This window comes from Thiomonas sp. 13-64-67 (assembly GCF_002282795.1).
GTDB classification, from domain to species: domain Bacteria; phylum Pseudomonadota; class Gammaproteobacteria; order Burkholderiales; family Burkholderiaceae_C; genus Thiomonas; species Thiomonas arsenitoxydans.
Genome location: NZ_NCKP01000015.1, coordinates 55,586 through 96,555, shown reverse-complemented (window position 1 = coordinate 96,555; position 40,970 = coordinate 55,586). Strand labels below are relative to the sequence as shown.

Sequence of the window (40,970 nt, the reverse complement as noted above, 5' to 3'; positions counted from 1 at the left end):
GGCATAAACTCAAAACGCGCAATACCGACCCTCGGTCACGTTCACCGCAATGCCGGTCACGTTGCCAGAATCAGCGGTCACGTTCGCCGGAATACGCAATCCACTCCAGCATCAGGCGGTGCGCGAGGGGGGGCAGTCATTTCACGGCCTGCGGTGCGCCTGGCAAACCTGCGGCAAACCGATAGAATGCGTGACTTCCCGAGGAGCGTTGCAACGCACGGGGCGAGTTGTTCGCCGCTGTCGCCAGGCTCGGGTCTTTGATCGCAGGCCGCTACACCTTGCTGGCGGCTTTCCTTCAACGGCGCTCACCCAACCCGTGCCGGGCGCGGGATGCGGTGCGCATCCGTTCCCGGCCACTTTGTTCGGAGTTTGTATGAACGCTGTGGTCGATATGAAAATTTCCCCTGATTATGTAATTGCCGACATCGGCCTGGCCGACTGGGGCCGTCGCGAGATTGCCATTGCCGAGAGCGAGATGCCCGCGCTCATGGCCATCCGCGAGGAATACGCCGCCCGCCAGCCGCTGCGCGGCGCGCGTATCACCGGCAGTCTGCACATGACCATCCAGACGGCCGTGCTGATCGAAACCCTGCAGGCGCTCGGGGCGCAGGTGCGCTGGGCATCGTGCAATATTTTTTCCACCCAAGACCATGCCGCCGCGGCCATTGCCGCTAACGGCACGCCGGTATTCGCGGTGAAGGGCGAGTCGCTCGAAGATTATTGGGAATACACCCACCGCATTTTCGAGTGGACCGATGGCGGCTACTCCAACATGATTCTGGACGACGGCGGCGATGCCACCCTGCTGCTGCATCTGGGCGCACGCGCCGAGACCGACGCTGCGGTGCTCAACCATCCCACCAGCGAAGAAGAGCGCGTGCTGTTCGCCGCCATCAAGGCCAAGCTGGCGAGGGACGGCAAGTGGTATTCCACCCGCCTGTCGCAGATCAAGGGTGTGACCGAGGAAACGACGACCGGCGTGCACCGCCTCTATCAGATGCACCAGCGCGGCGAGCTGAAGTTTCCTGCGATCAACGTCAATGACAGCGTGACCAAGAGCAAGTTCGACAACCTCTACGGCTGCCGCGAAAGCCTGGTGGACGGCATCAAGCGCGCCACCGATGTGATGGTCGCCGGCAAGATCGCCGTGGTCGCCGGTTATGGCGACGTGGGCAAGGGTTCGGCACAGGCGCTGCGCGCGCTCAGCGCCCAGGTGTGGGTGACCGAGATCGACCCGATCTGCGCCCTGCAGGCCGCGATGGAAGGTTATCGCGTGGTGACCATGGACTATGCCTGCGACAAGGCCGACATTTTCGTCACTGCCACCGGCAACTATCACGTCATCACCCACGATCACATGGCCCGCATGAAGAACCAGGCCATCGTCTGCAATATCGGTCACTTCGACAACGAGATCGATGTCGCAGGCATCGAGAAGTACCAGTGGGAAGAGATCAAGCCGCAGGTCGATCACATCATCTTCCCGGACGGAAAACGCATCATCCTGCTGGCCAAGGGCCGTCTGGTGAATCTGGGCTGCGGCACCGGCCATCCGAGCTACGTTATGAGCTCCAGCTTTGCCAACCAGACCCTGGCGCAGATCGAGCTGTTCACCAAGACCGGCGAATACCCTGTGGGCGTCTACACCCTGCCCAAGCACCTCGACGAGCATGTCGCGCGTCTGCAGCTCAGCACCCTCAATGTGCAGCTCACGACCCTGAGCGACCAGCAGGCCGCCTACATCAATGTGCCCAAGGACGGTCCATACAAGCCGGCCCACTACCGGTACTGATGCGCATGGCCTCCGCACAATCGGTTTCTCCTCGGGTCAATCTCAGCTTCGAGTTCTTCCCGCCCAAGACGCCCGAGGGTGCGGACAAACTCCGGGCGGTGCGGCAGCGTCTGTACGCGCGCCAGCCCGAGTTCTGTTCCGTGACCTTCGGGGCCGGCGGCTCCACGCAGGAAGGCACGCTGCAGACGGTACGCGACATCCTCGCCGAAGGCGTGGACGCCGCGCCCCATCTGTCATGCATCGGTGCCAGCCGTGATTCGGTGCGCGGGCATCTGCGCGACTTTCAGGCCGCGGGCGTCAAGCGTCTCGTGGCGTTGCGTGGCGACCTGCCTTCGGGCTACGGCATCGGCGGCGAGTTCCACCATGCCCGCGATCTGGTGGCGTTCATCCGCGACGAAATGGGCAGCGCGTTTCACATCGAAGTGGCCGCCTATCCCGAGATGCATCCGCAGGCCAGAAGCCCGCTCGATGATCTGCAGCATTTCGCCGACAAGGTACGCGCCGGGGCGAACTCGGCCATCACGCAGTATTTCTACAGCGCTTCGGCCTATCGCCGTTTTGTCGACGACGTGCGCGCGCTCGGCCTCGACGTGCCTGTGGTGCCGGGCATCATGCCCATCACCAATTCCAGCCAGCTGCTGCGCTTCTCTGAAGTGTGCGGCGCCGAGATTCCACGCTGGATCAGACTGCGCCTGCAAAGCTATGGCGACGACCGCGAGAGCATCCGCGCCTTCGGCCGCGAGGTGGTCAGCAGCTTGTGCGAAGAACTCATCGCCAGCGGCGCGCCAGGGCTGCATTTCTACACCCTGAACCAGGCCGAAGCCACGCTGGCCGTGCTCGACGATCTCGGACGTTAAGCGTTTGAGGTTAAGCCGCGCCGGCGGCTTCCACTGGCGGCGTGCAGCATCAACGCCGCCAGTGCGAAGCCTGCGCCCGCCAGCGTCACGGCGGGCCAGCCCCCCGCCGTCCACGCATGGCTGGCGACGAATGAACCCACCGAGCCACCGATGAAATACAGCGTCATGTACACGGCGTTGATGCGGCTGCGCGCGGCGGCGTCCAGGGCATAGATGCGGGTCTGGTTGGCGATCTGCGCGCCTTGCACGCCGGCGTCGAGCACCAGCACCCCGGCGATCAGCCACCACAGCCCGTGCGTGCCCGGTGCGAACAAGGCCCACGACAGCACGGTGAGCGCCAGCGCGATAAACAGCACGCGGCGCGGCCCGCCCGGCTTGTCGGAATAGCGACCGGAGATCGGCGCCACCGTCGCGCCCATGATGCCCAGAATGCCGAAGGCGCCCACCACCGCCGGGCCGAAGCTATAGGCCGGGCTTTGCAGCAGCGGCGTGAGTCCCACCCAGAACACGCTGAAGCTGGCGAAAAACAGCCCGCCGGTGATGCCGGCAAAACGCAGATCGCGATGCAGGGCGAACTGCTTCAGGGTGGAGCCGAGCAGGGCGGCATAGCTCTGGTCTGTGGCGTGGGCATCAACCGGCAGACGCGGCAGCACGCGCCAAAGCATGATCCACATCCCAATGTTCACCAGCGTGGCGAAGGCGAACACCGCTTGCCAGTTCAGCAGCGCCGCAATGCCGCCAGCCAGCACCCGACCCCCCAGAATGCCCACGAGCAGACCGCTCATCACCAGGCCGATGGCCTTGCCGCGCGCCTGCGGCGGCGCGAGGTGCGCCACCATGGGAATGATCTGCTGCGCAATGCTGGAGAGCATGCCGATGGCGAACGAGGCGGTGGCGAGCAGCAGCACGCTGGGCGCCAGCGCAGCGCCGATCAGCGCGGGCACGAGCAGCGCAGCCATGATGAGAATCACCTGGTGCCGCGCATGCCGGTCGCCCAGCGGGCCGAGGAACATCAGCCCCGCGGCGTAGCCGATCTGCGTGGCCGAGGGCACGGCCGCCACACCAGCCACGGTGGTGTGAAACTGCCGCGCGAACTGCTCCAGCAGGGGCTGGGCGTAGTAGATATTGGCGACCGACACCCCACAGGCCACCGCCATATAAGCAATGAAATGGCGCGATAGGGGCGGATGTGCGCAGAGCTGGGGGGCAGCGACGGAGACGTTTGCAGACATGGTGAATTTTGCGAATGCACCATTGTCGCGGCGCATCAAAAAGGCCGCTTGTCGGGGGACTTCACTCCGGCCCGCTCGCCCCTGCGTTTTCTCAAAAACGCCGTGCAAAGACTCAGCCCGGCGGCGGGTGCGAGTCTTTACAGCCCTAGGCCGAGCAGCAGGCTGCGCAGTTCGCGCAGGACCAGATCGACATTCGGGTGCTCGGCGGCGAAACGGGTGGCCAGGGTTTGCGCCTGTTCCGCGAGATCGTCGTTCGGCGCGGGAGCCGATTCAGTCTGCTTGCGTTCGAGTGCGGCCTGAATGTCGCGATCCAGGGTCTGCAGCAGGCTCTTGAGCTCGGGGTCGATGGCGGGCTGCGATTGCAGCACGGTGTGCAGGCGCTGCAGGGTGTCGCGGATTTGTGTATCAGACATGATGTAGTTGATTGCAGGAGACTAAGGCATTGTGCCCAGACGCGGCAGGCGCGGCAAGCAAATAGCTCAAACCTAGCTGTCAAATCATCGCCAGAGGCTGTTTATGGCTCGGCGGGGCAAAGGCGGCGTCCAGCGCTTGCAGATCGCTTGCCGAAAGTTGCAACTCGGCGGCGGCCAGATTGTCTTGCAGGTGCGCGGTACGCACGGCCTTGGGGATGGCAATGACCTCGGGTTGGCGCAGCACCCAGGCCAGCGCCACCTGAGCCGCGCTGACGCCGAGCCGCTGACCGATCGTCTGCAACACGGGATGGCCGCCGAGCGCGCCTTGATCAATAGGGCTGTAGGCCATGAGCGGTAGCCGGTGGCGCGCCTGCCAAGGCAGCAGATCGAATTCCACGCCCCGAGCGCCCAGGCTGTAATAGACCTGATTGGCGGCGCAGGCCGATCCGCCTGGCAGCGCGAACAGCTCTTCCAGATCAGCCACATCGAAATTGCTCACGCCCCAGTGACGGATCAAGCCGCGGCGCTGGAGTTGGGCAAACCCGGCCAGCGTTTCAGCCAGCGGGTACTCGCCGCGCCAATGCAGCAGGTACAGATCGATGCGGTCGAGCTTCAAGCGCTGCAGGCTGCGTTCGCAGGCTTCGATCACCCCGCGGGCGCTGGCATGGTGCGGGTACACCTTGCTGACGATGGTGAGGTCTTCGCGTTGCGCCTCGCCTGCGGCAAACGCCTGCCGCAGCGCCTCGCCCAGCATGCTCTCGGCGCCGCCTTCGCCGTACATCTCGGCGGTGTCGATCAGGCGGTATCCCATGCGCAGCGCTTCGCGCACCGCAAGGATTTCATCGGCGCGCACCTCGGCGCGTTCGCCCATACGCCAAGTGCCCAGACCCAGTGCGGGGATGGTGCTACCGTCGGGCAACGTGCGTTGTGGCATGAGCATGGCGGAGGAGCGTCAAAACAAGAGTTGTAGCCAGTGACTGTCCACCGCGGCGAGCAGCAGTACCGCCACGATGAAGCCGACGACAAACGCCATCAACGTCTGCAGCAGGGCATTAGTCCGCCGCTGTTCCTGCAGCAGCTCGCGCAGCACGGGGTCGTCGCGCTTTTCCTGCGCCAGCAGGGCCTGATGCAGCAGACGAGGGATTTCTGGCAGGTATTGTGCGTAGCGGGTCGATTCGTTCTTGAGCTTGTCGCGGAAGGCAGGCCAGCCCACCTGGCTTTTCATCCATTTTTCGAGAAAGGGCTGCGCTGTCGTCCAGAGATCGAGATCGGGGTCTAGCTGGCGACCCAGCCCTTCGACGTTCAACAGTGTTTTTTGCAGCAGTACGAGCTGGGGCTGGATTTCCACCTTGAAGCGGCGCGAAACCTGAAACAGCCGCAACAGCACCTGGCCGAGAGAAATGTCTTTCAGCGGGCGGGCGAACTGCGGCTCGCAAACGCTGCGCACCGCCGCTTCGAGTTCATCGATGCGGGCATCGGCCGGCACCCAGCCCGACTCCACATGCAGTTCGGCCACGCGCTTGTAATCGCGGCGGAAAAAGGCAATGAAGTTCTGCGCCAGATAGTCTTTATCGAAGTCGGACAGGGTGCCGACAATGCCGAAGTCCAGCGCGATATAGCGGCCGAATGTCTCGGGCTGCAGGCTGACCATGATGTTGCCCGGGTGCATGTCGGCATGAAAGAACCCGTCGCGGAACACCTGGGTGAAAAAGATATCCACCCCGGCCTTGGCCAGTTGCTTGAAGTCGACGCCGGCCGCACGCAGCGCGTCGACACGGCCGATTGGCACGCCGTACATGCGCTGCATCACGATCACGTCGCTGCGGCACAGCTCCCAGTGCATTTCGGGAATCAGCAGCAGGTCGAGCGAGGCCATATTGCGCCGTAGTTGCGTGCCGTTGGCCGCCTCGCGGACCAGGTCGAGCTCGTCGTGCAGGTATTTGTCGAATTCGGCCACCACTTCGCGCGGTTTCAGTCGCTTGCCCTCACTCCACAGCCGGTCTACCCAGGCTGCCATGGTGTGCATCAGCGCGAGATCTTCATCGATGACTTTGTGCATGCCCGGACGCAGCACCTTGACCGCCACCTCGGCGCCGCCCTGTTGCAAGGGCAAGGTGGCGAAATGCACCTGTGCGATCGAGGCGCTGGCCACCGGCTTGCGCTCGAAGGTAGCGAACAAGGTTTCGATGGGTCTACCGAACGAACGCTCGATGATGGCTACGGCGACCTCGGAGTCGAACGGGGGCACGTTGTCCTGAAGCTTGGCGAGTTCGTCGGCGATGTCGGGCGGCAACAGGTCGCGGCGGGTGGAAAGCACTTGGCCGAATTTGACAAAAATCGGCCCCAGACTCTCCAGCGCCAGACGCAAACGCTCGCCGCGTGGACGATTGAGCGGACGCCCGAAGCTGAGCACGCGGGAGAGCCGACGCAGCCAGGGATGGCGAAAGCTCGACAGCGCCATTTCATCCAGACCGTGGCGCAGGATGACGGAAACAATCTTCAGCAGGCGGAGCAGGCGGCGCATCGGTCGTTCAGTTCTCGCGGGCGCTCGATTGCTTGCGCAACAGGGCAAGACGCTTTTCCAGCCGTGCGGCTTGATCGCGCAATTCGCGCACTTGTTCTTGCATTTGCGCCAATTCGCCGCGGCTGACCAAAGCAAGCGGGCTCGCGGCAAACCAGTCGCGCGCATCGTCGTGGGCACGCGTCCAGGCTTGCTGTCCCTGTGCCGCCAGCTTTTGCCCGGCCCGGGAAATGCGGTGCGCAGGAATATCGCCGACGAGTTGCGCGAGATCGTCTTCAGCATCCCAGCGCACATGCGCCATCAGCCATGACAGCGTCTGGGCCAGCTCGGCGTCCCCGGTGATGCGGGCGCCCGTCAAATTCAGCGGCGCGCGCTTGGCGATGGCCTCACGCAAGGCATCCACATCGAGGGTGATGTGCAGGTCGGCCTCATCATTACCGAGCGCTGTAGACGTTGCAGTGCGCAGCAAGCCTTGCGGTTCGATCTCCCATGGCAAATCAATACCCAGCGCAGTGAATACCACCGTCTTGCCTGCATGGGCGCCAAGCTTGCCCTGAGCGCGTGGGTCGGATGCGAGCAGATGATTGAGCGCTGGCAAAACCAGGTACTGCAGTCTGCGCACCAGCGAAGTGCGATCGGGAATCAGGGGCTGAAAGTCGGGAATGCGCATGAGGAATGGCGTTTAATGACGCATTCTAGGAGCCTGCCTCCGTTGAGAGGTTTGGCCGCGCAAGCGCTGCATGAAAAACGCCGCAGCGCTTGCGCGGCTGCGGCGTAGAGTGAAAGCGCAGCAGGGTAGATTCGGTGCGTCAATTCAACTGCTGAATACCGGCCAGTTGCCAACCGCTGGAGCCATCGCGAGGTTTCACCAGGTTCCACACCTCGCGCACCGGGCTCGCGCCACCCCAGGTTTCTTCGCGCACCAGACCGGAGAACTCGACACTGGCAACGTATTCAGTCGGGGTTTCTTCCAACGCGAGCAGCGAGGCTTCGAGGGTCACGATTTCCGTTTTGTTGGGCGTCATGCCGCGTTGTTGCAGATCGGCAGCCAGGGCGTCGTACATCTCGGCGGTGGTGAAGGTTTTCAGGCTGTTCAGATCAGCCGCATCCCAGGCTTGCTGCAAGCGGATGTAGTGCTGCTTGGCGCTTGCCAGAAACCCGTCGCGATCAAAATCGGCCGGAATGCTCGCCCCACTTGCGGTTTGCGAACCGGCACCAGGCGTCCACTGCGCCGGCATATGCGTTTCGACGCCCAGCGGAGCCTGCGCATAGCCCTGCGAAGCGCCTGCATATTGCATGGGCTGGGCGGACTTGTCAGTGCTGGACTTGCGACGCAGCAGATTGAAAATCCAGAACGCGGCCAGCGCGAGCAGACCGATCATCAGCGCCGAGCCGAGGAAGGAGCCCAGCGCGCCGCCGAAGCCGAGTGCGTGGAACAGCGCGGCAAGACCCAGACCGGCAGCCAGACCCCCCAGAATGCCACCCCAGCGGCTGGGCTGCTTGGCGGGCGGCGTGGCCGCGGCCTGCTGACGCGTGGCGGCGGGCGCGGCTTGTTGCGGCGGTGCCGCTTCGCGCTGCGTAACGGCATTGCTCTGCCGCCCCATGCTCTTGCCGCCGCCCATACGTTTGGCATGCGCATCGACAGCGCTCAGTGCAAGACCCAGAGCGAGAGTCAATGTCAGGCCGAAGGTCAGAAGGGTGCGAAGCAAGCCAGTCGTTTTCATGCAATTTCCAGAAAGTCGAGAAGAAGTGACATTTTGTTACCAGATCGGTGGAAAAGTTCAATGCGCGCGTTTTGCATTGCGTCAGCTCAAAATTTTTGCCCGATATGTAGCGCAACGACGCCAGCTGTCAGGTTGTGCCAATCGACATGACCGAAACCCGCTTCACGCATCATGCCAGCGAGGGTTTCCTGATCCGGGTGCATGCGGATGGATTCGGCCAGGTATTGGTAGCTCTGCGGGTCGCCCGCAACCATCTTGCCCAAGCGCGGCAAAACCTGGAAGGAGTAGAGGTCGTAGGCCCCGCGCAACGGCGCCCAGGGCTTGGAAAACTCCAGCACGAGCAATTTGCCGCCCGGCTTGAGCACACGTTGCATCTCGCGCAGCGCCGCATCTTTGTGGGTCATGTTGCGCAGGCCGAATGCCACGCTCACCAGATCGAATTGCGCGTCCGGGAAGGGCAGCTTCTCGGCGTCGCACAAGACCGTCGGCACCAGCACACCAGAGTCGATGAGCCGGTCTCGGCCCGCCCGCAGCATGGAGCCATTGATGTCGCTCATCACCACTAGGCCAGTGGGCCCGACCTTGCGGGCGAAAGCGCGCGACAGATCGCCGGTTCCCGCAGCGACATCCAGCACGCGCTGACCTGGGCGCACACCCGAGAGGGCAATGGTGAACGCCTTCCAGACGCGGTGCAGGCCGCCACTCATCAAATCGTTCATCACGTCATAGCGCGACGCGACCGAATCGAACACACCCCGCACGCGCTCAGCTTTTTCATCTTCGGCAACCTGCTGGTAGCCGAAATGGGTGGTAGAGGTGGATTGGGTATCGGACATGGGAAGCTCAATGCGAGGGTCAGTAAGGCTCAGTGAGACGAGCAGTGGTGTGCGTTGGACGTAGCCTCAGGCATGGGCGCGTCGCGGTCGGCACCGGCAGCCTGTAGGCGGTTCAGATAGTCGGCCCAGAGCGACTCCTGGTTTTGCCCCAGGAAATGCAAATAGTCCCAACTGTAGATGCCGCTGTCATGGCCGTCCGAGAAGTGCGGCTGGATGGCGTAGTTTCCGACCTGCATCACACTATCGATCTCGACGAGACGCTTGCCAGTCTGCAAGGTTTCCTGCCCAGGCCCGTGCCCGCGCACCTCGGCAGACGGCGAAAAGACCCGCATCAGCTCAAACGGCAGCAGGTATTGGGTTCCGTCGGCATAGGTGAGTTCGAGCACGCGAGATAACTTGTGCAGAACGATGGCCTGAGGCCAATCGGTGCGAGGGGTGGGAGAGGGCATGAGCAGATACCGAACTGGAACAAGCATATTGTCTCTCAGAGTCGCCAACAGCATTTGCCCCCTGCGGCAGGCATGGGCGGTTCAGGTGAAGAAGAGATGAGAGAAAAAGAGAGAGACGAAAAACGGAGGCGAAAAAAAACCCAGGTCGATGTCGACCTGGGTGAATTGCACACTCCCTGAAAGAGCCAGTAAAGGCTCAGTCACCATTTGATACAAATTGAGACGAGTTGTCCAGACAATTTTTTATCCGACTTGTTCATGCTGGAATTACGCGTGCATGCGCACTGCCTGGCATCAGGCAGCATGGACTGGAATCCCAAACGGAGATTGGTGCCGACTATCCGAATCGAACGGATGACCTACCGCTTACAAGGCGGTTGCTCTACCAGCTGAGCTAAGTCGGCGTAGGCGCTGTTGAGCGCCGGGTTGCGTGGGCCGGTTATCCGGTGACCTTGAGGCCGCCGGACTACTTCACGCGGGTCAGATGCGCTCCGCCGGGGCGGGGGGCGCCGGGGGGCGGTTCGGAGGAAGGTTCTTCCGATTCCGATGCTTTGGATTTTACCGGCTGCAGCCGCGTGGGCTTGCTGGCTTTAGCCGGTTCGTCCTGGTCTTCTGCGGCGGGCGCGTTGTTGGCTTCACCGATCTCGGCTGATTCGTCATCGGTTTCGACCGGAAAGGCCATGCCTTGGCTGTTTTCCCGCGCATAGATGGCTGAGACTTGACCGATGGGGACAAGAATGTCTCTGGCCACGCCGCCGAAACGTGCCTTGAAGCGAATTTCATCGTTGCCGATGTTCAGCGCGCTGGTGGCGTCGAAGCTGATGTTCAGCACGATTTCACCGTTCTTCACGAACTCCATCGGCACCCGCGCACCAGCCCCGACCTGTACGGCCAGGTAGGGGGTCAGACCATTATCCGTGCACCATTCGTACAGGGCGCGGATGAGGTAGGGCTTGGTTGAGCCGATGTTTTGCGAATCGCTGTTCATCACGGTGCACCGAACTGCTTACTTGCGCATGATCTTTTCGGAGGGCGTGAGCGCCTCGATGTAGGCGGGGCGCTGGAAAATGCGCTCGGCATACTTGGCCAGCGGCAGCGCCGACTTGGGCAGATCGATGCCGTAATGATCGAGGCGCCACAGCAGCGGGGCGATGGCCACGTCGAGCATGGAAAAGTCTTCGCCCAGCATGTATTTGTTTTTGAGGAATACGGGTGCGAGCTGCGTCAGGCGGTCGCGAATGGCGCTGCGGGCCTTTTCGAGCGCTTTTTCGTTGGACTTGGTGGCGCGCGATTCGAGTGTCGTCACGTGTACGAACAGTTCCTTTTCGAAATTGAACAGGAACAGTCGCACGCGGGCGCGGGCCACCGGATCGCCGGGCATGAGCTGCGGGTGCGGGAAGCGCTCGTCGATGTACTCGTTGATGATGTTGGATTCGTACAGGATGAGATCGCGCTCGACCAGGATGGGCACCTGTCCGTAGGGATTCATGACGCTGACGTCTTCGGGTTTGTTGAACAGGTCGACGTCACGGATTTCGAAATCCATGCCTTTTTCGAACAGCACGAAGCGGCAACGCTGCGAAAACGGGCAGGTCGTGCCGGAATAGAGCACCATCATGAATGCAGACTCCTGAAAGACGAAACGGGGTGGCAGTGCCACCCCGGCGATGCGGATTGGGCTGCGCGCCCGGGGTGCGGGCGCTAGCCAGAGTTAGGTGACATCTTTCCAGTATTCGGATTTCAGCTTCCAGGTCATGAAGCTGAACAATCCCAGGAAAATGAGCACGATGACGCCAAGGCGCTTGCGGAACAGTTGATCGGGTTCGGCCATCCACTGCATGTAGGCGACGAGGTCGGCAACCGTCGAATCATACTCGGTTGTCGATTCCGACCCTTTCGTCAGCTGGGTGTAGCCGACGAAAGTCTTGAGCTTGATGGCCGGATCGGCGGGGTCGGGGCCGACCTGGAAGTTGGCGGCGCGCTCACCCTGCAACATCCACAGCGGGTTGGGCATGCCCACGCCGGGGAAGACCAGATTGTTCCAGCCGGTCGGCCGCGTATCGTCGCGATAAAAGGTGCGCAGATAGGTGTAGAGATAGTCCGTGCCGCTGCCGCGATGCGAAGCCAGCGCCTTGGTGATGATGGACAAATCGGGCGGATTGGTGCCGAACCACTTCTCCGCCTGAACGGGTGTCATGGCCACACGCATGGTGTCGCCAATCTTCGCATCGCCGAACATCAGGTTGTGCTGAATCTGGTCGTCTGTCAGGCCGATGCCGCGCAGGCTTTCATACCGCATGTACTTGGCGGAATGGCAGCCGATGCAGTAATTGACGAACAAGCGGGCGCCGTTTTGCAGCGCCAGCACATTGTTGACCCGGTAGGGGGCATGATCGAGCGGAATTTCTTGCTCTTCCGAGGCGGCGCTGGCGGCGCCTTGCAGCATCAGCCCGAGTAGCAACCCCAGGCACAGACGTCGCAGAAGCGGGTGCAGGAAGGAGGTCATGGTGGCGGGCATCAGTGGGCTTTGTAGGTCAGGCGTTGCGGCACGGGTTTGAATTCCCCCAGGCGGCTCCACCACGGCATGAGGAAAAAGAAGCCGAAGTAAAGCAGGGTGCAGGTGAGCGCCACGGCGTAGGCCACGGGCGAGGGCGGCTGGATGCCGAAGTAGCCCAGCACCACGAAGTTGATGGCGAACAGGGTGTAGACGGCCCGGTGCCAGGTGGGGCGGTAACGGATCGACTTGACGGGCGATTTGTCGAGCCAGGGCAGGAAGAAAAAGATGATCACGGCGCCGCCCATGCTGACCACCCCCCAGAACTTGGCGTCTACCGTGGCAAGCGCCCAGAACAGCAGGCCGCCGCCCACGGCAAACGAAACGGCGCGGCCGGGTTTGCCGCGGTTGCGCCACAGGGCAAACAGCGTGGCCACGACCACCACGCCCATCCAGATGTGCACGGTGTTGCTCGTCGTCGCGCGCAGGATGGAGTAGAACGGCGTGAAGTACCAGACCGGGGCGATGTGCGGCGGGGTTTTCAGCGGGTTGGCCGGAATGAAGTTGTTGTGCTCCAGGAAGTAGCCGCCGAACTGCGGCGCGAAGAACACCACGGCACAGAAAATCATCAGGAACACGGACAGCCCGAACAAATCGTGCACGGTGTAGTAGGGGTGGAACGCCACGCCGTCACGCGGAATGCCGCGGCCGTCTTTGTTGTCCTTGATTTCGACGCCGTCCGGGTTGTTCGAGCCGACCTGGTGCAGGGCGATGATGTGCGACCCCACCAGGCCGATGAGCAGCAGCGGAATGGCGATGACATGGAAGGCGAAAAAGCGGTTGAGCGTGACATCGCTCACCACGTAGTCGCCACGAATCCACACCGCCAGATCGGGGCCGATGTAGGGGATGGCGGAGAACAGGTTGACGATGACCTGCGCGCCCCAGAACGACATCTGCCCCCACGGCAGCAGGTAGCCGAAAAAGGCCTCGGCCATCAGGCTCAGAAAGATCAGGCAGCCGAAAATCCAGATGAGTTCGCGCGGGGTGCGGTAGGAGCCGTAAATCAGGCCGCGGAACATGTGCAGATACACCACGATGAAAAACGCCGAGGCCCCGGTGGAGTGGATGTAGCGAATCAGCCAGCCCCAGTTGACATCGCGCATGATGTATTCGACCGAACCGAAGGCCAGCGCGGCGTCGGGCTTGTAGTTCATCACCAGGAAAATGCCGCTGATGATCTGAATGGCCAGCACCACGATGGACAGTGAGCCGAAGTAGTACCAGAAATTGAGGTTTTTCGGCGCGTAATACTCGGTCAGGTGCGCGCTCCACAGCGAGGAGAAGGGAAAGCGCTTGTCCACCCAGCCGCGCAGCCCGCCGTGTTCGGGGGCGGCGTGCGCGCCGTGCAGCGATTGATCGGCCATTGAGGTGTCTCCTGTTTGTTTTGTGGGGAGGGTGCAGCGGGAGGAAAATCGGGAGGAAGGGCGGGAGGTCAGGCTTTCTCGTGTTCGCCGATGCGCACCTTGGCGTCGGTCACATACATATACGGCGGCACGACCAGGTTGTCGGGGGCGGGCATGTTCTTGAACACGCGACCCGCCAGATCGAACATCGAGCCGTGGCAGGGGCAGAGAAAGCCGCCATCCCAGTCCGAGGGCAGGGAGGGTTGCGGCCCCGGCGTGAAGCGGTCGACCGGTGAGCAGCCCAGATGGGTGCAGATGCCCACGACCACGAGATATTCTTTTTTGATCGAGCGCCACTGCGTTTGCGCCCAGGCCGGAGTGGGGAAGGCGGTGCGCTTGGAGTCGGGATCGGCGACGAGGGGTTGGGTTTCGTTGAGCGACTCCAGCATGGCCGGGGTGCGGTGCAAAATCCACACGGGTTGGCCGCGCCACAGCACGGTCATTTTTTCACTCGGACGCAGCGAGCTGATGTCCACATCCACCGGCCCGCCTTCGGCGCGGGCCTTGGCGGAAGGCGCGAGCGAATCGACAAAAGGCACGGCCGCTCCTCCTGCTGCCACGCAACCGGCGCAACCCGTTGCAATCAACCATGTGCGACGCTTTGAATCCATGTCCGTACTCCGCGAAAGATGGCGCATTGTTCCCTGCGCGGCACCGCTTGGACATTAGGACAACCCTCTATAAGCAGTCACTGATTTGGACGTTTGTCGTTGACAAAAATCAATCATGCAAGTGCTGCGGTGCAACAAAGTGAAACCCGTTCGACCGGCGGCGCGATGTTGCTTGGAGGCGTTTGCGAGGCTGGGGTTCAGTTGGGCAGCTCGGCGATCGACAACGGGCGGCGCAAGGTCATGCGCTTGGCGTAATGGCCTTCCATGCGCTCGAGCACGCCGGAGAGAAAGCGTACGGCCTCGACGATGTGCGGCCCTTTGTTGAGCATGGCGCACTCGGCGCGAATGCTCAGGGCGGCATCGCTGACCTCGGGGCGGGAGGGTAGGCCGCTGCGGGCCATGGTGTCGAGAATCTGGGTGGCCCAGATCACCGGCAGGTGGGCGGCCTCGCACATCCAGAGAATTTCTTCCTGGGCTTCGGACAACCGCTCGAACCCCAGTTCCACCGCCAGATCGCCGCGCGCGACCATGACGCCCAGGCGCGGGTGCGCCAGGGCTTCGAGCAGGATGGCGGGCAGGCGATCGAAGGCTTGACGGTTTTCGATCTTGAGCACCACACCGGCATCGTCGCGCTGTCGTGCGCTGAGTTCCGCGCGCAACTGGCGCACGTCTTGCGGGCTGCGCAAAAAGGACAGTGCAACCAGATCGAGATGGCGAGCCATTGCGGCGAGATCGTCTCGGTCTTTTTCGGTGAGCGCGGGAAGGTCGAAGCGGGTGTCGGGAAAGTTGATGCCCTTTTCCGCCTTGAGCCGACTGCCGCTCGGCTCGGCGTGGGTGATGCGCAGTTGCAGGGTGTCGTCTGTTCGGGTTTCGATGACCGCGCCGATGCGCCCGTCGTCCAGCCACACGCTTTGCCCGACCTGCGCCGAGGTGAAGGCGGCATCGAGCGTGCAGTGCACCTGCTGCGGCGTGGTGAAGGCGCCATCGTCGCCGCGCTGCCCAGCATGGCCGGGGCATTCTTCGCGCAGCAGCACCAGCGGGTCGCCGACGAACAGCCGCAGTTCGCCCGGAACTTCGGCGATGCCTTGCAGTGTGCCTGCGGCCATCTCGGCAGAGTCGTTCGTCAGCTTGAACGGCATGCCTTCGGCCAAATAAGCCGAGCGTTCGAAGGCAAACACCAGCAGCGCGCCCTCGCGGGAAATCAGTCTGCCTTGCCGCGCGCGCGAGCGCAGATCGGTGACCTGCAGCCGGGCGGACGGCGGCAACTGCGCGGGCAGGGGCGGATGCAGCGCTCCGGCGTGCAGCAGGATTTGTCCCTCGGGAACTTGCGGTGGCGGGCCCTCACCGCACCACAGCGCCAGCAGCGCAGGGGCGATGATTTGTCCGCGCACATCGTGCCGGGGCCGCAGATGCAGGATGCGGCCCTGCGGCAGCAACTCGCCCGTGCGCGACTTGGGCCCCGCCAGATCGATCTGCACCAGCGGACGGCGCTGCGGCGAAGCGTCGGTGTCATGAACAAGCTCGGCCATGCGTTGCCAGACGGCAGCATCGTCATGCGCGCAGTTGATGCGGGCGATGTCCATGCCGGCCTCGGTCAGGGCGCGTAGCCCTGCAGCGTCTTGCGCGGCTTCAGTGGCCAGCGTCACCATGATGCGCACCTCGCGCCGCGGTCGCGGCGGGTTGAGCAGGGCGGTGGTGTTGTGCTGCAGCAGTTGCAGGCCCTCGACGAACGTGCAGGGAGGCGCAGGGCGCTGGCTGCGGGCATGGCCGAGCAAGTCTTCGAGCCGGTCGAGCACCGCGTCGAGCGCGGCGAGCACATGGGTTTCCAGCATGCCCAGCGAAGACAGGCCGATCTGAGCCAACTGGGTCTGCAACGGCCGCAGATCGGCCTGGCGCACGGCGATGTAGTGCAGCAGATTGCGGGCGCTGGCGCGGCGCTGCGGCGGCAGCGCGTCGATGCGGTCTTGGTGGGCTTGCTCATACGCGAGCGCGGCGCGGCGTAATTCGGAGACCGCGTCGTACAGCAGGCGGGGAGGAGAGGGCGTGGGTACGGCAGACATGTGCGCTTGTTACCACGCGCAGGTGTCGGCCCTGTGTCAATCCAAGTGGTGACATCAGAGCGTCACATCGCCCATTCACAGTGAAGGCATCAATCCGGGAGAAAAACGAGATGAACGATTCAGTGCACAACGGCATGGACGTGTCCATGCGCGATTTCAAAATGGGCATGGGCATGATGAACCGCGAGGCCGCCAGCACGATGAAGGCGTTTGGTGCCTTCATGGGCGAGGCGCTGGGCGATGGCGTGCTCGACGCCAAGACCAAGGAACTCATCGCCCTGGGCATGGCGATTACCGCGCGCTGCGTCTATTGCATCGGCATCCATGTCGAGAAGTCGTTGCGTGCGGGCGTGAGCCACGCCGAAATCGTCGAGGTCTGCAAGGTGGCCATCGTCATGGGCGGCGGCCCGGCGATGACCTATATCGCCGAAGTCAAGAAGGCGCTCGATCTGTTCGAGCAGGTTCACGCTTGAGCGCTTCCCTGCTCACGCCTTAAAACCCTTCGTCCTCGCGCAAATAACGCCATTGCCCCAGCGGCAGTGCACCGAGGCGCAAGCCGCCGATGCGCACGCGCTTGAGACCGGTAACTCGCAGGCCGACGAGCTCGCACATGCGGCGAATCTGGCGCTTCTTGCCTTCGCGCAGCACAAAGCGCAATTGCTGCGGGTTGATCCATTCCACCTGCGCCGGCCGCAGCGGCTGATCGTCGAGCTTCAGACCGTGGCGCAGCAGGGCGAGGCGGCTCTCGGGAAAGGCGGCCTGCACGTCTTCTTCGGCGCCGTTGCGGGCCGGCGCATCGGTCAGGCTGACCCGCACCAGATATTCCTTCTCCACCGCGCTGTCTTCGCCGATGAGTTGACGGGCGATGCGGCCGTCTTGCGTGAGTACCAGCAGGCCGGTGGAGTCGATGTCCAGCCGACCCGCCACGGCCAGATGCCGCAAATGCGCGGGTGAAAACGGCTGCGGCGCTTCGCATTCGGCCCAGCGATTTTCGGCCTTGATGAGCGCGACCGCCGGGGTGTAACCGTGCTCGGCCTGCGCGCTGACATAGCCCACCGGCTTGTGCAGCAAGATGGTGACCTGCGCCGCCTGCCGGTGCTGCGCCGCCTTGCGGATGACAATGCGCGAAGCGGGCAGATTGCCCGCTACCTTGGTGCCGAGCACCGCGGGTGCGCCGTCGAGCAGCACCCAGCCGCGCTCGATCCAGTCGTCTGCTTCGCGCCGCGAGGCCAGGCCGAGTTCGGACATGCGCTTGGACAGGCGCACTTCGGCGGCGGGATCGCCCTGCGGTGCGGGCGCGGCCACCGTTTTGGCGGGTGCGCTGCGCCGGGGTGCGGGTTCGGAAGAGCGCGGCCGTCCTGGCCAGACGGAAGCGGGGCGCGGTTTGGTCGTCATGGGTCGATGGGTTGAGCCGGCTGGACGCGCCGCATCAGCGTGAACAAACCGCTCGCCAGCGCGCGCAGCGGCAGTTGCGAGACCAGCAGGCCGCTGAACACCAGCGCGCAACCGAACAGGGCGCGTGCGTCCAGCGACTGATGCAGCACCAGCCACGCCGCGAGCGCGGCGAACACACCTTCCATGCTGAAAATCACCGCGGCGTGCGCGGGCACGGCGTGGCGCTGCGCGACCACTTGCAGGGTGTAGGCCACGCCGACCGACAGCGCGCCGCCGTAGAAAATGGTCCAGGCCGCGCGCTGCAGCGCTTCCAGACTGATTGATTCCACCAGCACCCCGGCGCCCAGGCATAGCAAACCGCAGACGACGAATTGCACCACGGCGAGTTGCAGCGGGTCGTGGCGCGGCGCCATGCGGCCCAGCAGCAGCAACTGCACGGTGATGAACAGCGCACCGCCCAACTCCAGCCAGTCGCCATGCCGCACGCTATAGCCCTGGCGCACACTGAGAAAGTACATGCCGCTTGCGGCCAGCAAGGCGCCCAGCCAGACGCCAGCGCCGACGCGCCGCCCCCACAGCAGGCCCAGCAGCGGCACCAGCACGACGTAGAGCGAGCTGATGAAACCGGCGTTGGCCACCGTGGTCGATTCCAGCCCGATCTGCTGCATGGAAATGGAGATGGCCACCACCCCGCCGAGCAGGCCGCCGTCGCGCAGCAGGCTGCGCGGATTTGAGGCAGGATGTGCAGCCGGATCAGGACGGCGGCGCAAGGCCATCACCGCTAGCACCACGGCAGCGCCCAGCATGAAACGCAGACCGGTGTAGTAGAACGGCCCCACCGTGCCGATGCTCGCGGTCTGGGCGACGAAGGCCGTGCCCCAGATGAGCGAAGCCAGCAGCATCAAGGCGCTAGCGCGGAGCGAGGCGGGGGGGGTGGACATGACAGAAAATAAAAAACCGCCGCGCAGAACAGGAAACCGAAATTGGCAACGACTCGCTGCGCAGCGGAGTGGCGAAATGATAAGTCTTACATGCTGCGCCGGTATTGCCCGCCCACCTCGAACAGCGCGGCGGTGATCTGCCCCAGGCTGCACACCCGCACCGCGTCCATCAGCACGGCAAACACATTTTCGTTATGAATGACGGCCTGTTGCAGCCGGTGCAGCAGGGCGGGCGCCTCGGCCGCGTGGCGATGGTGAAAGTCGGCCAGACGCTGCAGTTGCGACTCTTTTTCGGCCTCGGTGGAGCGCGCCAGTTCGAGATGCGCTGGAGCGGCGTCGCCGTGCGGATTGCGGAAAGTGTTCACCCCGATGATGGGCAACTCGCCGGTGTGCTTGAGCATTTCATAGTGCAGGCTTTCCTCCTGGATTTTGCTGCGCTGGTAGCCGGTTTCCATCGCACCCAGCACCCCGCCGCGCTCGGCAATGGCCTCGAATTCCTTGAGCACCGCCTCTTCGACCAGATCGGTCAGTTCTTCGATGACGAATGCGCCCTGATTCGGGTTTTCGCACTTCGCCAGCCCCCACTCGCGGTTGATGATGAGCTGAATCGCCATCGCCCGGCGCACGCTTTCCTCGGTGGGTGTGGTGATGGCTTCGTCATAAGCGTTGGTGTGCAGGCTGTTGCAGTTGTCGTAAATGGCGATCAGCGCCTGCAGCGTGGTGCGGATGTCGTTGAACGCAATTTCCTGCGCGTGCAAGCTGCGGCCGCTGGTCTGCACGTGGTACTTGAGCTTCTGACTGCGTTCGTTGGCGCCATACTTGTCGCGCATCGCCACCGCCCAGATGCGCCGCGCCACGCGGCCGAGCACGCTGTATTCCGGGTCCATGCCGTTGCTGAAAAAAAAGCTCAGGTTGGGCGCGAAATCGTCGATGTGCATGCCTCGGGCCAGATAGGCCTCCACAAAAGTGAAGCCGTTGCTCAGGGTGAAGGCAAGCTGGCTGATGGGGTTGGCCCCGGCCTCGGCGATGTGATAGCCACTGATGCTCACCGAGTAGAAATTGCGCACCCGGTGCTGCACAAAATACTGCTGAATATCGCCCATGACCTTGAGCGAAAACTCGGTGGAAAAGATGCAGGTGTTCTGTCCCTGGTCTTCTTTCAAGATGTCGGCCTGCACCGTGCCGCGCACGTTTTCCAGCACCCATTCGCGGATTTTCTGCGCCTCGTCATCGGTGGGTTGGCGGTGGTTGTCGGCCTCGAATTTGGCCATCTGCTGGTCGATGGCGGCGTTGAGGAACATCGCCAGAATCGTGGGCGCCGGGCCGTTGATGGTCATGCTCACACTGGTGGCAGGGTCGCACAGATCGAAGCCGTCGTACAGCACCTTCAGGTCGTCGAGGGTGGCGATGCTCACGCCCGAGTTGCCCACCTTGCCGTAGATGTCCGGGCGACGGTCGGGGTCGGCGCCGTAGAGCGTCACCGAATCGAAGGCGGTGGACAGGCGCTTGGCCGGCATGCCCTCGCTCAGCATCTTGAAGCGCCGGTTGGTGCGAAAGGCATCGCCCTCGCCAGCGAACATGCGGGTGGGATCTTCATTCTCCCGTTTGAAGGCAAAAGTGCCCGCGGTGTACGGAAAACTGCCCGGCACGTTGTCGCGCATCAGCCAGCGCAGCACCTCGCCGTGGTCGGCATAGCGCGGCAGCACCACCTTGCGCAGCGTGGTGCCCGACAGCGTGGTGTGGGTGAGGCGAGTGCGGATTTCGCGGTCGCGAATTTTCACCACATATTCGTCACCGGCGTAGGCGCGCTGCATGTCGGGCCACATCGCCAGCAGTTTGCGCGCGGCGGGCTGCATACGGGCTTCGCGCTGTTCGGCCAGATCGGTCACGGCCTGCACTGCGGAGATTTTGTGCGGGTTGGCCGCGTGCAGCATGCGGCCGCTTTCGCGCAACTGCTGCGCCTCGCGCGCCAGGGTCGATTGCGTCTCGACATTGCGGTGATAGCCACGCACCGCGTCGGCGATTTCCGCCAGGTAGCGGCTGCGCGCAGTCGGCACGATCGGGGTCTGATGGGTGCTGTGGCGTGTGGTGACCGGGGGCAGTCGTCCTTCGGAAAGCTTGAGTCCATGCTCTGCCAGCCGGGGTTTGATGGCCTGATACAGCGCCGTCACGCCGTCGTCGTTGAAGCGCGCAGCCATGGTGCCGAACACGGGCAGGTCTTCGGGCTTGGTCGTCCAGGCTTCGCGGTTGCGCTGCAGTTGCTTGGCCACGTCGCGCAGCGCGTCCATCGCGCCTTTGCGGTCGAATTTGTTGATGGCGACGAAGTCGGCGAAGTCGAGCATGTCGATCTTCTCCAACTGGCTGGCCGCGCCGAATTCCGGCGTCATGACGTACAGGCTGGCGTCGGCGTGCGGCACGATGGCCGCATCGCCCTGGCCGATGCCCGAGGTTTCGACGATGATGAGATCGAAGCCCGCCGCCTTGCACGCGGCGATGACTTCGGGCAGGGCGGCGCTGAGCTCCCCGCCCGATTGCCGGGTGGCGAGACTGCGCATAAAGACTTCATTACTGTTGCGCCACGGCCCGATGGCGTTCATGCGGATGCGGTCGCCCAGCAGCGCACCGCCGCTTTTGCGGCGGGAAGGGTCGATGCTGATGACGGCAATGCGCAGCGCGTCGTCCTGATCGAGCCGGGTGCGGCGGATCAGCTCGTCCACCAGACTGCTTTTGCCTGCGCCGCCGGTGCCTGTCACCCCGAGCACCACGCCGTGCGCGCTTTCAGCCTGCTGGCGAAGGCTGTGCATCAGCGCCGCGTCGGCAGTGCCGTTTTCAATCTGCGTGATCAGGCGTGCGAGCGAGGATGGCGAAGTCGGCAGCGCGGCGGTCGCCTGTTTTGCGTCCAGCGCGGGCAGGGGACGGTCGGCGCGTTGCAGCATGTCGCCGATCATGCCTTGCAGACCCAGCCGCTGACCATCTTCCGGGCTGTAGATCCGGGCCACGCCATACTGCTGCAACGCCTCGATTTCGTCGGCCACAATCACACCGCCGCCGCCGCCAAACACCTGAATATGCCCTGCGCCCTGTTCGCGCAGCCGGTCGATCATGTAGCGGAAAAATTCCACATGCCCGCCCTGATAGCTGGAAATGGCGATGGCGTGCGCGTCCTCCTGAATCGCCGCGGTGACGATCTCGTCCACCGAACGGTTGTGGCCCAGGTGAATGACCTCGGCCCCCATGCTGATGAGGATGCGCCGCATGATGTTGATGGCCGCATCGTGGCCGTCGAACAGCGAGGCTGCCGTCACGAAACGCAGCCGCTGCTGCGGCGAATAGGCGGCCAGCACTTTGGCCTCGGACAAGTCGGTCATCGCGGTCTCCTTCGACGCAGCGTGCATGGCGCAGCGGCATGATTGATTGACGTTTACGTCAATTAGAACTGTAGCCGATCTGCGACCGCACTGAGGCTCTATCTGGTTTGCGGTGCACTATCGCCAACTACGACAAAACCCTAAGTCTGTTTTCATATTTCCCCCTTACGCTTGTGGTCAGTTCAGCCAAACGGAGACAGGGGCGTCTTTGGTGCAGGCGGGCAATTGATCAGGAGACACTTATGCGCAGACTCTTTTTTCTCGCGCCAGATGTAAATAGCGCGCACGCTTTGGTCGACAGCCTGCTGCTGGCCCGTATTCCAGACAAGCACATCCACGTGTTGGCGCGGGAGGGAACGCCGATGGGCGACTTGCCCGAGGCGGGCGTGGCTCAGCGATCCGACCTGATTCCCGCCATCGAGCGCGGTGCGGCGGCGGGCGGCGCCACCGGCCTGGTGGCCGGGTTGGTGGCCGTGGCGATCCCGGGCATGGCCATCATTCCCGGTGGCGGGCTGGTCATTGCGCTGGCCGCGGCAGGAGCGCTGGTGGGCAGCTGGGCCAGCAGCATGGTGGGGGTGAGCGTGAGCAGCACCCGGCTTGAACGCTTCAAGGAGGCGATCGCGTCGGGTCAGGTGCTGGTGATGGCCGATGTGGCGCACGAGCAGGTGGAGTCCGTCATGCATCGCATGAAAGAGTGCTGCCCGAACGTGGCCTCGGAGGGGATGGACAACGACATTCCCGCTTTTCCGTAAGCCGATTGCTTCTCAGTCGCCCAGCAGATCCTTGGCCACGCGGGTGATTCTTGCCACGCCGGGGTGAGTGATGCGCCGCTCGACCGAGATGGCGTAGAACTCTTGGTGCATGTCGGCGCAGTGCCCGAGCAGCGCCACGCCAAGTTCGCGTGCGATGTCGGCTTGCAGCACGCTGGGGGCGGCAAACGCGCCCCGGCCCTCGCGGCCGAAGGCGGTCATCAGTGCGCCGTCCTCGAATTCCCCGGCGATGTGGGCGGCGATTTTGTTCTGGCCCAGCCATTGATCGATCTGCGCGCGCACCGCCGACGACGTGGCGGGCAGCAGCAGCGGCAGCTCTGACAGACACTGCGGAAAAGGCTGCGTGGCGCGCCCCAGCAGCGAGGTGCTGGCATAGAAACTCAAGGTGGTTCGGCCCAGCCGGTGGTTGAACGCCCGCACATTCACATGTGCGGGCAGCGGGGCGTCGGCGATCACCAGATCGAGTCGGTGCACCGCCAGATCGGCCAGCAGATCGTCCATTTCGCCTTCTTCGCACACCAGCCGGGGTGACTCGCCGCCTTGCAAGGCCGGTTCGATGAGGCGGTAGGCAATGGCTTTCGGGACAGCATCGGTCACGCCGATGCGCAGCGGCGCGGTGGGGCGCGCGGGTTGGTCGTGTTGCAGAGCGGCCTCCAGTTCTGCGCCCAGGGTGAAGATTTCCTCCGCATAACGCAACACCAGTTGGCCGGCCTCGGTCAGTTCAAGATTGCGGCCGCTTTTGCGCAACAGCCGTTTGTTGAAGTATTCCTCCAGCAGCTTGATCTGCCCGCTGAGCGTTTGCGGCGTGAGGTGCAGTTGCTTGCCCGCCCTCACGATGCCGCCCGTCTTGGCTGTGACCCAGAAGTAGTGCAAGTGCTTGAAATTCATTTTTGCGATCCCCAATCACTTCGAATAAGTCGAAATAAAAAAGTCGAAAATACGAATTTACGCGAAGTGACAACATCTCTAAAGTTCGTGCTGTCTTGATTCTTTTATGGAGTTCGACATGAACGAGAGCAATGCCTGGGGCAAGAGTGCCGTGGTGTATTCCACCGGCACGGCTGCCGCTCCTGATTCCGCCTCTATGCCGGCGCACCGCGTGCTGCGCAATACCTATGCCTTGCTGGCGCTGACCTTGACATTCAGCGCGGCGGTGGCCGCGGTGAGCGCCGCGCTCAGGCTGCCGCATCCCGGCATCATTCTCACCTTGATGGGCTATTTCGGCCTGCTGTTCGCCACTTACAAGCTGAGCAACAGCGTCTGGGGTCTGGGCGCGGTGTTTGCGCTGACGGGCTTCATGGGCTACACGCTGGGGCCCATCGTCAATCATTACCTGGCGATTGTCGGCGGTGGCGAGATTGTGGCGATGGCCTTCGGTGGCACGGCGCTGATTTTCTTCGGGCTGTCGGCCTGGGTGCTCACCAGCAAGCGCGATTTCAGCTTCATGGGCGGCTTTCTGTTTGCCGGCATGATCGTGGCGCTGCTGGCCGGATTGGCGGCCGTGTTCTTCCAGATGCCCGCGTTGTCGCTCGCGGTTTCGGCCGCGGTGGTGCTGCTGATGTCGGGCATGATTCTGTTCGAGACCAGCCGCATCGTGCATGGTGGCGAGACCAACTACATCCTGGCCACGGTGAGCCTGTTTGTCAGCATTTTCAACCTGTTCACCAGCTTGCTGCAGTTGCTCGGCTTCATGAACAGCGACGACTGAAGGAGCATGCGATGAACTGCCCGCACTGCGCAGAAACCACGCTGGTGATGGCCGAACGCCACGGCATCGAGATCGATTACTGCCCGAAGTGCCGTGGCGTGTGGCTCGATCGCGGCGAGCTCGACAAAATCATCGAGCGCGCCGCGGCGGCGGAACAGGCGGCGGCCCCGCGAGCGACCTCGCCCCAGCCCGTGGTACCCCAGTCGGCCCGCCAGCCGAATTTCGAGGACAGCGATTTTCGCCAGCGTTCCCACGATCCGCGCTTTGGCCAGCAGCCCTACAAAAAACGCAAGTCGCTGCTGTCCGATCTGTTTGATTTCGATTGACACACTGCGCTCCAACCGTGTCATTTCTTGGGGGGCTGCGGCCCCCCTTTTTTGCGCCTTCCTTTACGCTTTTTTGACTCGATCATGGAATTTCTGCACGCTTCGTTTCTGGGTTATGCGCTGTGGCTCTGGCTGGTGTTCGGCGGCGTGGTCGTCACCCTGCTGGCGCTCGACCTCGGGGTGTTGCACCGCGAGGGCGGCGAGATCAGCGTGACGGAAAGCCTGTGGCTGTCGGCGGGCTATATCGCCGTGGCGGTGGCTTTTGGCGGCTGGCTGTGGTGGCAGGTGGGAGCGCAGCAGGGCATGGATTACTTCACCGCCTATGCGGTGGAAAAAAGTCTGTCGCTCGATAACGTGTTCGTGATCTCGCTGGTGTTCACCGCCTTCGCCGTGCCGCGCGCTTTGCAGCACCGCGTGCTGTTCTGGGGCATTCTGGGGGTGATCGCGTTGCGCGCCCTGCTCATCGGCGCGGGCACCACGCTGGTGCAGGAATTCCACTGGGTGCTCTACCTGTTCGCCGCTTTCCTGATCTACACCGGCATCAAAATGCTGTGGGCTGCCGACCATGCGCCCGACCCGATGCGTAACCCGGTACTGCGCCTCATCCGCCGCGTGGTGCCGGTGACGGAGCAGTTGCACGGCAAGGCTTTTTGGGTGAAACAGCCTGACGCGCACGGGCGGGTGCGGCGCATCGCCACCCCGTTGTTCATGGCCTTGGTTACGGTGGAACTGGCCGATTTGGTGTTTGCGGTGGACAGCGTGCCCGCCGTGTTCGCGGTCACGGCCGATCCCTTTGTGGTGTACACGAGCAATATCTTCGCCATTCTGGGCCTGCGCGCGCTTTACTTCGCGCTGGCGGCCATTCTGCACCGCTTCGCCTACCTGAAATACGCGCTGGCGCTGGTGCTGGTGTTCATCGGCGGCAAGATCATCGCGGCCGAGCTGGTCGGCAAGATTCCCTCGGCCATCAGCCTGAGCGTGACTTTTGGCCTGCTGGCCGCGGGCGTGCTGTTCTCGTTGTGGAAAACACGTGAAGCAGCAAGCGAAGGCAGGCCTGCTGGGGGCTGACGATCAGCAAACGTGTCGCAAGCCAAGTTGGCTGATGCGACCGGGTCTGCGGCGCGTGCTGAATCAGCCCATCTCGCTCGCCTGTGTAATGACTTCGAGCAGCGCGGCGCCGTAGGTGTCGCGCTTTTTGTCGCCCACGCCGGAAATGCCGCGTAGCGCATCCAGGCTATCCGGCCGGGCCAGGGCGATGGCCTGCAGCGTGGCGTCGGGAAACACCACAAAGGCGGGCACGCCGTGCTCTTTGGCGGTGGCTGCGCGCCAGGTGCGCAGGTGGGCGAACAGCTCTGCATCGGCGCTCGACATGGCCTGCATGGTCAGTCGCGTGCCGGTCGACGTGGTGCTGCCGATGGTGCTGCGGCGACGGCGCTCCGCGCCGGGCTCGCGGTGCTTGAGGTGGATGCGCTGCGCGCCCTTGAGCACCGCGCGACTGGCGTCGGTGAGGTGCAGCACGTTGAAATGCGCAGCGTCGACTTCGACCAGTCGTTGCGCGACGAGCTGGCGCAGCAGCAGGCGCCAGTCAGTCTCGCTCAGATCAGCGCCAATGCCGAAGGTCGACAGCGCATGGTGGCCGTGGCGTTCGGTTTTTTCAGTGCGCTTGCCGCGCAGCACGTCGATGAGGTGGCTGGCGGCGAAGCTGGTGCCGCTGGCCTGGCGGCAGCGGTAGATGGTGGACAGCAGCTTTTGCGCGGCCTCGGTGGCGTCGATGAGTTGCGGCGGGTTGAGACAGTTGTCGCACAGGTCGATCAGCCGACGTTGCTGTACCACGTCGGCCAGGCCGTAAGCCATCCACGCGGTGGCGGGCAGGCCGTCGCGCCCGGCGCGGCCGGTTTCCTGAAAGTAACCCTCGATGGACTTGGGCATGTCGAGGTGGGCGACGAAGCGCACATCGGGCTTGTCGATGCCCATGCCGAAGGCGATGGTGGCCACCATGACGATGCCGTCTTCATCGAGAAAACGCCGCAGGTGCGCCGCGCGTGTGGCCGCGGGCAGGCCGGCGTGATAGGGCAAGGCGCGCAGGCCGTGGCCCGCGAGCATCTCGGCCACTTCCTCCACGGTGTTGCGCGACAGGGCATACACCACGCCGCAGTCATGCGGATGTTCGCTGCGGATGAACTGCAGCAGTTGCGCGCGGCCGTCGCGTTTTTCCACCACGCGGTAGCGGATGTTGGGGCGGTCGAAGCTGGAGACGAACTCGGCGCCGTCGTGCAGCAGGCGCTGCACGATTTCGTGCCGCGTGGGCTCGTCGGCGGTGGCGGTGAGGGCCACGCGCGGCACGTCGGGCCAGCGCTCGCGCAGCAGCGAGAGCTGGCCGTATTCCGGACGGAAATCGTGGCCCCATTGCGAGACGCAATGCGCCTCGTCGATGGCGAACAGGGCGATGCGCAAATCGTCGAGCAGAGCCTGGCCGGATTCGCTCAGCAGGCGTTCGGGCGCCATGTAGAGCAGGTCCAGCTCGCCCTGGCGCGCCGCGCGCTGCACGGCTCGGGCCTCTGTGGCGTCAAGGGTGGAGTTGAGAAAGGCGGCGCGTAGCCCCAGTTCGCGCAGCGCGGCCACCTGGTCTTGCATCAGCGCGATCAGCGGCGACACCACGATGCCCACGCCCTCGCGCAGCAGGGCCGGAATCTGGAAACACAGCGATTTGCCGCCGCCGGTGGGCATGAGTACCAGGGCGTCGCGGCCCGCAACCACATGATCGATGGCCTGGGCTTGCAAACTGCGGAACGCGGGGTAGCCCCAGACGTGTTGCAGAGCGTCTAGGGCAGAGGGAAACTTCTTGGGCATGGACGCTATTGTCGCTGCGCCGACAGCCTCACCTGCGCATCAGCGTGGACTTGCCGAACAGGCTCTCGATGAGATCGACCGCCACCTCGGCGGTACGGTTGCGCTCGTCGAAAGCGGGGTTGAGTTCCACCACGTCGAGCGAGGCCAGCAGTCCGGTGTCGGCGATCATTTCCATGCAAAGCTGCGCTTCGCGGTAGGTGGGGCCGCCGGGCACGGTGGTGCCCACGCCGGGGGCGATGTCGGGGTCGAGGAAATCGACATCGAAACTCACATGCAGATGAGTGTCGTTGTCCACGCCTTCGAGTGCCCGGCGCATGGCGTCGCGCATACCGTATTCGTCGATGTAACGCATGTCGAACACGTCGAGCCCGGCCTGATGCACCAGCCGTTTTTCCTCCGCGTCCACGCTGCGGATGCCGATCTGCCGGATGCAGGAGGGTTGCAGTTGCGGCGCCGGGCCGCCCAGGGTGGTGAGCGCTTGCGGGCCGTTGCCGCACAGGCAGGCCACCGGCATGCCGTGGATGTTGCCGGTGGGCGTGACGGTGTGGGTGTTGAAGTCGGCATGGGCGTCGAGCCACAGCACGCGCAGCTTGCGACCCTGTGCGCGGCAATGCTGCGCCACCGCGCTGAGCGAGCCGATGGCCAGGCAATGATCGCCGCCCAGCAGGATGGGCAGGGCTTGAGCCCGCAAGGCATCGCCCACGGCCTGATGCACCGCGGTGTTCCAGGCGATGACTTCGGGCAGATGGCGATAGCCGCAGGCCGGTGGTTGCCAAGGGTTGTGCGGGCCGATGAGATTGCCGGTATCGAGCACCGTCAGGCCCTGAGCGCGCAGGGCGCGGTCGATGCCGGCCACGCGCAGCGCTTCCGGCCCCATCGAGGCGCCGCGATCGCCCGCGCCGATGTCGGTGGGCGCGCCGATGAGATGAATGACGGGGCTGGCGCTCATGGAGCAACAGGCTCGGATTCGGCCTCTGTGTCGCTCTCTGCACTGACATCCGCACCGTTCAGCTCGAAGGCCCGCGCCAACACATCCCACGCCTGCTCGGCGGTTTCGACGAAGTGAAACAGATCCAGGTCTTCGGCGGCGATCATGCCGGTTTCGACCAGATAGTCGAAGTTGATCAGCTTGCGCCAGAAACTCTCGCCGAACAGCACGATGGGGCGCTGCCGCACCTTGCGCGCCTGCGTGAGCGTGAGCACCTCGAACAACTCGTCGAGCGTGCCGAAGCCGCCGGGGAAGCACACCAGCGCGACCGAGCGCATGAGAAAGTGCATCTTGCGCAGCGCGAAGTAGTGGAACTGGAAGCACAGCTCCGGCGTGATGTAGGGGTTGGGCCGCTGTTCGTGCTGCAGCACGATGTTCAGGCCGATGCTTTTGCCCTGGGCTTCGAACGCGCCGCGGTTGCCCGCCTCCATGATGCCCGGGCCGCCGCCGGTGACGACCACCAGCGGCCCGTCGGCATCGCAGGTGGCGCGGGTGACGAGGGTGGCGAAGCGCCGCGCCTCTTCGTAGTAGCGCGACATCTCGAGCTGCATGCGCGCCCGCGCGACGGCCTGGGCGTTGCCTTTGGCAATGGCTTCGGCTAGGCGCTGTTGCGCTACGTCGCGCGGCAGGATGCGCGCACTGCCGAAGATCACCAGGGTGGACTCGATGCCGTGCTCGGTCTGGATCAGTTCGGGCTTGAGCAGCTCGAGCTGCATGCGCACCGCGCGCATTTCTTCACGCAGGATGAACTCGGTGTCGGTGAACGCCAGTTTGTAGCTGCTGCCCGGCTGGTCGTAGGGCGAGGGCTCGACGGCGACGATGGCCGCATCTTCGCCTGCGCTGGGAAAGTTGCGGTCGGTGAGGTGGCTGCGTTTGTGGCGCAAAAGGCGTTGTTTGTTCATGAGGCAAGCATAGCGAATCGGTTTGAACGAGAAAGAGATGTTTCGCGAGATGTTTCGCAGCGCCGCAGCCGTTACGTTTTCAAACGGCATTGCGCCGCAAATGCGCCTAAAACCCTCACATCAAAAAACGATGAGGAGCACATCATGGCAAGCATTCACCTCGATACCCCCGCGGCGGCTGGCACGCCGGGGCGCAACATCTGCAAGGCTGCTGGCATCTGGAGCCTGCTGTTCGCCAGCCTGACGGCCATCATCGGCTCGGGCTGGCTTTTCGCGCCGCTTACGGCGGCCACGCAGGCCGGGCCGGCCAGCATTCTTTCGTGGGCCATCGGCGGCGCGGCCATTCTGGTGCTGGCTTTTGTGAATGCCGAACTCACCAGCTCGTTTCCGGGCATGGGCGCGGTCATCACCTTTCCCAAGTTGAGCCACGGCCATCTGGCTGCGGCGGTGGTGAGCTGGGTGGTGTTTCTCGGCTACGTGACCGTCGCTCCGGCCGAGGTGTTGGCGGTGGTGACTTACGCCAACAACTATCTGCCGGGCATGGTCGATGCGAAAACTTCGCTGCTGACCGACACCGGCATGATCGTTAGCATCTTGCTACTCGGCGCTTTCATCCTCATCAACGCCTGGGGCGTGCGCGCCCTGCTGCGGCTGGGCAATACCTTGATGATCTGGAAGCTCATCATCCCCATTCTGACCATCGTGGCGCTGATGCTCGCCTCGTTTCATGTGGGCAATTTCACCGCGCAGGGCTTCGCCCCGTTTGGCGCCAAAGGCACGATCGCGGCCATCGCCACCTCGGGCATCGTGTTCAGCTATCTGGGCTTTCGCCAGGCCATCGAACTGTCGGGCGAGGCGACCAACCCACAGCGTGACGTGCCCATTGCCATCATCGGCTCGGTGCTGATCGCCGGGGCGATTTTTGTCATGCTGGAAGTGGCCCTCATCGGCGCGGTCAATCCTTCCGACATCGCGCAGGGCTGGGCCAAGCTTCACTTCACCGGGGTGTCAGGCCCGTTCGCCGGTCTGGCCGTGATTCTGGGCATGAGCTGGCTGGCCATCCTGCTCTACATCGACGCTGTGGTCTCGCCGGCGGGCACCGGCCTGGTGTATGGCGGCACTACAGCGCGCGTGGTTTACGCCACCGGGCGCGACGGTCTGTCCACGCCCTGGTTCGCCAAGCTGAACAAAAACGGCGCGCCGTCCACCGGGCTGTGGATCACCTGGATCGTGGGCATTCTGTTCTTCCTGCCGTTTCCTTCGTGGCAGAAGATCGTCACCTTCATCTCCTCGGCCACCGTGCTGGGTTATGGCATCGGCCCGGTGGCGCTGATGACCCTGCGCCGCAGCATGCCGCTGGGCACTTATCCGCGCCCCTTCACCTTGAAAGGCGCAAGCCTGTGGGCGCCGCTGGCCTTCATCGTGGCCAACTTCATCATCTACTGGTCGGGCGCGAGCACAGACAACTTCCTGTTCGGCGGCCTGGCCATCATCTTCGTGCTGTTCGTGATCGGTCAGGCCATTACCCACGGCGGCAAACTCAGCCATCTGCAATGGAAGGGCGCGTGGTGGCTGGCGCCGTATTTCTTCGCCATGTGGCTGGTGACCTATCTCGGTCCGAAGGATCTCATCGGCGGCACGGGATTGCTGACCTTCTATCAGGGCATGGTCGTCGTGGTCATCATCAGCATCGCCATCATGGCCATCGCCGTAGCCAGCGGCCTGCCCGAGCCGGAAGAGGCGCGCGAACTGATCGCGATGACTGGCAGGACGCGCGGCTGATTGCATAGCGTGAACAGGCCCTAGTTCTGTTTCACGCCCCTCGGCCGCGTGTTGACGTAAAAACGGCTGCGATCAATCGCAGCCGTTTTCAATTCAGCCATGCCGGGGTTTGGTCAAAGTGCCACCGTGAATTTCAGCCCGATCACAAAGGCGTTGGGAATGTTCCTGGTGCGAAAGGGCTCGGCCTGCTGATCGGGATGGAGGATGTACTGCAGGTTGGGGGAGAGTCGGATTCCTGGGCTGAGTTGATAGCCATAGGCCAGTTCCATCATGGTCTCGCTCCCCGGTATATCGGTGCTTGCGCCAACCGAGGCGCGCGCCACCCGAATATTCTGCAGGGCCAGGCTGGAGAATCGCTGCTGGTTGATGACAAACCCAAGAGTGTCTTGTTCACGACCGGGGAAGGGACCTTGCATGACCGCGCCCAGTTCCAGAAAGCTGGATTCATTGACCCGGCCTGTGAGATTGGTCATCGCCACGCCAAAAAGGGTCAGGCCGCGTTGGGAGTTCATGTCAGGGCGCCACACCATCTGGCTGAACCGCACATAGGCGCCGGAGCGGTTGCGGTCGGTGCGGTAGGGCTGTCCCGTGAGGACGGCATAGTCGCCATTGGCATCGAGTAGGGGATCGGTGTACTTGGAGCGATCAAACCAGCCGCCGATCTCATAGTCGCGCGGATGGGTGTCGTTGGCGAAGGTCGTGGCATAGCCCATCGCCCAGGGCACGACCACGCCAGTGGCATCCTTGGTGCTCCAGTCGATGCCGTGATCATTGGGGCGCTTGTCGTTCGGATTGACTTCGTACGCTCCAACTTTGGCGTAGAACTTGTCGGTCACCCAGCCCTTGGCGTAGCCGCCCCAGCTCGACGCTGGAAAGTAAGTGAAGTTGCTGTTCTTGAAAACGAAAGTTGGGTTGCCGCAGGCCGAGTTGCTCTGGAAGTTGCAATACAGCGGGGAGTTGAGGAAGTCGATATTCGCCACCGTCCGCCCGCCCTGAATTTCCAGCCGCCCACCGAAAAACTTTTTCTCAACGGTGAAGTAGGCCAGGTGCAGATTTTGCGTCCCGTAAATCTCCTGCACCGAGGTATTGTTGCCAATCGCCTCGTTTGACAAGCTCTGGCCGTGGCGTTGCGTGACGGCGATGTGCACGCTGGTGGCATTCCACCCCAGCATCTTCTGCAAATCCAGATCCGCGCCCAGGAAGAGTTGGCCCGCGTAGGCTGAGCCCTGCCGCAGGCCGCCGGTGGTGTTGGCTGCGGCTTCGCCGGTGTAATTGGCGGAGAAGGTCAGGCCATTGCCCAGGTCATACTGGCCCGGTGTGTGCGTGGACTGAGCGGCCTGCGCTGCGGCGCTGCTCATCAGCAAGAGTGCAGCGCACAGGCAGGTGGGCTTAAAAAGAGTGGAAAGCATCATGGAGGTCTCCTGGAAAAGATGAGGGATCAGGCAACAGGTTTTTTGAGCAAGCCCAACAACACCGCACTGACCACAGTGCCGGCGACGATGGCAAGGACATACATCCCCAGATGCGACACCGCGTTGGGAATGGGCAGCACGAAGACGCCGCCATGGGGCACTCGCAACTGCACGGCGGCCACCATCGAAATGGCGCCGGCGACGGCCGAGCCGATCATGTTGGCGGGAATGACGCGTAGTGGATCGCGCGCTGCATAGGGAATGGCGCCTTCGGTGATGAAGGACAGGCCCAGCAACCCGGTGGCGCCCCAGGCCTCGCGCTCATCCAAGGTGAATCGGCTCGGAAAGACGCGCGTGGCCAACGCCAGCGCCAGGGGCGGGGTCATGCCAGCGGCCATGACGGCGGCCATGGGGGTGAAAATCTGGCTGGCGAGCAGACCGGTGGCGAAGGTGTAAGCCGCCTTGTTCACCGGGCCGCCCATGTCGAATGCCATCATCGCGCCCAGCATCAGACCGAGCAGGATGGCGCTGGCGCCCTGCATGCTTTTGAGCCAATCGGTGAGCCAGGCCAGGGCATGCGCCACCGGCGTGCCAACCACATAGATCATCAGCAGGCCGGTTAGCAAGGTGCCGAGTAGAGGCAGGATTAGCACCGGCTTGAGCCCTTCCACATGCCGATTGAGTTTCAGATGCTTGTTGAACCAATCCGTGCCGTAACCCGCGATGAAGCCTGAGACGATTCCGCCAAGAAATCCAGCGCCAATCGAGGAGGCGATCATGCCGCCGATCATTCCCGGCGCGATCCCCGGCCGGTCGGCGATGGAGTAGGCGATATAGCCCGAAAGCGCGGGAACGATGAGCGCAAAGGCCGCCTTGGCGCCGATCTGGAACAGTTCGTAGCCCAGTGTGCCAGCGTGCTCCGGTTTGAAGACGTAGATGCCCCCCAGTGCAAAAGACAGCGCGATGAGCAGGCCGCCCGCCGTGATGAAGGGCAGCATGAATGACACGCCGGTCATCAAATGCTTGTATGGCCCGGCGCGCAACACCGCGGCCTTTTCGCGCTTGCCAGACGCTTCGAAGCTGGCATCGCCCGCAGGGCTCAGGACCTGTGCCTCGGCCAGTGCGCGCCTGATCAAGGCCTGCCCGTCCTGGATGGCGGGTTTGGTGCTGGCCTGCAGTACCCGTTTACCCGCAAAACGCGATAAATCAACCTGCCGATCTGCGGAAATGAGCACCACATCAGCCTGTGCGATGTCGTCGTCCGTGAGGGTGTTCTGCGAACCGACCGAGCCCTGCGTTTCGACCTTCACCAGGTGGCCGAGCGCCTTGGCGGCCTGCTCGATGGCTTCTGCGGCCATGAAAGTGTGGGCGATGCCCGTGGGACAGGATGTGACCGCGACGATCCTGGCCGTAGTGGATCGGCTCTTGTCCGGTGGGGTGGGAGCGAGCGCATGGTCCAGCACCGTGTTGACATTGGCAAGCACCTCTTCAATTGAGGCGGAGACGACGCGCAAGCCTGCAAAGCGTGGATCGGCGGCGTTCACCGGCCCTACGGCCAGCAGTGTGCCGCCCGCCGCAGTCTGCGTGCGCGTCAGCGGGTTGAGCACACCTTCTGCGGTGTTGACTTCAATGTCGATGGATTGCTGTCGCTTGGCAGCTGCCAGGCGCAAGGCCTCGGCGGCGAGGACGCCGGCCACGGTGCGGTCTTGCGCCGCCACACATGCGAATAACGGGCTCATACGGGTCTCCTGTAGTGTGGTGCTTTCAGCGCTCGAGCTGAAGTTGCACTTGTGCCGCGAGGTGTTGCACCTGATCGCGCGGACCGAGATTGGGGCCGATCTGCCCGAGCTTGCTGTGGGCGAACGCGCTGCCCAGCCGGGCGATGTGCTCAAGCGTGGCGCGCTCCGCGAGTGCTGCAACGATGCCGGCCACCATCGCATCTCCCGCTCCCACGGTGCTCATGGGCTGCAGGGGGGGGAGGCTGGCGTGCAAGGCTGCGGTGGGCGAGATAAACAATGCGCCTTCTGCGCCCATGGAGATGGCCACCAGTTCCACGCCGCGAGCCAACAAACCTTGGGCTGTGCGGATCAGGTCGCCGCGGGTCGGCAAGGCATGTCCTGCCCAGGCTTCGAGTTCCTCGCGGTTGGGTTTGATGACGCTCGGCACGCGGGCCTGCAACGCAGCGCCAAGCGGCGCGCCGCTGGTGTCGAGCACCGTGCGAATGCCATGCTCCGCCAGTGCGCCGATCAGCTCTGCATAGGTTTCCGATGGAAATCCGGCGGGCAGGCTGCCGGACAGAACCACAAGCGTTTTTGCATCCGCATAGCGCAGTACAGTCTCACGCACTTGGCGCGTCAGGGCGACGGGAATGTCGGCGCCGGGTAGATTGATGTCGGTGGTGGCGTGGGGATCAAGCAGCTTGATGTTGGTGCGCGTTTGTCCGGGGTGGCGGATGAAACGGTCTTCGATACCTTTGGTCGCGAACAGGGCGTTGAAGAGGGCGGTGTTGTCGCTGCCCAGAAGTCCGGTGGCGATCACGGGCTGGCCCCAGTCGGCCAGGCAGCCGGCGACCATCACACCCTTGCCTCCCGCATCGAAGCGCACCGAACGGGCGCGGTGCACCTCGCCGGGGCGCAGCGCGTCGAGAGTAATGGTCTCGTCGATTGCAGGGTTGAACGTGACCGTGATGACAGGGGCGTTCATGCAGCCTCCCCATTGAGTGCGCGCACCGCCTGTGCAGATTCGGCCGCGAGCGCATGCGTGGCAAGCTGTTGCAGTTCTGTCAGGGCGCTGGCACGTAGCCGTGCCTTCACCGCCGGAATGTCGCGCGGAGTCATGGACAGCTCGTTCACGCCCAGGCCGGTGAGCAGCGCGGCGCCGAACGGGTCGCCAGCCATGCCGCCGCATACGCCCACCCAACGGCCGTGCCGCGCCGCGCCTTCCACCGTGGCGCGGATGAGGCGCAGCACGGCGGGGTGCAGACTGTCGGTTTGCGGCGCCAGCTCGGGGTTCTGCCGATCCATCGCCAGGGTGTATTGCGTGAGATCGTTGGTGCCGATGGAGAAAAAATCGACGTGCGCCGCCAGCACGTCGGCCTGGAGGGCGGCTGCGGGGACTTCGATCATGATGCCTAGCGGGACTTGCGGCGCGTCCAGTTCGGCCCGAATGCGCTCGCATACGGCGCGCAGGGTCAACACTTCGTCAACGCTGGTGATCATCGGGAACATGATGGATAGGTCTGCGCCGAGCTTGGCGGCGCGGTAGAGTGCGCGCAGTTGGGGCTCCAGCAGATCGGCGCGGCGCAGCAGCAGACGCGCGCCGCGTACACCGAGAAATGGATTGGCTTCCTGCGGCAGATGCAAGTGAGCCACCTGTTTGTCGCCGCCAATGTCCAGCGCGCGCACGATGAGCGGCCGATTGCCCAATGCTTCGATCATGTCGCGGTAGATGGCGAATTGCGCCGCCTCATCGGGTGTTTCGCCACGCTCCAGGAAGAGAAATTCGGTGCGCATCAGGCCAACACCCTCCGCGCCTTCGTCTATGGCCATGGGCACCTGGGAAGGCAGGTTGACATTGGCCCCGATGGCTACAACGTGGCCATCCAGCAGGCGCGCAGCCTGGCTGCGTTCGGCCTTTTGCGCGTCGCGTCGCGCAGCCTCACTGGTCATCCAGGAGCGGGCCGAGGCGAGATCGGCCTCGCTCGGATCGAGATAAAGCTTGCCGCCAACGCCGTCGATCACGCCTTGCGTGCCGCTGCGCAGAGCTTGCAGTGCTGGTCCCGCGCCGACCATGGCGGGAAGCCCGAGGGTGCGCGCAAGAATGGCCGTATGCGAAGTGGGTCCGCCCTGCGCGATGGCCAGCCCAACGACACGGGTCATGTCGATGGCGGCGGTGTCAGAGGGGCTGAGGTCGTCGGAGACGAGGATGCACGGCGCGTCGGGCAAATCCTGCAGGCTGCCGAGTTGTAGCGTGGGTTCCAGCAGCATCAGGACGCGGCGGCCCACATCGCGTAGATCGGTCGCTCGCCCGGCGAGTACCGGGTTGCCCAGGGCGGCCAGTTTGCAAGCCATGCGGTCGATGGCGCTATTCCACGACCAGCCCACGCCGTGGCCTTCGACCATGATCTGGCAAGCCAGGGTGATGAGATCGCTGTCCTTGAGAAGTTCACGCTGGGCTTTGAAGATGCGTGCTTCGGCTTCACCGAGGCGGCGCGCCGTGTCGTCGGCCAGTGCGGCAAGCTGCTGATCGGTGGCAATGAGTGCGTTGTTGAGCTGGTCTGCTCCCTGGTCGAGCGGCACGGGCAGATCGGGGATCTCCGCATGGGACTTCGCCAGCACATGCAGTACCCCGATGGCCAGACCCGGGCTGGCGGGTATGCCGGGTACTGCGACGGGCTGGCCTGGCGGTACCCAGGCTCCCGCAGTGGGGACGGTCTGCACGGCCGCGCGTTGTGCATCCGCCCGCTCTTGCAGGGTCAGGCTGTCAAGCAACTGGCGGAAGCGGTCGAGCGCATCGCGGGCGTGTTCGCCATCGGCTGAGAGATGCAGCAGGTCGCCCTGGCGCAGCCCCAGGCTCAGCAGGGCAACCAGGTTGCGCGGATCTGCCGTGTCATTGCCATGCCGCACTTGGAGTCGCACACCGGATTTGCGGGCGGCCTCCACCCAGACGGAGGCGGGACGGGCATGCAGGCCGGCGGGATAGGGCAGCACCCAGTCCAGGGTCTGCGCCAAGTCCACAGCAGGCGATGTCGCAGCGGAGGCGGTGTCGTCCCTCAGGGCGCTCGCCAGCTCCGAGGGGTTCAAGGTGCTGAACAGGGCGGACAGGCGCATGTCATCCTGCATCAGGCGTGTGAGACGACGCAGGATGGCGATGTGGCTATCGGACTTGGCGGCAATCGCCACTATCAGCCGTGCGGTCTGCCCCGGGTTCCATACCACGCCCTGTGGGACTTGCAGCACCGCAATGCCGTCGCGCAGGATCAGGTCGCGATCTTTTCCCAGGCTGTGCGGGATCGACACACCGTGCCCAAGAAAGGTGTTGGCCACTTTTTCTCGCTCCAGCACGCTGGCAGTGAATTCGGGTGCGACGCAACCGCTGGCGATGAGCAACTGGCAGGCTTCGCGGATGGCGTCCTCTTTGGTCTCTGGCTGGGCGCCAAGACGGATGCGTGCGTCAGTGAGCAGGTCCTGCGGTGTGGTGACAGACATTCTCATCTCCTCGTTTCGTGGAATAAATGATAACGATTACATCAGTAGTTTCAAGCGGTTTTCCCGAGTGAAAACCCTGATTCAACTCAAGTGTCGCGTGTTTTTGTAAGATGCGACGATGTTCGGTAGGCGAATTTCCGCAAAATTTTGTTGACGTTTACATATGAGTTCAAGCATCAAGGATGTCGCACGTGTCGCCGGTGTGTCGGTGGCGACGGTGTCGCGCGCGCTCAGCGGCGCTGCGGCAGTCAGCCCTGCGCTCACCGAACGCATTCAGCAGGCGATCCGGGATACGGGCTATCGCCCGAATCTGTCCGCACGCCGACTGCGTTCGCAAGACTCGGGCACCATCGGGCTAATCGTCGCGGACATTCGCAACCCGTTTTTCACCGCAGTCAGCCGTGCGGTGGAAGACGCGGCTTACAGCGCAGGGTTGCGCGTCATTTTGTGTAATACCGATGAAAATCCGGACAAAGAGGCGATGTACCTCAATCTGATGGAAGAGGAGCGCGTGACGGGCGTGATCTTCGCGCCTACGCGGCAGACGGCGGATCAGCTCAATGCGCAAGACTGGAGTTTTCCGATCGTGCTGATCGATCGTGTCGGCGCACGGGGCGGCCAGGACGCCGTGGCGCTGGATAACGCGGCGGCGAGCGCCTTGCTGGTTGAGCACTTGCATGCGCAGGGCTGTCGGCGTATCGCCGGAGTGTTCGGCAACGCCAGCAGCAGCGGCGTGGAGCGCCACGACGGCTATGTCGCGGCGATGTTCCGCCTGGGGTTGCCGCCGCGCTCCACGTTTGTTCCGCCACAGGCACTGGCGGCAGAGGAGGCGGTTGCGCACTGGCTGCGCGAAACGGCGCGGCCTGATGCGCTGATTGCAAGCAACGGCCTGTTGCTCATGGGCTTGGTCCGCGCGGTTCGGCATGCCGGACTGCAGATTGCGCGCGACATCGCCGTGGCGGGATTCGACAACGAGAGCTGGACGGAAATTGTGGAGCCGGGCCTGACCGTGATCGAGCAGCCGGTAGACGACATCGGACGCAACGCCATGCAGTTGCTGTCCGAACGGCTGAAAAATCCTGACCTTCCTGCGAGAAAGCTCTTGCTCAGCGGCCGTTGCATCGAGCGCGGCTCGACACGGTGCGGCGGCGCAGCAGCCTGAAGCGCCCCGGCTTGGGCGCAGAAATGGCGTGATCGTGCCCTAATCGTGTCGCCTGTCGATGTCTGACTTCAGGTAGTAGGCGCGCTTCTCGGCGTACATCTGCTGGTCTGCGCGGTGGATGGCGGCTTCCAGGCGTTCGCCGGGCATGCAGGTGGCGATGCCCATGGAAAAGCTCAGTCGCGGAGACTGGTGAAACTGGTTGTTCAGGTCGATGAATTCAGGGTGCACGCGCAGGAAGGCGGGGAAGTCGGTGATGCCCTGCTCGGCGGCATGGGCAACAGCCTGCGTTCCGCGCTGAAATCCTCGACCCAGGGCTAAACCGGCGCGAGTTCGAACATATGGCGAGCTCGCCTGGGTGCAGCGTGAGGGCGGTCATGGGCGGGTGAGGTGCGGGATATCGAGAGATGCAAATTTTAGGAAGTGTTCTTCAGGCAGGCGCGGGCTGAAACAACAGGAAACTGCGGCTGACGTGAATTTTTTCCGGTTTACCCACGGTAACAGCGCACGCCCGCGCGAACCGATAGGCTAGGTCTGAATGCCCACATGTTTGCTGGGTGAGCAGGAGGAATAGTGATGCAGTACCGACAATTGGGCGCTGATGGGCCGAATGTCTCGGCTCTTGGCCTGGGATGCATGGGGATGTCCGAGTTTTACGGGCAGGGCGACGACGCTGAATCGATCGCCACCCTTCGCCGCGCACTCGATCTCGGCGTGAATTTTCTCGATACGGCCGACATGTACGGCGTAGGACGTAACGAGGTGTTAGTCGGCCGCGCCATCAAGGGGCGTCGCGATGAGGTTTTTCTGGCGACCAAATTCGGCAATATGCGCGGGCCGAATGGCGAGTTCCTGGGGGTGAACGGCCGCCCCGACTATGTGCGCCAGAGCTGCGAAGCCAGCCTGAAACGGCTGGGCGTGGACGTGATCGATCTGTATTACCAGCACCGCGTCGATCCCGAGGTGCCGATCGAGGAGACGGTGGGCGCGATGGCCGATCTGGTGCGCGCGGGCAAGGTGCGCTGGCTCGGCCTGTCCGAGGCGGCGCCAGCCACCATCCGCCGCGCGCATGCGGTGCATCCGATCTCGGCGCTGCAGTCGGAGTATTCGCTCTGGTCGCGCGACCCCGAAGGCGTGTTGCTCGACACGGTACGCGAACTCGGCATCGCTTTCGTCGCCTACAGCCCCTTGGGTCGGGGCTTTCTCACCTCGCAGATCAAGTCGCTCGACGATTTGCCCGAAGACGACTGGCGCCGCCGCTCACCGCGTTTTCAGCCGGAGACCTTTGCGCGCAATCTTCGTCTGGCCGAAACCGTGCGGCAGATGGCCGAGGCGAAAAACTGCACCCCGGCGCAATTCGCTCTGGCGTGGCTGCTGGCTCAGGGCGATGATGTCATCGCCATTCCGGGCACCAAGCGGCGGCGCTATCTGGAGGAAAACATGGGCGCATTGCGGGTGCGCCTGAGCACGGCGGATCTCATTCGCATCCATCAAGCGGTGCCGCCCGGTGCGGCCAGCGGCGAGCGCTACCCGGAAGCCGGGATGCAGGCGGTCAATCGTTGAGATTCCGATCCTTCGGCGCAACACCCGTAGATTTTCAGAGGGACGACGCTTGGGCAAGTCGGTAACATGACTTGACATTCCAAGAAAAATCGTCCCCATGCCTGCCTCGCCACTGACCGATCCCGAGATTCTTCAAGCCCTGAC

The 40,970-nt window shown here is 63.5% G+C and carries 37 protein-coding genes, 1 tRNA gene and 1 riboswitch (1 of these 39 cut by a window edge); of the genes, 11 read left to right on the top strand and 27 right to left on the bottom strand.

Annotated features, from left to right (window positions below):
* The first annotated feature begins 194 nt into the window (after positions 1–194).
* Positions 195–314: riboswitch (S-adenosyl-L-homocysteine riboswitch) on the top strand.
* 59 nt (positions 315–373) lie between these two features.
* Positions 374–1,792, top strand: coding sequence for an adenosylhomocysteinase (gene ahcY, locus B7X30_RS06300; RefSeq protein WP_286729889.1), 1,419 nt, complete (start codon positions 374–376; stop codon positions 1,790–1,792).
* A 5-nt stretch (positions 1,793–1,797) separates the two neighbouring features.
* Entirely contained in the window at positions 1,798–2,649 is an 852-nt protein-coding gene (gene metF / locus B7X30_RS06295) for a methylenetetrahydrofolate reductase [NAD(P)H] (RefSeq protein WP_465020115.1), read from the top strand.
* On the opposite strand, the gene B7X30_RS06290 is transcribed toward metF, so the two are convergent.
* The 15 genes from B7X30_RS06290 to B7X30_RS06220 form a co-directional block, all read right to left on the bottom strand.
* Positions 2,646–3,881 carry an MFS transporter gene (locus B7X30_RS06290; RefSeq protein ID WP_286729886.1) on the bottom strand — a complete coding sequence of 412 codons (1,236 nt, stop codon included), beginning with the start codon at positions 3,879–3,881 and terminating at the stop codon, positions 2,646–2,648. The genes metF and B7X30_RS06290 overlap by 4 nt on opposite strands.
* A gap of 137 nt (positions 3,882–4,018) precedes the next feature.
* Positions 4,019–4,294 carry a DUF4404 family protein gene (locus B7X30_RS06285; protein WP_013123769.1) on the bottom strand — a complete coding sequence of 92 codons (276 nt, stop codon included), beginning with the start codon at positions 4,292–4,294 and terminating at the stop codon, positions 4,019–4,021.
* Positions 4,295–4,373: 79 nt separating this feature from the next.
* Positions 4,374–5,234: an aldo/keto reductase gene (locus B7X30_RS06280; RefSeq protein WP_286729885.1), complete on the bottom strand. Its 861-nt coding sequence runs from the start codon at positions 5,232–5,234 to the stop codon at positions 4,374–4,376.
* Positions 5,235–5,246: 12 nt separating this feature from the next.
* Complete coding sequence (gene ubiB / locus B7X30_RS06275; RefSeq protein WP_013106462.1) at positions 5,247–6,818, bottom strand: ubiquinone biosynthesis regulatory protein kinase UbiB; 1,572 nt, start codon at positions 6,816–6,818, stop codon at positions 5,247–5,249.
* A gap of 7 nt (positions 6,819–6,825) precedes the next feature.
* The gene (locus B7X30_RS06270; protein WP_286729883.1) at positions 6,826–7,485 is read right to left on the bottom strand and encodes a ubiquinone biosynthesis accessory factor UbiJ; all 660 of its coding nucleotides are present in this window, start codon (positions 7,483–7,485) and stop codon (positions 6,826–6,828) included.
* Positions 7,486–7,624: 139 nt separating this feature from the next.
* The gene (locus tag B7X30_RS06265; protein WP_286729882.1) at positions 7,625–8,539 is read right to left on the bottom strand and encodes a Tim44 domain-containing protein; all 915 of its coding nucleotides are present in this window, start codon (positions 8,537–8,539) and stop codon (positions 7,625–7,627) included.
* Positions 8,540–8,625: 86 nt separating this feature from the next.
* Positions 8,626–9,375 (bottom strand): bifunctional demethylmenaquinone methyltransferase/2-methoxy-6-polyprenyl-1,4-benzoquinol methylase UbiE, encoded by a 750-nt coding sequence (gene ubiE, locus B7X30_RS06260; protein WP_286729880.1) that lies wholly within the window; start codon positions 9,373–9,375, stop codon positions 8,626–8,628.
* A 29-nt stretch (positions 9,376–9,404) separates the two neighbouring features.
* Positions 9,405–9,824: a gamma-butyrobetaine hydroxylase family protein gene (locus B7X30_RS06255; RefSeq protein WP_013106458.1), complete on the bottom strand. Its 420-nt coding sequence runs from the start codon at positions 9,822–9,824 to the stop codon at positions 9,405–9,407.
* A gap of 328 nt (positions 9,825–10,152) precedes the next feature.
* Positions 10,153–10,228, bottom strand: a tRNA-Thr gene (locus B7X30_RS06250).
* A gap of 62 nt (positions 10,229–10,290) precedes the next feature.
* Complete coding sequence (locus B7X30_RS06245) at positions 10,291–10,812, bottom strand: ClpXP protease specificity-enhancing factor (RefSeq protein WP_286729879.1); 522 nt, start codon at positions 10,810–10,812, stop codon at positions 10,291–10,293.
* Between the two features lie 18 nt (positions 10,813–10,830).
* A complete protein-coding gene (locus B7X30_RS06240; RefSeq protein ID WP_013106447.1) occupies positions 10,831–11,442 on the bottom strand; it encodes a glutathione S-transferase N-terminal domain-containing protein in 612 nt (203 codons plus the stop codon).
* 93 nt (positions 11,443–11,535) lie between these two features.
* Positions 11,536–12,342, bottom strand: a complete 807-nt coding sequence (locus B7X30_RS06235) for a cytochrome c1 (RefSeq protein ID WP_286729877.1) — start codon at positions 12,340–12,342, stop codon at positions 11,536–11,538.
* The gene (locus B7X30_RS06230; RefSeq protein ID WP_286729875.1) at positions 12,342–13,745 is read right to left on the bottom strand and encodes a cytochrome b; all 1,404 of its coding nucleotides are present in this window, start codon (positions 13,743–13,745) and stop codon (positions 12,342–12,344) included. Before B7X30_RS06230 ends, B7X30_RS06235 begins: the two co-directional genes overlap by 1 nt.
* Before the next feature lie 68 nt (positions 13,746–13,813).
* Entirely contained in the window at positions 13,814–14,395 is a 582-nt protein-coding gene (gene petA, locus B7X30_RS06225) for a ubiquinol-cytochrome c reductase iron-sulfur subunit (RefSeq protein WP_172979002.1), read from the bottom strand.
* A 197-nt stretch (positions 14,396–14,592) separates the two neighbouring features.
* Positions 14,593–16,455, bottom strand: coding sequence for a pyruvate kinase (locus tag B7X30_RS06220; RefSeq protein ID WP_286729873.1), 1,863 nt, complete (start codon positions 16,453–16,455; stop codon positions 14,593–14,595).
* A 110-nt stretch (positions 16,456–16,565) separates the two neighbouring features.
* On the opposite strand from B7X30_RS06220, the gene B7X30_RS06215 reads away from it, so the two are divergent.
* Entirely contained in the window at positions 16,566–16,928 is a 363-nt protein-coding gene (locus B7X30_RS06215; protein ID WP_013106442.1) for a carboxymuconolactone decarboxylase family protein, read from the top strand.
* Between the two features lie 19 nt (positions 16,929–16,947).
* On the opposite strand, the gene B7X30_RS06210 is transcribed toward B7X30_RS06215, so the two are convergent.
* The 3 genes from B7X30_RS06210 to icmF all read right to left on the bottom strand — a co-directional run bounded on the left by B7X30_RS06210 (position 16,948) and on the right by icmF (position 22,159).
* Positions 16,948–17,850: a pseudouridine synthase gene (locus tag B7X30_RS06210; protein ID WP_286729871.1), complete on the bottom strand. Its 903-nt coding sequence runs from the start codon at positions 17,848–17,850 to the stop codon at positions 16,948–16,950.
* The gene (locus B7X30_RS06205; protein WP_286729870.1) at positions 17,847–18,791 is read right to left on the bottom strand and encodes a DMT family transporter; all 945 of its coding nucleotides are present in this window, start codon (positions 18,789–18,791) and stop codon (positions 17,847–17,849) included. Before B7X30_RS06205 ends, B7X30_RS06210 begins: the two co-directional genes overlap by 4 nt.
* A gap of 86 nt (positions 18,792–18,877) precedes the next feature.
* Positions 18,878–22,159: a fused isobutyryl-CoA mutase/GTPase IcmF gene (gene icmF / locus B7X30_RS06200; RefSeq protein WP_286729868.1), complete on the bottom strand. Its 3,282-nt coding sequence runs from the start codon at positions 22,157–22,159 to the stop codon at positions 18,878–18,880.
* A gap of 242 nt (positions 22,160–22,401) precedes the next feature.
* Between icmF and B7X30_RS06195 the strand changes: the two genes are divergently transcribed.
* Positions 22,402–22,911, top strand: a complete 510-nt coding sequence (locus tag B7X30_RS06195; RefSeq protein ID WP_013106438.1) for a hypothetical protein — start codon at positions 22,402–22,404, stop codon at positions 22,909–22,911.
* A 12-nt stretch (positions 22,912–22,923) separates the two neighbouring features.
* Here B7X30_RS06195 and nhaR read toward each other — a convergent pair whose 3' ends face one another.
* Positions 22,924–23,817, bottom strand: a complete 894-nt coding sequence (gene nhaR / locus B7X30_RS06190) for a transcriptional activator NhaR (protein ID WP_286729867.1) — start codon at positions 23,815–23,817, stop codon at positions 22,924–22,926.
* 118 nt (positions 23,818–23,935) lie between these two features.
* Here nhaR and B7X30_RS06185 point away from each other — a divergent pair, with 118 nt between their 5' ends.
* The 3 genes from B7X30_RS06185 to B7X30_RS06175 all read left to right on the top strand — a co-directional run bounded on the left by B7X30_RS06185 (position 23,936) and on the right by B7X30_RS06175 (position 26,031).
* Positions 23,936–24,637, top strand: coding sequence for a Bax inhibitor-1/YccA family protein (locus B7X30_RS06185; RefSeq protein ID WP_286729866.1), 702 nt, complete (start codon positions 23,936–23,938; stop codon positions 24,635–24,637).
* An 11-nt stretch (positions 24,638–24,648) separates the two neighbouring features.
* Entirely contained in the window at positions 24,649–24,963 is a 315-nt protein-coding gene (locus B7X30_RS06180; RefSeq protein ID WP_286729864.1) for a TFIIB-type zinc ribbon-containing protein, read from the top strand.
* A gap of 84 nt (positions 24,964–25,047) precedes the next feature.
* Entirely contained in the window at positions 25,048–26,031 is a 984-nt protein-coding gene (locus tag B7X30_RS06175) for a TerC family protein (RefSeq protein ID WP_286729862.1), read from the top strand.
* A 63-nt stretch (positions 26,032–26,094) separates the two neighbouring features.
* Here the strand turns inward: B7X30_RS06175 and B7X30_RS06170 are convergent, their stop codons facing one another.
* Genes B7X30_RS06170 through B7X30_RS06160 form a run of 3 tightly spaced genes read right to left on the bottom strand, consistent with a single transcriptional unit; the run spans position 26,095 to position 29,703 of the window.
* Positions 26,095–27,813 (bottom strand): RecQ family ATP-dependent DNA helicase, encoded by a 1,719-nt coding sequence (locus B7X30_RS06170; RefSeq protein ID WP_286729861.1) that lies wholly within the window; start codon positions 27,811–27,813, stop codon positions 26,095–26,097.
* Positions 27,814–27,841: 28 nt separating this feature from the next.
* On the bottom strand, positions 27,842–28,762 hold the full coding sequence (gene rocF, locus B7X30_RS06165) for an arginase (RefSeq protein WP_286729860.1): 921 nt from the start codon (positions 28,760–28,762) through the stop codon (positions 27,842–27,844).
* Entirely contained in the window at positions 28,759–29,703 is a 945-nt protein-coding gene (locus B7X30_RS06160) for an LOG family protein (protein ID WP_286729858.1), read from the bottom strand. Before B7X30_RS06160 ends, rocF begins: the two co-directional genes overlap by 4 nt.
* A 144-nt stretch (positions 29,704–29,847) precedes the next feature.
* Between B7X30_RS06160 and B7X30_RS06155 the strand changes: the two genes are divergently transcribed.
* On the top strand, positions 29,848–31,485 hold the full coding sequence (locus B7X30_RS06155) for an APC family permease (RefSeq protein WP_286729856.1): 1,638 nt from the start codon (positions 29,848–29,850) through the stop codon (positions 31,483–31,485).
* A 113-nt stretch (positions 31,486–31,598) separates the two neighbouring features.
* Here the strand turns inward: B7X30_RS06155 and B7X30_RS06150 are convergent, their stop codons facing one another.
* The 4 genes from B7X30_RS06150 to ptsP are packed head-to-tail and all read right to left on the bottom strand — an operon-like array spanning position 31,599 to position 38,104.
* Positions 31,599–32,897, bottom strand: a complete 1,299-nt coding sequence (locus tag B7X30_RS06150) for a carbohydrate porin (RefSeq protein ID WP_286729855.1) — start codon at positions 32,895–32,897, stop codon at positions 31,599–31,601.
* Positions 32,898–32,923: 26 nt separating this feature from the next.
* A complete protein-coding gene (locus B7X30_RS06145) occupies positions 32,924–34,636 on the bottom strand; it encodes a PTS fructose transporter subunit IIC (protein WP_276705918.1) in 1,713 nt (570 codons plus the stop codon).
* A 25-nt stretch (positions 34,637–34,661) separates the two neighbouring features.
* Positions 34,662–35,600 (bottom strand): 1-phosphofructokinase, encoded by a 939-nt coding sequence (gene pfkB, locus B7X30_RS06140; RefSeq protein WP_286729854.1) that lies wholly within the window; start codon positions 35,598–35,600, stop codon positions 34,662–34,664.
* Positions 35,597–38,104 (bottom strand): phosphoenolpyruvate--protein phosphotransferase, encoded by a 2,508-nt coding sequence (gene ptsP, locus B7X30_RS06135; protein ID WP_286729852.1) that lies wholly within the window; start codon positions 38,102–38,104, stop codon positions 35,597–35,599. The genes pfkB and ptsP overlap by 4 nt, the downstream gene beginning before the upstream one ends.
* Positions 38,105–38,267: 163 nt before the next feature.
* On the opposite strand from ptsP, the gene B7X30_RS06130 reads away from it, so the two are divergent.
* Entirely contained in the window at positions 38,268–39,266 is a 999-nt protein-coding gene (locus B7X30_RS06130) for a LacI family DNA-binding transcriptional regulator (protein WP_286729851.1), read from the top strand.
* A 39-nt stretch (positions 39,267–39,305) separates the two neighbouring features.
* Here the strand turns inward: B7X30_RS06130 and B7X30_RS06125 are convergent, their stop codons facing one another.
* Positions 39,306–39,494, bottom strand: a complete 189-nt coding sequence (locus tag B7X30_RS06125; RefSeq protein WP_286729850.1) for a hypothetical protein — start codon at positions 39,492–39,494, stop codon at positions 39,306–39,308.
* A gap of 345 nt (positions 39,495–39,839) precedes the next feature.
* Here B7X30_RS06125 and B7X30_RS06120 point away from each other — a divergent pair, with 345 nt between their 5' ends.
* Together B7X30_RS06120 and B7X30_RS06115 are read left to right on the top strand one after the other, a co-directional pair.
* Positions 39,840–40,826 carry an aldo/keto reductase gene (locus B7X30_RS06120; protein WP_013123729.1) on the top strand — a complete coding sequence of 329 codons (987 nt, stop codon included), beginning with the start codon at positions 39,840–39,842 and terminating at the stop codon, positions 40,824–40,826.
* A 97-nt stretch (positions 40,827–40,923) separates the two neighbouring features.
* Positions 40,924–40,970, top strand: the 5' end (the start) of a protein-coding gene (locus B7X30_RS06115; RefSeq protein WP_286729848.1) for an HDOD domain-containing protein. It continues 1,114 nt past the right edge of the window; the window shows 47 of its 1,161 coding nt (coding positions 1–47); it begins with the start codon at positions 40,924–40,926; its stop codon lies beyond the right edge, outside the window.

Excerpts from the sequence above, each read along its gene's own strand:
- ahcY (WP_286729889.1), top strand. The coding sequence starts at position 374 with ATGAACGCTGTGGTCGATATGAAAATTTCCCCTGATTATGTAATTGCC.
- metF (WP_465020115.1), top strand. The coding sequence starts at position 1,798 with ATGGCCTCCGCACAATCGGTTTCTCCTCGGGTCAATCTCAGCTTCGAG.
- B7X30_RS06290 (WP_286729886.1), bottom strand. The coding sequence starts at position 3,881 with ATGTCTGCAAACGTCTCCGTCGCTGCCCCCCAGCTCTGCGCACATCCG.
- B7X30_RS06285 (WP_013123769.1), bottom strand. The coding sequence starts at position 4,294 with ATGTCTGATACACAAATCCGCGACACCCTGCAGCGCCTGCACACCGTG.
- B7X30_RS06280 (WP_286729885.1), bottom strand. The coding sequence starts at position 5,234 with ATGCTCATGCCACAACGCACGTTGCCCGACGGTAGCACCATCCCCGCA.
- ubiB (WP_013106462.1), bottom strand. The coding sequence starts at position 6,818 with ATGCGCCGCCTGCTCCGCCTGCTGAAGATTGTTTCCGTCATCCTGCGC.
- B7X30_RS06270 (WP_286729883.1), bottom strand. The coding sequence starts at position 7,485 with ATGCGCATTCCCGACTTTCAGCCCCTGATTCCCGATCGCACTTCGCTG.
- B7X30_RS06265 (WP_286729882.1), bottom strand. The coding sequence starts at position 8,539 with ATGAAAACGACTGGCTTGCTTCGCACCCTTCTGACCTTCGGCCTGACA.
- ubiE (WP_286729880.1), bottom strand. The coding sequence starts at position 9,375 with ATGTCCGATACCCAATCCACCTCTACCACCCATTTCGGCTACCAGCAG.
- B7X30_RS06255 (WP_013106458.1), bottom strand. The coding sequence starts at position 9,824 with ATGCCCTCTCCCACCCCTCGCACCGATTGGCCTCAGGCCATCGTTCTG.
- B7X30_RS06245 (WP_286729879.1), bottom strand. The coding sequence starts at position 10,812 with ATGAACAGCGATTCGCAAAACATCGGCTCAACCAAGCCCTACCTCATC.
- B7X30_RS06240 (WP_013106447.1), bottom strand. The coding sequence starts at position 11,442 with ATGATGGTGCTCTATTCCGGCACGACCTGCCCGTTTTCGCAGCGTTGC.
- B7X30_RS06235 (WP_286729877.1), bottom strand. The coding sequence starts at position 12,342 with ATGCCCGCCACCATGACCTCCTTCCTGCACCCGCTTCTGCGACGTCTG.
- B7X30_RS06230 (WP_286729875.1), bottom strand. The coding sequence starts at position 13,745 with ATGGCCGATCAATCGCTGCACGGCGCGCACGCCGCCCCCGAACACGGC.
- petA (WP_172979002.1), bottom strand. The coding sequence starts at position 14,395 with ATGGATTCAAAGCGTCGCACATGGTTGATTGCAACGGGTTGCGCCGGT.
- B7X30_RS06220 (WP_286729873.1), bottom strand. The coding sequence starts at position 16,455 with ATGTCTGCCGTACCCACGCCCTCTCCTCCCCGCCTGCTGTACGACGCG.
- B7X30_RS06215 (WP_013106442.1), top strand. The coding sequence starts at position 16,566 with ATGAACGATTCAGTGCACAACGGCATGGACGTGTCCATGCGCGATTTC.
- B7X30_RS06210 (WP_286729871.1), bottom strand. The coding sequence starts at position 17,850 with ATGACGACCAAACCGCGCCCCGCTTCCGTCTGGCCAGGACGGCCGCGC.
- B7X30_RS06205 (WP_286729870.1), bottom strand. The coding sequence starts at position 18,791 with ATGTCCACCCCCCCCGCCTCGCTCCGCGCTAGCGCCTTGATGCTGCTG.
- icmF (WP_286729868.1), bottom strand. The coding sequence starts at position 22,159 with ATGACCGACTTGTCCGAGGCCAAAGTGCTGGCCGCCTATTCGCCGCAG.
- B7X30_RS06195 (WP_013106438.1), top strand. The coding sequence starts at position 22,402 with ATGCGCAGACTCTTTTTTCTCGCGCCAGATGTAAATAGCGCGCACGCT.
- nhaR (WP_286729867.1), bottom strand. The coding sequence starts at position 23,817 with ATGAATTTCAAGCACTTGCACTACTTCTGGGTCACAGCCAAGACGGGC.
- B7X30_RS06185 (WP_286729866.1), top strand. The coding sequence starts at position 23,936 with ATGAACGAGAGCAATGCCTGGGGCAAGAGTGCCGTGGTGTATTCCACC.
- B7X30_RS06180 (WP_286729864.1), top strand. The coding sequence starts at position 24,649 with ATGAACTGCCCGCACTGCGCAGAAACCACGCTGGTGATGGCCGAACGC.
- B7X30_RS06175 (WP_286729862.1), top strand. The coding sequence starts at position 25,048 with ATGGAATTTCTGCACGCTTCGTTTCTGGGTTATGCGCTGTGGCTCTGG.
- B7X30_RS06170 (WP_286729861.1), bottom strand. The coding sequence starts at position 27,813 with ATGCCCAAGAAGTTTCCCTCTGCCCTAGACGCTCTGCAACACGTCTGG.
- rocF (WP_286729860.1), bottom strand. The coding sequence starts at position 28,762 with ATGAGCGCCAGCCCCGTCATTCATCTCATCGGCGCGCCCACCGACATC.
- B7X30_RS06160 (WP_286729858.1), bottom strand. The coding sequence starts at position 29,703 with ATGAACAAACAACGCCTTTTGCGCCACAAACGCAGCCACCTCACCGAC.
- B7X30_RS06155 (WP_286729856.1), top strand. The coding sequence starts at position 29,848 with ATGGCAAGCATTCACCTCGATACCCCCGCGGCGGCTGGCACGCCGGGG.
- B7X30_RS06150 (WP_286729855.1), bottom strand. The coding sequence starts at position 32,897 with ATGATGCTTTCCACTCTTTTTAAGCCCACCTGCCTGTGCGCTGCACTC.
- B7X30_RS06145 (WP_276705918.1), bottom strand. The coding sequence starts at position 34,636 with ATGAGCCCGTTATTCGCATGTGTGGCGGCGCAAGACCGCACCGTGGCC.
- pfkB (WP_286729854.1), bottom strand. The coding sequence starts at position 35,600 with ATGAACGCCCCTGTCATCACGGTCACGTTCAACCCTGCAATCGACGAG.
- ptsP (WP_286729852.1), bottom strand. The coding sequence starts at position 38,104 with ATGTCTGTCACCACACCGCAGGACCTGCTCACTGACGCACGCATCCGT.
- B7X30_RS06130 (WP_286729851.1), top strand. The coding sequence starts at position 38,268 with ATGAGTTCAAGCATCAAGGATGTCGCACGTGTCGCCGGTGTGTCGGTG.
- B7X30_RS06120 (WP_013123729.1), top strand. The coding sequence starts at position 39,840 with ATGCAGTACCGACAATTGGGCGCTGATGGGCCGAATGTCTCGGCTCTT.